Source organism: Nonomuraea sp. NPDC050691 (assembly GCF_040654455.1).
In the GTDB taxonomy this organism is placed as follows: Bacteria; Actinomycetota; Actinomycetes; order Streptosporangiales; family Streptosporangiaceae; genus Nonomuraea.
Map to the genome: position 1 here is coordinate 57,672 of NZ_JBFAIA010000010.1, position 57,313 is coordinate 114,984.

Below are 57,313 nucleotides of genomic sequence, written 5' to 3' on the forward strand. Positions count from 1 at the left end.
TGCGGGGAATCTATCGGAGATCAATGCCGCGGACGCACGGGATAAGACCCGCGAGGTGTTGAAGGATGTTGCTGCCAGCACGCTCAAGCTCATGCTCACACCCGGGGGAGATTGGGTTGTGGGGGGATATGAGTACATTGAGGGGAATCTCGGCGACGAGATCAAGTTTGAAGACGGAAAGAAGGCCCGAGACAAGGCGGAGACGACTCTGTTCACGAGCCAGAACATGTTCAGGGATCTAACGGCTGACGCCATGATGCGACACGGCCTTTTCGGAGAGAGCAAAACAGCCGCCACTACACATCCGCATGCGTTGGAGAATTATGCCGAGGGTTCACCGCAGGACTTTATCAAGGATGGAGAGATACTACCTCGCAGCATGATGACTCCACTGCAGGACTACGCGTATCGCGAGTGGCTGAAAATGTCACCCGCCTCAGGCATCTTCCGCGAAATCGACAACGCCGTACAGGACGGATTTCGCCCGTCCCCACCTCCATACCCTGAGGCAGACGAATGAGGGTACGCCCATCGATCCTACTGGCAACCACTGTACTTGCCGTTGCGGCAGCATGTTCGCCGCCGTCTCCCCCACAAGATCGGCGCCCCCTTGGCGCTGTCACCGCATCACCGGGTGAATGCGGTCTGATCTCCAAGCAGGCGATCGCCCGAGCAACCGGCCTAGACGACTTTTATACAAGCGGAACAAATTCGGCATCCCATTTTTCCTATTGCATAGTATCTAAGTCGTCAGACATGAAAGAACCAGTACGGTTGTCGATCGAGCTGCACGACCCTCTCCAGTCTTCGCTAGACGGTCTGGAACGACGCCGGATCGCCGATAAGGGCATTGCCTTACCCAATGGAGTTGGCCCAGGATATAGCGCGGTTATGAGACGTACAGACGGAGAGTCCTGGGGAGCCTACGTTTCCGCGTGGACACCCGACGGCGCCAAGATGCTCTCCATCAGGCTCTACCAGGGAGCGCCAGGGCGGGATCACCAGGCGGACGTCATCGAGTTCGCCAGGCAACTCCGGCCGGTTCTTCTGAATTCTGCGTCTTGACGTAAGCCGGCTATGGAATGGCCCCGGTCTGGCCGGGGCCGAAGCGGATAAAAGTCGACTATGCGTCGTCCAACGCGGCGTTAATCTTGCCGTTGATCTGCTCTTGCTGGCCGTCCATGCACTTCGCGTAGACCCGGAGCAGGACGTCAACGCTGTGACCGGCACGCTTGGCGACCTCCGGGGCCGGCACACCCGCGTTCAGCCAGAGCGATACGGCGGCGTGGCGGAGGTCGTACGGACGAGCGGCCAGGGACAAGGCCACCTGCGCTGGGGTGAGGGCGAGCTTGCGGGCTTCCTGCCAGACGTAGGAGTACGCCGAGCTGGAGTAGGTCCCATCGGTACCGGTGCGGAAGATCCGGCCGTCCTTGGCAGTCCCGTACTCGGCGATGTGCTCGCGGAGCATGGCGACCAATACCGGCGGAATCGGGATCTCCCGCGTCTCCTTGTCCGCGCGGTGCTTCAGGCTGCGCGACTCGTGGGTCTCGCCGGAGTTGGTCCAGCGCTTCGTTGCCTGAGGTCGAGCCCTCTCCAGAACGATCAGGCCCCATCCAGACTCCGGCAAGGTGCAGTTCTTCAACCGCAGATCCGCGGCCTCCTCCGGCCGGAGCGCTGCGTAGTAGATGCAAGCGAACAGCGCCCTCAGCCGAGCACCGCGCTTGCGGCCCACCTTGGGTACAGCGTCGAGTAGCTGCCGCGCCTGGGCGGGGTTGACCACCGTACGAGGATCGACGACCGTCACCGCCTTGGGCACAGTCCACTTGATCCCGTCCAGCGGGTTGCTGCTGAACACCTTTTGCTCCACCGCGTGCTCCAGGAGGTGATGGAGGATGGCGCGCTTGCGGCGCACCGTGTTCGCGCCCGCCGGCGCACCTGTGAAAGTGACCGAGATGGCATCGAGAGCCGTACGAAGAACATGCGCCTCGCCCAGAGCCGACAGCGGGAGGGATGCCCGCTCCAGCCAGTGCAGAGCCGCGGCTTGTGCCGTGGTCAGGCTGGCCCGCCGCTTTTCCGGGAGGAGCGCGTGGATCCGAAGGACGTCCCGGAGCTCCTCGGTGGAGGGACGGCGTGGCGCATCGGACACCAGGGCAGGGATGAGCGTCAGAAGCGCGTACGCATCCGTCTCGCGGGTCCTGGCGGCTGAGGTGCTCCAGCGTCGATGTACGTACGTTTGAGCGAACTCCAGAAACGACGGCCCTGAGGACTGCGGTGCCAGCATCGACACCGGCAGACCGGTGACAACGTCGAACTCCTCCCCCGCCTTGGCCGCCTGCCGCAGGTCAGACATGAAGGCGTTGGCCAGGCCCTTGGTGCGGAAGCTCTTCGACTTCTCCTTGCCGGCCACCCGCCAGCGGGCGACGTAGGTCGGGGTGCCGCGGTTGGAGCGCTGCTGGATCTGGCTGAGTTTCACGTCGTAGGTGGTGTTCACGCGACCTCCCGACGGGAGTCGAGCCAAGCCAGGAGATCGCTCCGCCAGACGCGCAGCTCGTCATTCGGGAGCCGGATGCAGGCAGGTGCACGTCCGAGTTCGCGCCAGCGGTAGAAGGTGCGGCGCGAGACTCCGCCCAGTTCTTCGAGCACCTCGGGAACGGTCAGGAGCTTGTCCTGCCTACTCATCAGAACCACCACCCACGTACGACGGGCTGGTGCCGGTGAGTGCGGCGGCGAGGAGTTGGTCTCCGAGGGACAGGCCCTTTCCGGCGTACTCCCAGTGGGCGATGACGAGCACGGTGTCCTCGTCGAAGAGGGGCAGGCGGCCGGTGGTGATTTCCTCTTTTCGCTGGTGTTCCTCCCGGGCGGCGCGGAGGGCGCCGAGGGTGGTGGAGTAGCGGCGGCTTTTGGTAGAGAAGTGGCCGCGGAAGCCGAGCATGTGGGCCCACTGGGTGAGGCGGAGGTCGGCCAGGTCGTCGAGGGCGCCCAGGCGGAGGCATTCGGCAATGAGGCGACGGGCGTGTTCGCGCAGCGGGTGGAGGGCCAGTTCGTCGAGAGTGTGGATGCGCCGGTCGAGGGTGCCGACACATTCGGCGGCCTTGGTGGCGTACTTGGCGATGTAGGCGGCGACCGCTTGCTCGGTGAGGTCGCCGTTCATGGTGATGGGGCGGATGTCGAGCTGGGTGCCCCAGCGGAAGACGCGGGCGAGCGACTCGACCTCGACGGTGATTGCGCCGGCCGCGTGCTGGACGGCTTGGGTCAGGGCGTCGGCGGTGACCCAGGCTGGAGGTGGCGAGGTAGGTCCGATGGGGCCGTCGAGGCGGATGACGGCGTGGAAGTGGACGACGCCGCGGCGCTGGTATTCGGCGACCTTGGCGAAGGAGATGGTGAGCTGTTCGCGCAGCTCGCGCAGTGTGAGTCCGAAGAGGCGGGCAAAGCGTCGGCGCAGGGCTTCGGTGAAGCGACGCCATAGCTCGGGAGCTACGGCGTTGAACAGCACCGAGCCTTCGTAGTCGTAGCAGTCCGGGCAGAGGGGCTCGCCGAGGTGCGGGTCGTTGGCCGCGTGGCGTGCCGTGCAGGACATGACGTGTCCGTGGGGGCAGGTCTCGGCGTCGCGGCGGGCGTGGCAGGGCAGGACCTTGCCGTTCTTCTCCCGCCGGACGTGCACGGCTCCGAAGGAGGGGGCGGTGAGCGTGACGAACAAGGTCGGGTGTGCGGCGACTGTCTCCGGGACGCCTTTGCCACCGACCAGGCCGGCGCGGACGAGCTGGTAGGTGTCGGCACGGTAGGTCTCGGCGCAGGCGGGGCAGCGGGAGGCGCGGCGGGTCTTGCATGCCACTCGCAGGACGCCGTCCGGTTCGGTGTGGGTGCTGTAGCGGTGGAGGAGCCAGCCGGTTGCGCGGTCGTAGTGTTCGACCTTGCCGCGCAGGTGGATGGGCTGGCGGCAGCCGCCCGTGCGCTTGATCTGGTGGGCCCAGCGGTCGTAGTTCGGGTCGTGGAGCCGGGTGATCATCCCAGCGAGTGCGTGTGGGTGGGGCAAGATGGGTTCCGTCCTATCCAGTGTTCTGGGTGGATGGCCCCCGGCCTGGCGCGGATCTTGGCGGATGTGTGGCCAGGCGGGGGGCGCTACGGCTATGCGCCGTGGTTGTCGATGCCGGTGCCGGTGCAGTCGCGGCAGGTGTCGCGGTCGTCGTCCAAACCGGTGCCGTTGCAGGTGCAGCAGCGGTAGTGGATGACCGTGACGTCGCTGGTCATCGGCTGTGGTCCGTCTCGCGCGGGACGATGCTGACGTAGATGTGGTACTGGCGCGGGCGGTGCCGGTTCGGGTAGGCGCGGGACACCGAGGTGACGGTGAAGATCTCGCGGAGCCGGAACATGCTGTAGGTGATCTCGGGGCGGGTGCCGTCGAGGCGAATCTTCATGGCTGTGATCCCTTCAGGCCGTGGGGCCCGGGTCGGTGTCGGTGGAGTCGTAGACGGTCCGGTAGGCGGCTTCGGCGGCTGCGTGGCGGGCGCGGGAGTCGGCGAGGATGGCGGTGGCCTGGTACTCGACGGCGCCGAGCCGGATGAAGGTCGAGTAGTGGCCGTTGTGCTCTTCCGTCGTGGTGCCGAGCAGAGCCGCGATGCCGTCGATCTCGGCCCGCATCTCGTCGTCGGACGCTCTCTGGGCCAAGTGGTAGACATCGACCCGGTGAGGTGCCGGGATGTCGGGGCGGTCGTGGATGAGTTGGGCGAGGGCGCGAAGGCCGGCTACGAGCGCCAGTCGCGCCTGTGGGTCGGGCATCGGCTGCTGTCCTTTCACGGGGTTGGTGCGGGGTGGATGGTGCGGAGCAGATCGGCGGCGAGTTGGTTGGAGACGCCCAGGCGGGCGCGGAGCAGGTCGCGGGTGATGGGTCTGCCGTGCTTGGCGGTGTGCTCGTCGGCCACCCGCCGGGCGTAGTCGACGAGGGCCGGGTCGGTGCGGGCCCGTCGTCCTGGCCGTCCTCGCCGGCGGGGACGAGAGCGCGACGGTCTGGGACCGCTGAGGACGTCTCGGGGACGGCCGGGGACGCCGAGACTGTTACCGGAGACGTCTGCGGGGCGTCCTGCGGACGCGAAGCGCAAGCCCGTCGTTCGAGCATCGATACGGCGACGAGGAACGCGCCCGCGGGTGTCGCGGCGGTGATCCAGCCCCAGGCGGTCGGTTCGGCTTGGGCCAGGTTGGCGGCCAGGGACAGTACGATCCCGCCGGCCAGGACGAGGACGGGCCAGGAGATCGGGCCCCGCCGTTCCCGGCCGGTCTTCTTGTCGCGTTGACGTTCGCGGGCGGCCATGACGCAGGTGAGGTCGATGCAGACGGCAATGGCCCAGGACATCCAGCCGGTCTGGCCGTGTTCGCTGGCGGTGTCGCGGATGTGGGCGAACGAGCCCGCGCCCGCGATGAGGGCCAGGACGAGGACGGGGCCGGTGTCCACGAGCCAGGCGGCGATGTGTCGCATCGGAGTCCTCCCTTCGAGGTGCGGTCAGACGGCGGGGATCTCGTGTGGCTGGGCGGCCATGACCTCGTCCCAGGGCAGGGCGAGGTGAGCGTGGGTGCGGGCGGCGTGTTCGGCGGCCTGCTCGGTGACGTAGAAGGAGCGGGCGCGGTACCACTGGCCGTCCTGGCCGGCGACGATGGCGACGCCGGGTGTCTCGGCCGGGATGGCGCGGGCGGAGACGAGGGCCGCCGGGTCGAGGTCGCCGAGCGTCATGGTGGCGGTCTCCGGGTCGTTGACCCGGTGGCAGATTCGTCCCGAGCACTGGGCCCGCAGGGCGGTGACGCCAGGCCCGAGGTCGGAGCCGATGCGCTGGCCGCAGCAGAAGAGGTAGATGCCGAACGCCCGGCCGAGCTGGGCCACCCGTAGCAGCGCGGTGGAGGCTTTGGCGATCTCGTCTTTCTCGCTCTTGTCTGCCATGAGGTACAGCTCGGCCAGTTCGTCGACCAGGACGACGATCGGGACGGGCCGTACGGCGGGTGGAAGTTGCCAGATGTTGCGGGCACCGGCCATCCGGCACACGCCCATCCGGTCGGCCATGAGTGTGACCAGGTCGTCGAGCAGGGTCCCGCACTCGGTCCTGGTGGTGGCCAGCGCGGACAGGCGCGGCGCGTACGGGGTGAACTCCACCCCGCCCTTGAGATCGAACCCGACCAGCGCCACGGGTTGCGGGGCCAGGCCGACGATGAGCGCGTTGGCCAGGTTGGACTTGCCCGACTGGGTCGCTCCGGCGTTGATCCAGTGCGGGACGGTCGTGAAGTCGACCACCCACGGCCCGCCGGTCTCCAGCTTGCCCACGGTGACCTTGAGGAGTTCGGTCGAGGCCGGGAGGTCGGCGACCTTGACCAGCGGATCGCGCATCGTGGTGGCGAGGACGACCCTGCCGGGGCGGGGCGAGGAGACGCGGACGGCGTGCACGCCCCAGGAGTGTGCGAGCCGTTCGGCCACCTCGGCGTAGTCGGCCGGGATCTGTCCTTCGAGGGTGTGGATGGTGACGCGCCAGCCGTGTCGGGTCGGCATCGGCAGCCACATGAACGGCTTGGTGTCCACGGCGATGCGCTGGAACTTGCGCTTGACGCGGACGACGCCGGTCGAGGCGACCAGGCCCGGGACGGTGGTGAACCAGAAGCGCTGCCGCTTCTTGGTGAGCCCGCAGCCGAGGGCGACCTTGCGCCAGGTGGCCCACACGCTGATCGCGACCAGCGGGTAGCCGAGGGCGAGCCAGAAGGAGCGGTAGTGCCAGTGGTGCCAGGCCCAGAGCCCGGCCGCGATGGCGGCCGAGACTCCGAGCAGGGTGAGCAGGTCAGACACCGGCGGCCTCCCGTAGCGGGAGCAGCGCGGAGGCGCGGTAGCTGATCCCCCAGCGGCCGGCGATCTCCCAGACGTAGCCGACCAGGCCGACGGCGTTGACCGGGTCGCCGGCGGTGATGGGCGGCTCTCCAGTGATGCCGATCTTGACGAGTTCGATCCGGCCGAACTCGTCCTCGACCGAGACGGTGACCTCGTAGACGGTGTTGCCGTTCTTGTCGGTCTTGATCTCGCCGGTGTCCTTGTTGAGCACGCGAGGGCGCGGGGCCTTCACGCAGGTGATCGTGAGCTTGCTGGTGTCCACAGGGATGGGGACGGTGCGCATGGCGGTTTCCTTCGTTCGATCGGAGTGAACCTCTTGGCATACATAGAACGCTTGGAATTCTAAGTTGTCAAGGGATTCCACGAAGACTTGGTTGGCATGTCGGATGGGGTGTGCTGAACTGGAGGCAGACAACCTCGCGAAGGGCACGGGATGGTCGAGAAGACGGGTCGCCCCGGCTACCTCCAGATAGCCGACGACCTGCGTAGGCAGATCAGGACGGGATCACTCGCTCCCGGCGCGGCGCTGCCGTCGACCGCTCAGCTCTGCCAGCGCTACGACGTGTCCGCGAGCGTGGTCAAGGCGGCCATCAGCGTGCTCCGCACCGAGAACTTGGTCGTCGGCCAGCAGGGCAAGGGCGTGTTCGTCCGCGAGGGCGCCGCCGAGGCCAGCATCGAGGCCGACGCCGAGGGGTCGGTCTCGGCGGACGTCATGGACCAGCTCTCTCAGATGCGCCAGACCCTTGCTGATCTCGGCGGGCGGATCGCCGATCTGGAGAAGGCCGTGTTCCAAGAGCGGAAGCGATCTCGCTGACCCGGCAGGCCAGCTCCTCCATCTCGGCCTGAATAGCGCGAAGCTCATCCAATAGCCGCTTGTTTGCGGTCATTCTGGCACCCCTTTCTGGTCGTCCTCTATCCCGGCGGGGATGCCGTTAGTTCATCGCGCATTCGCACTGTTCGGTATCACAGAGCGTTAGCTAAGCTTCTTCATTGCTGCCTGCACGGCGGTTACACATGCGCTTTCACATGCCCGCTTCTCAAAGTGCGCAAAAGGATGCGATGAAGACAATCCAGCGGCCCGGCTGGCGCCCCCTGCTGCTGCGCCAGCACCGGGAGGCGCACGGCCTGACCCTCGAAGCAGCAGGTGACCAGCTCCGACAGGTCGCTCACCGGCACGGCCTCGTCGCACCAGCCGCCAATTTCCAGACACTATGGGCACACGAGCAGGGATCGGTATATCCCGGACCACACTACCGCCGCGCGTATTGCCTCCTCTATCAGGCAACTGAGCCCAAGCTAGGTTTCCGCCTACCACTACCCGGCGAAATAACCGAAGTGGAAAATTCCATCTCGGATTTGCCCGCGCCCACCGACCCCGCAGCGGACAACGCCGCCGCCCAGGTCATCGAACAGACCCTTATCAAAGTGTCCGGCAGCCCTTCTAACGCCGAGCAGAACGCACTCCTCAACCGCGTGGTTGACGCCTGGCGCCGCCGGCACGGCAAAGGCAGCCCGAAACCGATCCTCACCCTCGTCGGCGGCTACGCCGGATCCGGCAAGACCGAGTTCTCCCGGTTCCTGTCCGACATCACCGGCTGGGCTTTCCTCGACAAGGACTCCCTCACCCGAGCCATGGTCGAACGCCTGCTCGTCTCCCTCGGCGGCGACCCGCACGACCGTCACATTGAGTTGTACCTGCGCGAGGTCCGGCCGCTGGAGTACCGCTGCCTGATGGAGACCGCGTTCGACAACCTCAACGTCGGCACCTCGGCCATCCTGTCGGCCCCGTTCATCGCCGAGCTGGCCGACCCGGACTGGGTATCCCGCCTCACCAACCGCTGCGCGGCCAAGGGCATCGACGTCGCCGTGGTGTGGGTGCGCTGCGACGTCGAGTCCATGCGCGAGTACATCGAGTTCCGCGGCGCCGCCCGCGATTGCTGGAAGCTCGACAACTGGGACACCTACACCAGCGGCCTCAACACCGAGACCTGTCCACCCACCGCGCACATCACCGTGGACAACCGTCTCGGCGCCGCGATCAGCCTGGCCGACCAGACCCGCGAGACCCTCAAACGGATCCTGCCGTGAAGGGCGTCGTCCTGTATGGCCCGCCCGCCAGCGGCAAGAGCACCACCACCGCCGCCCTCACGGCTCGTGATCCGAGGTTCGTCCTGTTGCGCAAGCTCAAGGCCGGCAGCAGGCGCGGCACCGAATACGACTTCGTCACCTCCGAACACCTCGCCCGGTTGCGAGCCGCCGGACGGCTGCTCGCGGAGACTCACCGCTACGGCAACGTCTACGCCATCGACCGCCACCAGATCGAGCAAATGGCTCATACCGGGCGAGTTCCGATCGTTCACATGGGCAACATCCCTGACGTCCTGCGCCTGTCCGAAGCCGGCGCATGGCTTCTCGTCCTGCTGTGGGTACCGCGCGATGTCTGTGAGCGGCGATCCCGGGAACGAGGTGACGGCGACACCGCCGGACGTCTGAGCGCATGGGACGAGACCCTGCTCGACCTGCAAGCCCACGACACCGGCCTCTTCTCACTGCGGATACGCACCGACCAGGTGGCACCCGAGGAAGCGGCACGACAGATAACCGAGGCCCTTCCCCGCTAGGAGGCGCCGCTCCTCGGTCACCGCGCCTGACCGCTCAAGATCCGATGCCATAGGTCCTTCGCCGCACATTCCCGCATCCAGCTTGTCTCGACGACGTCAGCCGGGGAGCCAGCCAACATCCGCCGGACGAACCACAACCCGCCCGCCGTACACAGTTCGAAGTGCGGACGTTGGCACCAGCAGGTGTGTTCACGCACGCGCAACCGCTCGGCGCGCGGCACGCTCCGCTCCCACCCCACCGGCTCAGCCCATGGCTCAGGAGGAGCAGCGTGCGGTCCGTGGTAGTCATGCAGGTCCATGACGCCGCCACATCACTGCCGGACCTGCTGCGCTCGCAGCAGTGCCACGAGGGTCACGTAATCGTCGGCGCTAACCGTCTGCTCAAGCCCCGCGTCGATCTCTGCCCTGCAAAGCGAAGTGCCTCGCCTGGTCGCGTAGAGGGCACCCGCATCGCTACAGAAGAAGGACCAGCCGGGGAACGTGGCGCGAAGTGCGTCGAGGTCGCAACCGGGAAGTGCCATGGGGCCAGCGTAAGCAAAGCTCAGATGGGTTGTCTATAGGGCTCCATAGGGCCATCCGGAAAACGATGGGGCGTTACGGGTTCCTACAGTGACGTCATGATCGAGTTCCGCCAGGACCGGCCTCGCTGGGAGCAGGTCGCCGACGTGATCCGTGAGCGCATCGCCGCCGGCGTCTACCGCCCCGGCTCACGAGTGCCGAGCGAGAACGATCTGATGCAGGAGTTCGGCATCGCCCGCATGACCGCCCACAAGGTGATGCGAGCCCTCCGCCAAGAAGGCACCATCTACACCGTCCGCGGCCTCGGCAGCTTCGTCAGCCAACCAAGCAACGCGAAGCCATCGGACGAAAAAGGCTCCAGCACGTAAGCTCCGGACCGTGACTCGCAGGATCGACTTCTACAACGACCCACAAGCGCCAGCCGCGAACAGCCTCGTCCCCTCGGTCAACGTCGTCGTCACCAACGAAGCCGGCCACATCCTCATGATCCGCCGCTCCGACAACGACAACTGGGCGCTACCCGGCGGAGCCATCGATCTCGGCGAGTCCATCCCGGCAGCAGCTGTGCGCGAGACGCTGGAAGAGACGGGCATCACGTGCGAGGTCACAGGGCTCGTCGGGACCTACAGCGATCCCAACCACGTCATCCTCTACACGAGTAATGGTGAGGTCCGGCAGGAGTTCTCCATCGTCCTCACCGCTCGAGCCATTGCTGGCGAGCCGACACCCAGCGCCGAGTCCTGCGACGTCCGCTGGGTTCCGCGGGATGAGATGGCGAACTACCAAATGGATCGCTCCATGAGCCTGCGCATCAGCCACTACCTCCAGGCGGACGGGAACCAGAGTCCGCACATCGGCTAACTCAGTCGGTTACTCAGATCCAATGGCGGCCAGCAACCGAATCGGGAGCGCCAGCGACGGAGCAAAACGCCCAGGTCACGGCCATGCCCGTTGTATGGATGAGTACTTTCTCCACGGTTTTAAAGGCGATCCGCCTTCGGCGGCTCGCCGCGCGTCGGGCGGTCGCTGGCCGCGCTGCGGCTCTTCGGCCGGTCGCGGCCCGCGCCGCCCACGCGCTTGTAATCACCAGGCGGCAGGCTCTGCGAGATGCGAATGTGCTTTGCCTGCACTGTTGTGGTAGCTGCCGTGATGATCGCCAACCCGGTGAACCTTCCCAGTCAGAGGTCTACTTGTCGCGCAAGGTCTCGATTTCGGCGGTCACCACGGCCATGCCGCGCACGTGCGTGTAGTACTTGGTCCCGTACTCGTCGTCGATCGCTGGGAGAACCTTCTCGAACGCCGCTGTGAGCCGCGGCAGGCCAGAGCGGTGTTGTTTGCTGAGCGGGCCTTTCAAGGACGCCTGCGGCGAAGCCGTAGGCGTCCGCATCGAGCATCACCATGTCCTGGTCCTTAATGTCGAGGCCGCGGAAGCCGGCTGGGAACGGCATGGCCATGTGCTCGGCCATCATCTGCGAGAGCGCGTCGAAGTTCTCTTCCAACATCCGGGAAATCCTCCTAAGCCACGCGGGCGTCCCTGAGTGCGGTTCGCGTCATTGGACTGGACGTCCCGGCACGCCAAACGCGGGCCCCAACCCGGTGAACCTATCCAGTCAGAGCACTAGCCGCCTCACAGTCCGGTTCGGTGGATGTAGGAGATGACGGTCAAGGTCTCCTCCTCAATGGTCCACGGCGAGGTGCAGTGGAGGACTCCACCGGTCGCGGCCACAGGCTCAACGGTGCGATCCAGTTCGATGGAGTGGACGATCATAAGGGCGTTGTCCGGCGCGAACCTGCGCTGCCATTCGACCTCGGACCGCGTCAGAATGATCTGGCTACCGTCGGATGTGGTCCCCTTCACCTCTACGTGAAGCTTCTCGTCTCCTCGCATCAGGTGCAGGTCGTACGGCTTGCTGGCACCGACGTCCTTCACAGTCCATCCCTGGGCCTCGAAGTGTTCCGTGGCGAGCAGGACACTGCGCTTCTCAATGGCCCTGCGCTCGGCGGCGGTCAGGAGGAAGCCCTGACCGCCCTTGCGGGCGCTCCTGCGGTTCGCGGCGGTCGCCGCAGTCTGCGTTGCCTCTCGGACCTCCACCGGCAGGTCGCCGGGAACGTAGGTCGCATCGTCCGCGGCCTTGTAGAGGAGGCCTAGGAACCGCGCCATGAAGAGCAGATCTTCTCTCAGGACATCCGAGTTGGGGATGGCATCGCGCTGATACTCGATGGCCACGACGTTGCCCGGCCCATAGCCCCTACCAAGCTTCGTGCGTGCATTGAGACGGATCTCCGTCAGCAAGTCGGCGCGCTCGGCGGCAACTTGCTCGATGAGTGGGCGGGCCCAGTCGGTGCGCTTTTTCAGGGCGGCAGGCTCGCGGGGCTTGAGCTCTCCGGCGATCCACTCGGTAGTGCCCTGGTTGAGCGACAGGTAGGCGCGTTCACCGTCGCCGCTGAACAGATAGACGATGTACCAGCCGTCGGTTGCGCGCGGGGTTCTGCTCTTGGAGTAGACGCGGGTCCATGCGACTTCAGCCCTCTGACCGGCCCCATCCTTGCCCTCCACCCCTACGTCATCGAGGGGTATCGCCATGGCTACGGCAAGAGCCTCGGCATGCTCGCGCAGCCAGTCGCGGATCTCGGTACGAACGACGAAGCCACGGCGCTGCATCTCTTCGGTGTTTTTCGCCTGCCACACCTTCTGAAGGTCGAGCACCTCACTCAAAAGTTTATCCACGCCCGAACAGTAGCTATGGGCACCGACATTGGGCTACAAGTTGGCCTGAGCGGTACCGCGGTTTCGGCCGGGTCAGCAGGCCTGCCTATGGCGTAGCACGCTGCCAGTGCCGCTCAACCTTTCCAGTCGGACGTTTTAGAGCGGCACAGGCAACAACGCGGCGTTCTTCGTGAAGCCTGCCGGCCTATCCCGTAGACCTGCTGAGCCGTCGTGCTGCAGAGACGTTTGAGTAGGCCGCTACGAGGTGAGATCCCCAGGTCCGTTCTGCCCGTCGATCTTTCGTGTATAGGGAAGGTCGGGCGCTGGATCGGGTTCAAGATGCAGCTCATCTTCACGAGCGCGCGCCCAGAACTGGCCGTCTAGTGAGAATTTCGGTCGCGCATCGTCAGAAGAGACAGGAACGAGTCGAGTGGAGATCCATTCACCCTTGATCGGTACCGGCAATTCGAGCGCGCGAGCGATGTGGGGGTGTGATCCCTGGTGACCCAGCACGATGATGCCGTCCGGACGCAGATGTATCCGTGCGTCGCGGGCTCGCTTCGGAGGGTCGTCCTGCTGGCCGACGGTCAACACCGTCTGTCGGCCAATGATCCGGTCCCGCACCTCGCGGAACAGCTGGTTCAGCCGCTGTTGTCCTGATGAGTCTCGGCGTTGCAGTGAGGCAGTAAGAATCCGCTCACGTGCTTCGGCATCCAAGTGGAGGAGCAGATTTGTCGGCAGATCGGTCTGGAGCCCGCCCCAGAGCCAGTACACCTCAGACTTGGCGCTGGAGTCGGGCTTGCGCTTGTTGTCTCGGTTGTAGGCACGGACGCGGTCGCCGTTTGCGCCTCGCTCCTGCCTCCAGCGCAGACGCTCATCAGTGATCCGGACTATGCCGGCGGCCCACTGGCTCGTATCGTCGTTCATCCAGGTCAGGACTGCAACATGGTCGGCACGACCACTACGCTCGCCGTGGTCAGCGCACAGATACATCTCCATCGGGATCTCCCAGCCACCGAGATCCTTGGAGAATTTGCAGTCGATGTCGCGGCCGGCGATGGACCAGTCGAGGTCGGTGCCGTTGTCGATGTCGAACTCTTTGGTGAGGTTCACCTCGACGGCTGTGCCGAGATACGTCTTCTCAGTCTTCGTCAGGTGCTGGTACGCCCAGCGCCCTGTCCGCGGACCATCGAGCAATTCGTCGAGGGAGTCACGAAGTGCCCACCGGAAGCGCTCTCGCGCCTGCGGCTGGTTGTAGAACCACTCCACGAACGGGGCAAGGTCATCGGGGACGTGCTGCGTAAGACCGGACGGGATCCGCCACTCTCGCGGCACCCTGCCCATGGCCTCGCGCGGGGGATCCCAGATGCGGAACCTATTGCGGCGCGAATACTTCTCCGCTAACGCTCGCGACTCCTGCATGCCAGCCGGAGCGGCATCCTGTGGGAACGGAAGACGCTCTTGTATCGTCACTCGCTGAAGTCTGGCAGTAGGCATGCGGGTTCGACGAATCCCACCACAGCAGGCCCATCGTCAATCAGCAGAAGATGCATCCTCGACCGACCGGTGAACCGCCCACGTGTTAAGGCTCTTCAGCTTGTCTTCGCTGGGGCTGGTCCAGCCGAATGCGGCGCTGAGGATATGCATAGCCAGCCGGGGAGGCACGGCGTTGCCAGTCTGCTGACCGACGTCACGTCCGGACCACGGGGAGTTGGTCGGAAAGGTCTGGAGGCGGCCTGCTTCGGAGAAGGAGAAGCGATCGATTTCGGAGCCATCCGGGCCGACGACGCGATTGCGGGATATCTTCCCCGTGACTGTGGCGGACGGCTCATCGGACCGCCTGCGACCGCGGGCTTTCGGGTCGCCACCGGTGCCGTAATTGGAGATAACCTCGAAGACGGTCGGTCGGCTGATCACGTCGGCCATCGTCCGCCACGGCAACAGGTTCGTGTCCCCGGAGTCTCGAGCGACGCCCTTGCGGTAGATGCGGTGGGTCGCTGGTGGGAGCGTCACCGGATCCTTGCCGTATCGGGCGATCAGGACAGCCCGCCGACGGGTTTGCGGGACGCCGAATGCCTCGGTGTGCAGGATGCCGCAGTCGACCTGATAGCCTCCTCGATCAATGCCTTCCATCTGCCTTCCACACCGGAAGTACAGCGGGCACCTGCTCAAGGACGATCGCCCGGTAGGGGCGGTCGACTTTGTCGATGGCGTCGAGCGCCCACATGAGAGGTTGCAGGACGAGCCCCGTCCGCTCGTCGTCCAGCTTGGAAAGATCCTTCTCGATCTCTTCGCGGTCCTCTCGGGCCACGAGCCGTTCGACAAACTCTAGAACCTCGTCAAGGGCCCTGCGGCCGACGCCTGTTCCCGCGACAGTGAAGGTCTGGCACTGGTGAGGATGCGCCCGGCTTTGGCCGTGGTGCAGCGCGGGCGCAGGGGGCAGCCGGCGCACTGGCTGGTGAAGAACGCCTTGCGCTGCTGGTTGCGGCCGGACGGTGCCGACAAGGGAACCTGGTGCCCGGCCGGGTAGGTCACGGGTGCTGCCCGCGGTGTCGATGGCGAAATCGTCCAGGTCGAATCCGCCGGGCACGGCCGGGCGCAGCGGCGCGGGTTTGATCACGGCACGATGCCCTGCTTCCACCAGCGCCTGCGACAGGGCCCACTGGAGTAGGCGGCATCGCCGAAGACCTCCACCGGGCTGGTCTCCTCGGCGAGCAACTCGGCGGCCAGGGCGGCCTCGTGATGGGCGGCACCGGATCCGGGCCGTAACGCTACGGCGGTGAACAGGCCGGTCTCGGGTTCGACCGCCACGTGGGCCTTGAATCCATCCTGGCGGTGGGTGCGGGTCTTGTGCACATGCCGGGATTCGGGATCGACGGTGGAGATCACCCGGTCCGGGGCGATGCGCCGGCGCCCGTCCCGGCCGTCGGAGCCATCGGCCGGTTCCACATCCTGCCCGGCTAGCAGGGCCAAAAGGCCCACGGCGTTGGCCGCCTGCTCGTCCAAGGGCTGGGCGGGCAGACCGGCCAGCAGCCGGATCGCGTCGGTGACCAGGGCGTCCACCAGTAGGGCCCGGGCCTGCTCGTCATCCCAGGCGATGCGCGGCTTGCCCGGATCGGCGTAGTCATGAGCGGTGCAGTCTTCGGCGGCGATCTGCACAGCACCCGGCACGTGACGGATCACCCGCCGGATCGCGGCGATCAACTGGGTAACGGTGTCCTGGGTGGCCACCCCGTCGTCCAGCACCGCCGAACCCAGCGCCCGCCGCTGCCTGCCCGCCAACACGCCGGTCGCCGCGATCACCTCACCCACAGCCTCAAAGATCCGGTTCGGGTGGCGGGAGCGGGCCGGCCGCCGCCGGAAGTAGGTCAGCAGCGACGGATCGAAGGCGGTGTCATACAGCCCCAGCCCGGGCCGCCTTCCAGCGCAGATCACACCGCAACGCCTGCACACTGTCGACGTCCGACAGCCCTTGAGCGTCTGCAGCACCACCGCAGCCGCCAGGACCTGCGGCGGCATGCTCGGCCGCCGGTTGCGCGAGGGATACATGTCCGCGAACATCTCCGCGGGAAACAGCACCTGGCGATGCTCGGCCAAGAACGCGAACATGCTCTTTGCCGGGATCAACTCCCGGCAGGTCTGCCACACATCCGGCCCGACCAGCTCTCCGGTCCACTCACACTGCACAACAACCGCTGTGGCCTCATCCCAGAAGGAACGAGGCCAGAACGTAAGATCTTCAGTGGCCTTCTAGCGGATGTGTTTCCCGACCTCACCGCTGAGATCATCACTCTGCTGCGGGAGCAGGACGAGAACGCCCCTCTCGCCGGCACGGTCGGGGACCTGCTGTTCTATGGCGTGTGCGCCTATAGCTCCACGTGCACCACCCTCTTGACGGCCTCGCCGGGTTCCTCAGGTTCCTGGATGGTGCAGTTGGGAACGCACCGGTGAAGACGCCATCTGGCTGAGCTTGGACCCCACGGCGACGACGATCACGGACATCGAGGTTCTCGACGGACGTGACCTCGGTCCGGCGAGCCGCGGGCGGAACGTCTCTGGGTGACGGCCTGGGTATCAACGGCCTCGAGGGATGGTGGACACCCGTGGATGACGATGGACGGCTCGGAGAGTTCAGGCACCCACGCAAGCTTCCTCAGCATGGAGCAACAGACATGCCTGCTTGATCGTTCTCGGATTTGCCGAATGCATGCGCTCTTCGACAACTGGAACAAGTCGTACGAGAACACCGCTCTTCGAGATGCGCAGAACGGCTGCGCCAATCGCTCAAGTCTGTCGCTGAGAAGGACGAGCAGTTTGCCCCGCTGGCTAATCCGACTTCTACCTCGATAGGTGAAGACTGCATGGCTCTGGCAGGCGTTCCGGTAGCCACATCTCAGCCCTTCTTAGGTCGGCATGGGAGGAGTTTAGGACGTGACAGTTTTTAGGTGGCAAATGTCGAGATGGTTGGCAATCGCCGCCCATCGGGCGCAGGGGTCTTGCAGTCATCATGAAGGTGTTTCCTATTACTCCCTCTATCAAGATCCGTCTGGTGGCATAAATCTGTGTATGGTCGTTTCGGCGGGAAGGGCCTGGTCTGCCATTAGGAGCCCTATAACGACCCGCAGCGATCAACGCTGTCTGGCGCTCCAGGAGTCGAGAGCCAACTCGAAGTGTGTCTTCAAATATGAGGCATCCGGGCGCTTGGCGCTGCTCACCTTGAGTATCTGACCATCGAGCATCGCCAGCTCAGGATAACAGTGCAACCAGGGGGCAACACGAATGATCCAATCCGCTGTGTCCACACCGATTAGCTGGCGGTCGAAGAGGGCATGGAGGTCGCGGCGCAGCAGCAGGCCTCCACGTACATCATGTTCTGGCTCCTCGGAATACCTGTAGAGATGAGCGGCCTCGAGAACCTCCGGTGGCTGCGACCCTGTGAACGCACACACAGCTCCGAACCGTCGCAACAGCTCCTGCCGAAACTGTGCTTGACCTACACGAGCTCGTCCCAGGATGGGGCGGTGCCCACCCTGAATGACGCGCATTCCTCCCTCTTCGGCCCACCATAGGTTGCCCATATCGGCAGGATCGGCGAGAGCTTTGCGTACGCCCTCTAAGGACAACTCACGGATCGAGTGCTGTGCAGCTTGTGTCAGATAGGCGAAATTTAGCGCTGACACGAGAAACACGTCTGCGAGTGGGCGCCAAGTGCGGGAATAATCTGCCACGTAAAAGGTAACCTCTATCTCTTCCTGCTCTGGGAAATCGAACTCTGCGGCGCACTCAGTGACGGCGCACTTGAAGACTGGCTGCAGACGGCGTCGGAGCTTGAAGGCGGTGCTGCGACAGCTCGGACAACGGCGACGTACCTTGCCGCCAGGCTTCGTTGTGATCTCGTCTATCCACCCTAAGCCGAGAACGGAGCTTTTCCCTCTCAGTACCGCCAGATCGCCAGGCTGAACGCTTCGATGGTGCGCCACGGTGCTGTCCCAGACGTAGCGAACACCAAGAACGTCCTCGTACCCGAGGTTCCCCGCAAACTGGCGCTCGGATTCATCCAGTGTCAGAAAGCTCCAGGCACGCATGACCCCACCTGTCTTGAATTGACGAACTACTCGGGACGCAACCCAAGTGCTGCCAGGCTACCGATAGCAGCACTCTCACGGGAGGGCGCAGTGTGAGTGACTATTTGAGTGACAACCGCGCTGAAGGACTACGAACGCTGGCGAGCCGTGGCGGACACCCAGCCCTGGTACCGCGCCACGTCGGAGCAGGCCTCTGCCATCCGGAAATGGCTTCGCATCGAAGGGGTCATTCGTGTGGATCCTACGGGATCCCGCAAGGGGAAATATTTGTATGGAGAGAGGAGGGCCGGCGCATTGCAGGGCCGGCCCTCCGGCCTACCGCTGGCGAGGTATACGCTCGCACCAACGCGGGACTCCAAGGGCGCGAGCGACTTGTCCTTCGTAGTGTCTGACTTCGTCGTCGGGCAGGTCTCGGCGCAGGGGGAGAATGACCTGGCAGGTGAAGCGCTTTCGCTTCTCTGCGTCTCGCAGGTGTTCGCGGATCCTGCTGCTGGCGTCCGCGTTCAGCCTGGCGGTGCTGCCGACGTAGTCCACGGTCAGCTTGTTGTCGACGGGGTCACGATGTCCGAGCAGGTAAACGGCCACCGGCCATCCCACCCGGGCGCCGACTTCCTGGATAGCTGGCTTGGGGTGATCGAGCGCGGTCCCGAGAACGTCGCAGAGCTCGTGGTAGCGGCGGGCACTGAGCCGGCTCACTAGTGGTTCCCGGTGTCGTCGTCGGTCTCTTCGTCGTCGAGGTTGTCCTCGTCGTGGTCCAGGATGGTGGTGTCGTCGGGGAGTTCGTCCTCGTCGAAGGAGCTGAGGACGTCGTCCTCGTTGCCGTACCGCGCGTAGATCTTCATGAGCTGACCGGGGAACTCTTCGTAGACGTCGTCCTTCTTCAGGCCGATTTTGGCGAGGAGCTTCTTGCCGTGCTCGTCGGTGGCCGCCACGAGGTCCTTGAGCATCGTGTCGGCCGCCTTCAGATTGCGCAGGAGGGCCGTCTCGGCTTCCTGGTACTTCTGCTCCGGGGTCAGGGTGGGCGGCTTGTCCTGGCCCTTGTTCTTTTGGGAGGTGGGGATCTCCCCGTTGGTGAAGGCGAGGGCGCGGATGCCCATGTTCCCCTTCTGCCATGAGGTCGGGAAGTGGAGCTGATCGCCGTGCTTGTCTTTCTTCGGGATGCCGTCCGGGGTAAACTCGCGTGGCTTGGCGAGACTGTCACCATCGGCCCAGGCAATCGCGTCGGCGAGGACATGGATGCCGCCGGGAGTGGTGGCTAGCTCCTCGACCACCTTGTCAACACTGCCCCGCAGGTTCGGGATGCCCTGCACCGTGGAACCCTGGTCGCTCAGGAGGAGTCCGGCCGTGCAGAGCGCGGGACCACCGCGCGCCATCAGCTCGGCGATGGCGGGTGTGGCGGAGTTACCGGCTTCCAGATCGGCGAGGCAGGTTTTCCGGAGGGTCTTGCTGTCGACGCCGGTCACGGACCACGGCTCCATCAGCAGGTCGGGCGTGAACGCCCGCATGAGCGCACGTTCGGCGGACTCGGCGGGCGTGGTGAACTGCCGGACTACCAGGGGGCCGATCAGCTTGGCTCGCTTGACCTTGGTCAGCCGGCTTCCCGGCTCGGTGACCATGAACTCCCGGACCAGGTCGTCATTCGCGGCATCGCAGACGGCATGGACCAGCTTGGCGGCCCGCACGGAGGAAAGACCGGTCACTTCGCCGCGCCCCAGGATTGCTTCGGCGTCTTCCCTGCTCATCGCGCCCTTGGCCTCCAGCCGTAGAACGAACCGTTCTCCTAGGACGTTGCTCTGCGCCACATCGGAGAAGGGGCGCGGCTGGACGTGCACGCTCTCGACGTAGTCGTTGATGATCGCGGGGAAGCCGCCGGTGATTGGCGTGACCATGTCGTTCTCGACAGCCGCTACGACGATGAGAACCGGCATGGTCGCGGCGCGCGCTGCGGCGAGGCTCCGGAATGCGGTGGGTGTCTCTTCGAACCTGTCGGTATACGCCTTGTGGCCCGCCCGGAGATGAGCGAGAGGGTCGTGACTCTCCAGGAGAGGTGCAGCCGCGTCCACCTCAGACAGGTCGTGACAGGCCTCAACGCGCGTGCTGCCCTCCACGGTGTGAAGGAACCACCGCACGGTCACCGAACCGTCGGCGGCCTGCTCGTATGCGCGGGCGAGCACCACGACCGGAGGGTTCCACACGCCTCGCGGGTTGGTGGAGATCTGCGTGATGAGGTCGGGCGAGCGGATCGCCTGCGCGCTCGCCCGCACGGCTTCGGCCATGTCCTTCAGCGAGCTGCAGTGGTAGTCCACGATCGCGGGCTTGTGATGCCTGGGAATCGGCCACGGCCGGACGCCGTCCGCCTGCACATTCGTCTGGAGCGTGTAGCGGCTGCGACCGTTGCCGCCGTCACCTGAGATCATGTGCGTCCAGGCACGCGCCGGCTGTGCCAGGAGCATGTTGCCGTCCGGGGTTTGGATGGTCTGGAGATGTCCGAGCGGCTGCTTGGGGTCGATCTGACCACGAACCTCGGCAGGGTCGACGAGCGCCGAGGCCATGGTGAACGCCGCTTCCTCAGGCAGTTCGAAGGCTGACTCGTAGCGCCTTGCGGCATTCTTGATCGCGGTGCCGTTGGCGAGCGTGGGGAAGTTCACCTGCTCGCCAGCGAGGATGAAGGGGGTTGTTTCTTGCACTGGGGACGAGTCCTGTCTGTCGTTTAGACGGCGCCAAACCAGGGGCGCAGTCCCACGCATCGCGACTCGTCCCAGGGGCCCTTCCATCGAGTGGCGTGGGTCCGATCTGGCGACCGAGCTGACTCGGCTACCGGCTGTGGGTTATGCGGGCTGGCGATCGAACCTCGTCGTGACAACCACATCGGGTTTCACGTCGTGGAACGACCCAGAGCCCACCGCAGGCGGTACCGACCAGGTCAGTCACTAACGAGATTAACACTGCCTTGAACATTTCGTGGTTCTTTGTTGAATCACTTGGACTGACGGGCCGAACCATCGAATGAGTTGTGGCTGACGTCTCCATGACTCGGATCTGAGCGGGGTGCGGTTGCTTCCATGGAAATGGTGTATGGCAGCGCCGTCTCACGGCTGCGTCCATGGAAGTGGTGTACGAGTTTGACCTGGTCACAAGTGTGGCGGCCGTGAAATAGAGACGGCCATCGCGTGATCCTTTGAGTGCTATCGAAGATCAAAGGAGATGGGCGATGGCCGTAGCCAACAGTGTGACGCCTGGTCAGTGGCTGGCGAAGCAGATCGAGACAAGCAACCCCGATGTGTTGCGATCCATGGTGAAGACCATGGCCGAGGCGTTGATGTCGGCCGAGGCCGACAGCCTGTGCGGCGCCGAGTACGGCCGACGCAGCAGCGAGCGGACGAACTCGCGCAATGGCTACCGGGCGCGGGAGTGGGACACCCGGGCAGGGTCGATCGAGCTGGCGATCCCAAAGCTGCGTCAGGGCTCGTACTTCCCGGACTGGCTGCTGGAACGCAGGAGGCGGGCCGAGCAGGCGCTGATCAGCGTGGTCGCCACATCGTATCTGCTGGGTGTGTCGACCCGGCGGGTGGACAAGCTGATCGAGCAGCTCGGGATCAAGACGATCTCCAAGAGTCAGGTCTCGCAGATGGCCAAGGTCCTCGATGAGCAGGTGGAGGCGTTCCGCACCCGAGCGCTCGACAATGGGCCGTACACGTTCGTGTGGCTGGACGCGCTGACACAGAAGGTGCGTGAGGCCGGGCGGATCATCAACGTCCATGTGCTGGTGGCCACCGGGGTCAACGTCGACGGACGGCGGGAGATCCTCGGCCTGGAGGTCACCAGTGCCGAGGACGGCGCCGGCTGGCTGGCGTTCCTGCGCGGCCTGACAGCGCGCGGCCTGTCCGGCGTCCAGCTGGTCATCTCCGATGCCCACACCGGCCTGGTCTCGGCGATCGGCGCCACCCTGGCCAGCGCGTCCTGGCAGCGTTGCCGCACCCACTACCTGCGCAACCTGCTCACCGTCGTGCCGAAATCCGCCCAGCCGTTCGTCGCCACGCTGGTGCGCACCATCTTCGACCGGCCCGACGCCGCCTCCGTCCGCGTTCAGCACGCCTGGGTCGTCCAAACGCTCGAGGCCAAGCATCCGGTCGCCGCCGAACACCTGGACGCCGCCCGTGACGACCTCATCGCCTTCGCCGCCTTCCCCCGCGAGATCTGGACCCAGATCTGGTCCAACAATCCACAGGAACGGCTGAACAAGGAGATCCGCCGCCGCACCGACGTGGTCGGCATCTTCCCCGACCGGCCCGCCATCATCCGCCTTATCGGGGCGGTGCTGGCCGAGCAGACAGAAGCGTCGGCGACAGCGAGGACGGCGCGTTCTGGACCGCGTTCCTGCGCACCTTGAAGGCCCGCGGCCTGGCCGGAGTGCAGCTGGTCATCAGCGACGCCCATGCTGGCCTGGTGGCCTCCATCGGCGCGGTCCTGCTCGGCGCCGCCTGGCAACGATGTCACGTGCACTTCCTGCGCAATGTGCTCGCCACCGTCCCGAAGGGGTCGGCCGAGATGGTCGCCGCCGCCATCCGCACCATCTTCGCCCAGCCCACCCCCGACATGGTCCGTGACCAGCTCGGCGTGATCGCGGGCATGCTCGGCCGCCAGTTCCCCAAGGTCGAGGCGGTGCTGCACCAGGCCGCCGACGACGTCCTGGCCTTCGCCATCTTCCCACCCGCGCACTGGAAGAAGATCTGGTCCACCAACCCCCTGGAGCGACTGAACAAGGAGATCAAACGCCGTACCGACGTCGTCGGTGTCTTCCCCAACCCCGAAGCACTGCTCCGCCTGGCCGGCGCCGTCCTGGTCGAAGCCCACGACGAATGGCAGGTCGCCAACCGCCGCTACCTGTCCGAAAGCAGCATGGCCCTCATCACGACATCCAGCACTGACCAGCAGGAGGTGGCACAGACCGAACTGATGACGGCATAGTCAAACCAGCAGAGCCTCATGCGAGAGCCGAACTACACCACTCGGTGGGACGTGACCCCCGGTCCCCCTCGCTGTCTGGCGCCGCTGACGTTCCCGATTCATGTATGACAGGCCGATTCTTCTCATCCCGCACCAGTCGCCTGGCGCACCTCTGCCAGGACTCCCTCCAGAAAGCCGACGACGCTTCCTCCTCCAAGCAGCAGTTGACGATCGAGCAACCTGTTGCCCGTCTCGCACGAAGTCTCGCTCACAAGGGAGCAGCCGTGGCATGCAGACAGGTTGAGTTGCGACGAGCCCTGCTTGTCCCTCTCGATGCAGACCGGGTCGTTCGAGCAGACGTCTGCGTCGTCGAGCGCTGAGACGAGAAGCGGGATCAGCTTCTCGGGCAGGCCCAGCCGAACGAGTCCTCCAAGAGTTCCCTGAACATCTCCTGCCGCGGTGAAAATCAGAATCCCGGCGGTCTTGTCCTTCCGATCGGAGTTCGCATAGATCCGTTCCTGAAGGGAGGCTGACGCATAGCCACTGGCGTATGCAAGCCGACGGATGAGCAGGTGCGACAACGTGTGCAGGGCGATGTAGCGCGGCTCGGGAACGTCGAGGCGCTCCGCCCATGCGATGCCCGCACGGCGCTTCAGGAGGATGCCTGCCCGCGCCTGGACATCTGGTTGCGTCTCCCATTGCGCGAGTTTGTCCTCATCGAACCTCAGGAAGATCCCTTCGCCGAACATCTCCATGGCGGGATAGGTGGGAAACTTTTGGTGGTTGACTCCGAGGTCGGCTGTGATGCGATCGGCTTCCGCGCTGTAGCGCCTGAACCCGCGAAGAGCAGTCACCTCACGTACCCGATGTACCTGTCCGACGCCGGCGATCCGGCTGACGAGGCTCTCGGGGCCCGAGGTTGTCTTGAGGCTCCATCCGTCGACGACAAAGTCGCCACCGGTACGGTCTCGTCCACTGTCGAGCTTCTTCAGGAAGGCGGCCCACTCCCCGTCCTTGAGGTCGAGGAGCACGTCGTCGTCCGGAACATCGCCCCCTGCCACGATCTCGAGCACGGTCTCCGGCGCAACCCCGAGCTCGCCGGCAATCCATCCCGCGATCATCTCCGCCTGAGGGCCACCGTTGTCCGCGACGAGTCTCTCAAAGAGCATATGACCGCGTACTTTGTCGGCGATCTCCGCTGACTGAGGACGTTCCTCAGGGATGTCGAGCGCGGAGATCCGTTCGGCGATGTAGTTTCCCGTCGCTCCTCTCTGGACCGCGACAAGACGATGGTTGCACGGCTTCTTCGTCGGGTCTTTCGGCTCCCAGGGCTGCCGGCCCGCACACTGGAGGCCGTCGCGCTGCAGGGCGTCTTTCGTCACGAGCTCTGCCAGTGACCTGGCGTGTCCGCACCCGTAACACTTGACCCGGAGGGAGGCCAGGCCCTCGCCCTGACCGGACAACCTCTCGAAGCGGAGCTCCTTGTAGGACTGACAGAAGCGAACGGCATCATCGAGAGCCGCCTCGCGGCCCCTGTGCGCCCACTGGAACCATGGGACATCCTGGGCGTGGCTGCCTTGCTCACAGATCGCGATGTAGCGCATCGGGACAAGAAGCCCTCCACACTCACAGGTGTTGCTCCACTTGCCGTGCCTCTTGCCGGTCATCTTTGAGAGCTTCGAGCACCTCTCGCAGAATCGCCAGGCGGGAAAGCGCCAATAGAGCAATGCGGCTGTGTCCTTGCCCGCATGGCCGGCGTGGGTCGGTGGCTGCCTGAGGGTACCCGGACCGAGCCTGGCGAGGAGTCGCTCACAGCTGATCTCCGGACAGTACTTCTTGTCCCACCAGGAGGTGTCGGGCGCGATCAGGGACTCACCTCGGATGTCCACGATCGCTCCGACCCCGAAGGGTGTGATCGTCTCCGACAACCGCAGGTCATGCCTAATCTTCTCCACGTTGTGCCTCCTCCTGGGGTTCCTGGACGTTCACGGCCACACTTGGTTCCACCGACCTCATTGAGTCGCCGACGAGCCACCCTTCCCCCATCTGCCCGAACCTCTTGAGCAGCGCGGTGTCGATCTTCCCCAGCCGCTCGTAGCCCAACGTCTCGTCCGTGTCGCGGGCCGAGTGCGCTCGGCGGTCCCAGTCGCGCAAGAGGCTCCAGGCGGCTCGTCGTGTCTCCTCCACCTCGAGGTCGTCGGCTCGTGCCACGTATGTGAGGAAACGATCGAGAAGAGCCGTCACTCCGTCACTGAGTGCCATGTCGTCGAGGTCGAACCGGCCTGCTGTGTCGTTCTCGGCCAGCTGGTTGAACGATTGCCGCACCAGTGCCACGAGTGCTCCGGCCAGTGAGCGCTCCCTCGAGGCCAGCGACCATGGTGTGACGCTCGTGGGTTCGACGCTGCGGTAGAGCGCCTCGTGGTATCCGCGGAAGGTTTCGAAGTGCGACCGGTCTCGGGCACGACTCGATCTGAAGAGCGTCACCACGATGCCCCTGGTGTCGCCGCGCCCGACGCGGCTCGTGGCCTGGATGTACTCCGCGGTCGTCTTCGGCTGCCCGACCATGAGCATCAGGGCGAGCCGGGGAATGTCGATGCCGACGGAGAGCATGTTCGACGACAGGACCACGTCGATCGCCGCCGGGGACTCGTCCACCCGGACCCGAAGGGCCCGCAGATCGCTCGGAAGCTGCTCCGCTCCCCGCCGGCTCGTCAGCTCCAGCACACGCTCCGCTCTGACCGTCCTTGGCGGCAGGCCCAGACGTTCTGCACGGGGCTCGAGTCGGGCCCGTACGTCGTCGACGACGAGCGTTCCGGTACGTCCGAGCTCGCGGAGGGAGTTGTGGTACATAACCAGAGTCCAGTAGGCGTCCCTGGGAACAACAGCCTCCCCACGGCTGGAGAGGACATCGGGTATCTCGATGAGCGGAGTTACCGCGGAGATGACCGCCGAGGGCTGGGACACCGACTGAGGCATGAGTCCGACGTAGAGCCGTCCTTCGCCGTTCTGGACGGGTCGGGAGAAGAAGGTCCGGTCGTCGTCCAGCCCTGATGGCGGATAAAGCGCCACCTTGCGCCCGTAGAGCCCTTGCACCTGTTCGTCCGAGGCACGAATGGTCGCGGTGGAAGCGACGATCTTAGGGCTGGTACCCATTCGGCTCAGCAGCACCTGGATCACGGCGTCGAACACGGCGACGGTGGTACCCAGCGGCCCGGACAGAAGATGCAGCTCGTCCTGGATGACCAGGGAGGGCTGCTTGAACGGGGTCCCGAGGCCCAGAAGCCTTCCCGCGGCGGGTTTGAACTGGAGCCGGGCGAACTTGTCGACGGTCGCCAGGAGGATCGTGGGCGGCTCGTCGTACAGGACCTCGTCGACGACGGCGAGCGGCAGTTCGTCGCTGAATCGACACGAGGTGTCGACACAATGCAGTACGACGTCCTTGCCGAGCAGACGCATGCCGTAGTCCTTCGGCCGTGTGCTCCTGGATTTGGGCACCATCGGTGTCAGGCACCAGGGGCAGCTCTCCACCTGGAACTCGTTGGCCTCTTCAGGTCGCGCCGCCTTCATCAGTCGATCCAGCGCTGCCTTCGCCGCGAGGCGGTTGTTCGGGGTGACGTCCTTGCCCACCCAGAGGCCGATCGTGAAGGGTGTCATGCCCATCACCCGAGGATCCGTACGACGCAACAGCTCCATTGCACAGACGAGCGCTGCTGCTCGCTGGAACTGTTGAGACGTCAGGAGCCGGAGGGTGTACCTGGTGATCACAGCGGTGCCGCCCCCCGCCGTGCCGTGAAGCAGTCGCCGGTGGAAGATCTCGATCGCTGCGAGGCCCAGGTATGCCTCGGTCTTGCCACCGCCGGTCGGGAACCAGATGAGATCGACGAGGTCACGGTCGCCGTGCTTCTCGTCGACTGTGGAGGCGAGCGAGACGAGGAGGAACCCGAGCTGGAAAGGCCTCCACTGTGGTTCCTTCGAACCGGCCTCAGGCCCACCCCTGTTAATCGAGGATTGACGCATCTGCAGACGCATCGCCGCCATGCCCAGAGCGAATGCCGTACGGAGGCGTCCCTGAGCCGGATCACGAAGCAGCGCCACGCCGGCCCGCATTCGTTCGAGCGCATCCTGGGAGCGGCCGGCAATTCGTCGAGCGACCTCCGCCTCGTCACCGAAGCCTTCGGCCCGCCACGTCTGTTCGTCCACCCATTCGGCGAACGCATCGGCGAACGCATCCAGAGACTGCAGCACCGGCTCCGGGTCCGAATCCATCCTCATGAGATGTGCGAGTTCCAAGGACTGCGCTTCGGGGGTGTTCTCCGGGAAGCCCGTGGTCTCGACGGCAGGCACGACGAAGGCCGGCACTGGCTCGAGGAACACTGCAGTACAGCTCCCGTCCGTGACGTCCCAGTCTGCGGCCATCCCGTGACCGACGGCATAGACCTTGCGGTTGCGATACCTGAGCCGAAGCTCGGCTGTCTCCTGATCACCGCCGGACAGCCGGGTGGTGTCGTACTCCATGAACTGCGCGCCCGCGGCCGGACTGACGGACAGCCCTACCTGGAAGAGCATCTGAGGGATGTCGAGACGCTCGTCTCCGGTGGACTCGGACATCACCCTGACGTGCACCGTGACCAGGAAGTTCCCTCTGAAGTCGCGCCAACGCGACCCGATCTCCACAGGCACGTCGCCCACTGTGAGAAGCTCCGGGCGCCGGCCTTTGGCCAGCGAGATCTTGCCTGAGGCAAACGGCCTACGACGCCACTTGGGGGGCCCTTCAACCGACTCCTGTGAGTACGTACCGCACGAGAGGCTTGCTTCCACGGAAGCACCGTCGGTGACAAAAGAGATCGCGACGGATGATGGGCGCCAGTCCTCGGCCAGCGGAACAGCCGCCCCGTCCTCCTCGAGATCTCCCTCGGGTACGTCCGCAGAGATTTCGTCCTGGAGTTCGGTCTGAGCCTGGCCATCGGTCTCCGGAGCGGCGGGGAACAACATCCCGACGGCGTACTGCCGATGCGGGAGGTTGCGCGTCACTTCTTCCGGTCCCGCGTCCGGCCCGACGTAAGTGTCCCGGAGATGCTGCAGTGCGGCACGCTGTGCCTCGGTGAGGTTCACTTCCCGACCTGCTTCCGGACGAGTTCCTGGAGCCGCTGCTTGTCGTCCTTGGACGCGACGACATGGAGCGTGACCCGTGGTCTGGTGACGGCGACGTAGAACCCGGCGAGCCCGTGCTCGTCATAAGCCTCGGGCAGGTCGCAGACGATCACGTGCTCCGCCTCCAGCCCCTTCGCAAAGCGCGGGCTGGTCACGGTGAAACCTGCGGCGCCCCGCATGGGAGCGGCGTCGGACGTGGCTCTGATGATCCAGATGCTTTCGCGACGGACGCCGTCGTCGACGAGCTGACGTGCAACGCTCTCCGCGGCGGCTACATCGGCCTCCGCGTCGGCCCATCTCCAGTGCACTCGCTCACCATTGACGATTCCCGGGTCTCCGATGTCGGCCCCCAGGTACTCCTGGACCACGTGGACGATCGCTCTCGTGTTGCGGACATTGCGGTTGAGGTCGAGGAGCAACGCCTCGTCGGACACGAGTTCGTAGACGTCCTGGTCGAAGGAGCCGTCCACGTGTGCCTGGTTGTTGGGGTCGAGGAACATCCGCCACCGACCTTTCGCCCGCCCTCCCTTGATGACGGCGTCCAGCGCGTCCATTCCCTTGGCGTTCATGAGGTCCTGTGCCTCGTCGACGAGCACGACGTCGTACTTCTTCTCTCCGTCGAGTTCGGAGAAGGGGCGTAGGTCGATCTCACGGCCTGTGATCCGCGGTGAGAAGAAGCCGACCAACGCCGGCGAGTGGAAGGTGATCAGAACGGATCTGCCCTCGCCGGCCTCTTGTTTCGCGGCTTCGGCCAGCACGAGGGACTTCCCGGTACCGGCGCCTCCGACCACCATCATTCGCTGGTTGCGTGAGAGTGCGGCCAGCACACGTGCCTGGTCGTCCGTCGCGCGGTTCTGCTCCTCGATCACGGCCCCGCGCTGAGCATCGACGACCGGCATCCGGGTGAACTCACCGAAGAGACGTGCCCGTAAGAGGTCTGTACGCGCGATCTTCACCCCATGCGGCGGCGTCCTCGTCCCGTCGGCAACGGCCTTGAAGGCTGCGGTCATGGCAGCGACGCTCATCTCCTCCTTGGCCCACCAGTGGCTCCCCTTCCACTCGACCGTCGGAGGAGGGGCGTCGATGTCAGGGGTGATGACGACTGCCTCGCTTGCGTACCAGCCGATGCCGTCCTCGTTGAAGATCGCTCGTAGCGCGTGCATCGCCGACTGGGCCTGCCGCATCGGGGATTCACGGAGCCTCTTCCAGTCGCCGCGTCGGTCGACGGTGTACCAGAGGCCGTCGTGCTTGCTCACGCCTCCGCCCTTGACCTCGACCAGGATGACGATGTTCTCCCACAGGACGACGAAGTCGGCCTCCGCCTGTTGCTTGGTCCCGTGGGTACGGAGCGACACCGAGTGGAACGCGACGGCGCCTTCTGGTCCCTCGATCGCATTAAGGACACGTGCGACCCGGCGTTCGGCACCGCTCGTCGCTGTCGCCTCGATGTCCGCGAGGTCCGGAACAAGAATCATGCGCGATGCTCCCGCCAGAGTTGTTCGTACTCCCGGTAGCCGAGGAAGTCGTTCAGCGCACCGAAGTTGTCGGCGATGTCCACGATGAGACACTCCTCCTTGCCGCCGTTCGCCGGACCACGAAGACCCCGACCGGCCATCTGGATGTAGGCGCTCGGGCTGAACGTCGGGCGCGCGATGTAAAGAGCACGGACACCAGGAGCGTCGAATCCCTGGATCAACAGGTCGCAGTTCGCGAGCACACGGATCTCTCCCGATTTGAACTGCTCGATGACATCTCGACGTTCCTGCCGACCGGTCTGGCCGCTCACCGCGGCGGCCTCGACCTTGCGGTAGCGCAGGGTCGCCGCGAGCACCTGTGCTGACAGCACGTTCGGGGTGAACACGAGGATCGGCCATTCCGGATCCTGCTGCATGATGTGATCCACGAGGATCGCCATACGTGCTTGGTCTCGACCGATGCGATCGAGAACCTGTGGTTCGAGCTTGCGCTGACCCCGAACGTTGGCCTCCTCTGCGGGCTCCAGAGCGACGTCGATTCCGGGAAGCACCTCGTGCCGGACGCGGGCAAGCACACCCATCTGGGACAGTTTCCGGTAGGCCTCGCCCCCTTCAAATGCCTTGATCATGCGGCGTCCGAAGCGCGCTACCAGCTCCTTCGTCTGAGTGTCGCTTCCCATGGAACCCTTGAACGGCGTCGCAGAGAGGCCGACGAGAGGCCGCTCCCAACTGCGCCCGTCCACTCCCAGCCATTTGAGGATCTTCGTGTATCTGGAAGAGCCTCCCGCTCGGTGGGCCTCGTCGACGATCACTGCGGACGCGTTGCTCAGCCACGTGTATTCCGGGCGATCGATGACCTTGACCAGCTTCGCGTCCGTGGCGACGACGACGCCGAACTGCGTGTCGGGCTCGTGCACCGAATTGTTCTCCCAGAGCCTGCCGATCGTCAGTGGTCGTTCGTCAGCCAGGCCACGCCACACCATGCTGAAGGTCTGCACCGCCTGTTCACAGAGCTCGGCCGACTGCGCGATCCAGAGCACGGGTCCGCTCAGGGAGCCGTCGATGAACAGCCGCAGGACCGTCTCTGTCGCCACGCGCGTCTTCCCTGCACCTGTAGGGAGCTCGACCATGGCCTTGAGCGAGTTGCCGTTCGGCTCCTTGAGGATCAGGACGTCCCTCAGGCGGGTGCTGAGGTCTTGCTGGAAATCGTGCAGGGGGTTCAGCTTGACGGCTCCAGGGATTACGAACTCGTCGTCCTGACGCTCGTTCCGTTGGCCGGCGTACTCGGCACCGAACCCCATCTTGCGAAGCCAAGTGATGGTCGGTGCCCCGCCGGCCCACGTCGTGGGAACGTCCGTGTATCCCTCGCCGCGGAACTGGTCGGCGAGCAACTTGATCGAATCGCTTCTGTAGACGGTGAGAAAGAGTTCCGCGACAGAGGTCGCGTTGTTCACCAGGCCTTGTCTCTCAAGTGCCGACCAGAGGCCCTTGGGCAACGCCTCCCGGAGGGTGTCGTCCCCGAAGAACACCTCCAGACGCTCCACGTCGGTGAGGGCTGCCTTGGCGGCTTGGCGCTGCTCCTCGAGACGTTGGTCCAGCCCTGCCTTGAGCACTTCGCTCAGCTGGGCGTTGTCCAATCCCAGGCCGTATGCCTGGTTGATGACCTCCAGGACTTCCCGCTCGCCGAGGTCTGCCTGGACGATCAACGTATGTCCGTCGAGATACCTGTCGAGCGACTGGTCCTCCACACCGTCCTCGGTGGTCACGCGCTTGGCTATGTGCACAGCCCTCGCCACCGTAGCGTTCATGACCCTGTCCGCCGTGTAGGTCGAGCGGAGTCCGGTGTACAGGTCGATGATGCGTTCGCCGTCCTGCTGCCCCTCGATCAGCATGGAGAAGGAGAAACTGTCCTCGAACCTACGGCATCCCACGGCCTCGACCAGAGCTACGGCCTCGTCACCGCCTGCTCGGAGGTAGGGCTTCTGCCGAGACGCCAGGAAGCGCTGCTCCTCGTCGGTGGTAGCGATGTAGACCGTGTCCGGCCGCCGTGATTCGATCCCCTGCCCGATACGAGCCGGGATCCGGGACGGATGTCCTTGCGAGAACGCGAGTCTGCTCGCGGCAATGATGAACTTCGTCAGGGTGTGATCCTTGACGCGTGGCGGGAAGAGCTCCGCCTCGAGCGCTTCCCGCAGCACGTCCGACGGCACCTGAGCCAGCTCACGGGGCAGGTTCAGCTTGTGCTCGATGTTTCGAGGCCCTCGGTACAGCGGAAGCAGGTCCTCGTACTCGACCATGGCTGCCGACACGATCTTCTGTGGAGATCTGCGGCCCCGGGTCGAGGGGAGCACGCCTGCTCGGTCGACCGCCCATCGAAGCGGTGAGGTCACCCGGTAGGTCTGACGGGAATCGAGGTCCTCCACGGTCCAGGATTCATCCTCGAACCCCAACAGCTGCGTCGTCCATCTCTCTCGCAGCTGATCGGGCGCGCCTGCGTCCCGCAGCATGAGAAGGACCGAGAAGGGGCCAGGGCCCGCATGCTCGACGAACTCGATGCGCTCGATCTCTCGTTCGCCCGGCCCTCGCCTGGCGTTGAGGAAGTCCCTCACCCATCTGCAGTAGTCCCCGAAGAAGACCTCGTCCTCGGTGGGGTACTCCTTCACGGGATCGTGGACGACGCCCACTGCGTGAGCGACCTGTGGGACACATCGGGATCGGTCCAGCAGGCGCGCGCCGAACTCATCCCCCAGTCCGTCCATGTCCATGACCTGGCTGGGCCACGACCACTTACCGTCAAGGGTAGGCACCTTGATGTGTCCCGACGTGTCCTTCGACAACATCCTCGCGGCTTCCGACGGCGAAACGTTGACGACCGCGTCCCAGAACCTGGTCAGCGCCTCGTCGTCCGAGTCGACAGAAAGCTTGTTGAGACGTGCTCGCAGAATGGCGAGGGGGTCCAGATCGCGGAACCCCTGACCGCGTAAATGCTCCTCGATCTTCGGGATCGCGAGAAAGTCTTCGGCGACGAAGCGTGCGCCCTCGATGTCGACGTCGTCGACCCGTCTCAGGAAGACGTTGCTCCGGTCCTTCAAGGCACACAAACCATCCGTGGTCGGGATCACCCGCGCGGTCTGAATCCCCTCGATGGCCGCATGGTTGACGACAAAGGCGAAGGCTCTCGCCGCCGAACCGGGATCCGTGCCCTCGGCCCACTCTCGCAGCCACGTGAGGATGCCGCGTTTCGGCATGGCCTCAAGAGCTCGTTTCTCGTCTCGCGGGTTGATCTCCAAGCTCTTGGCGACGCTGAAGACGTAGAGCTGCCGCAGACGGGCGATTCGCTGCTGGATGGCATAGCAGCGCCAATGCGGGACGTCGTTGCCCGTGTTCGGAGAACTGATCCAGTTCCTGTGGTCCTGCTCCGAGACACCGCTGACCATGAAGTCGAGCGGGCGAAGCTCTCCGGCGAGCCTCAGCCTGCCTGTCGCATCTGGAACGATCTCGCGCTGCGCCGCGATGCTCGGCACGTGCGTGGAGAGAATGTTGTCCCCGAACGAGAGCACCTCACGACCACGCGCAGGCATGTACTCAAGGTGGGCGGCAGGGTCGTCACTCGACGCAACCTTGGGAAGCATCCCTACGAACATGTCTGAGAGAGTCTTCAGGATCTCTCGGTTGTAGGTGTTCTCGAGCAGCGTTGTCCGGTCGTCGTTGACGCTCCAAGGAGCGTTGAACAGCGCCGAGGCAGTGGTCTTGTCCTGCAGAGGGAAGTATGACCAGAACTCGCCGACCCTGAGCTGAGCCTGCCGGGACGGCATCGCGACCGTGACCTTGACCTGATCCCGCGAAACAGCCTCTCCGACCTCGAGCCGAGCCTCATGGGACGGAGAGTGCATCCGATGCTCCACGACCCACTCATCACCGGACCCGTCCGGGCGCTCGATCCTGAAACTACCCTCGCCGAGGTCTCTGGACATGTGGCTCGTGCTGTAGGACTCCTCCTCGGACCCGACGACACGAAGCCGCACTTCGCGCACCTCGGTGACGAACAGGAGGAACTCCGACCGGAACTTACGGATCTCAATTTTTAAACGTTCCAAGTTGGAAGCTCGGGGCAGCTTGACAACCGTGGTTGCCCACTCGGCCAGCTCGGCGAGCACGGGGTCTCTCTCGAACGCCGCCTCAGCATCGATCAGAGTGGCGGTCCGCAGCGCAGGGAGCCTCTTCACAGGCGCTCGGACAGCGTTGATCGCCGCCTTTGCCTTGTCAGAGTTGAACTCGAAGGACACGGATCGGCTGTATACCTGGGGAGCATCGGTCACCGCCAGGACCGACTTGAAGCCCAGACCGAAGCGCCCGATCTCGTCACCACGCTTGCCGCTGAGGTGGGCGTGCGCGATCGACGTCAAGCCGCTCTTCGAGAACGGGCGTCCGGCATTGGCGCAGTACAGCGTCGCAGACCGCAGATCGAGGACGATCTCCACCCGCCCCCCACCGAATTGATCCGAAGACCCCCCGGACATGGCGTCCGCCGCGTTTTGCACCAGCTCAAGGAGCGTTCGGTTGGCGTACCCACCGACCCGGATGGACTCCTCGTGGTTCGCATGCTCGATGATGAGGTTGGGATTCGCCCGGTACGAGGCGATCGCTCGATCGAACTGCTCCTCGACCTCTTGTGTGAGTCCGACATCCGGGCTCCAGTCCTGCCGCCTCGCCATTACGCCCTCATGCCTCTCTCGTCCGGCCCTGAAAGCTGCCGCCACCCTCTGCATCACAAAATGCTTGTGGCACACCCACTGCCGCATGCGCGCCTCATCGTGCATAAAGCGGTCAAATCAGACCTATAGCCACGAGGGGGTGTTGCCGACATCACCGGCGCAATGATAGACCCGACTACCTCCGTCCTGGCAAACACGAAAAATCCTCCCGTATCGAGGGGAGGAATCACACGTCCAGGGCATCGCGCCCGCCACCTAGACGACGCACGATCCTCGGATCTCGGTACTTCCTGCAGCGAGCTATGAGAATCTTTTGGCCGCTTAGCGCGTAGCAAACGCGCCACCGGGCGAAGCCTGATACTTACGCAAGTGCGAGGACGCATATGGCTCGGGGGATGCCGACAGAAGCGAGCCAGGCCAAACTTCACAGGACTCTTACACGACCGCCCCACCTTTGCAGGGCCCTACGCCACTGATGCAAGCCCTCAGATGCATGCACGACAGCCATGCCCGACAGAGCCGGAGTCAGATCACATTTCGGTTGCCATGCATTCCCCGATCAGCCTGCTTATTGCAAGCGTTTCGAAGACATTTTCCGGATCGGCTCATATCACCCGGAAGACAGCCGGCAGAATCAAGTCACTCATCTCCCGCCGCAGCTCGCATGACTCCTTACCGCGATCACCATTCCCATGGACACCATTCACAATTACGACCAATGCTCACACACTACAATTCCGGTCGAGGACTGTTCGGGCGTGCAGCTCTGCAGCAGAAATTACTCCCCGACGCCATAGCGAGGCGTCACGGGGTGAGGAGTCTCGTCGTCGCGCGCCTGAACGTAATAATCGCCCTGGAGCAGAACCGCAGGGCGGGTGTCCCCATGCGGGCGAGGCACTACGCGCGTACTGATCCACTCGCTCTGGCGGGGAACCGCGAGTTCAAGAGCGCGCGCAATCTCAGGATGGCCGTCACGGTAGCCAAGAATGATGATTCCCTGGCCGGCCAGCGCCAGCCTGGCATCGCGTACGCGCTTCGGACCGTCCTGCTGTTGCGCTACCGTTGTCACGGTTCGCCTGTAGATGATTCTGCCCGGCACGAGACGGAAGAGCTGATTGACACGTTCCTGCTTGGACAGGGCGGGATTGAAGATCGCGCGCAGGACGGCCGACGGCAGCCGCAGCAGTTGATTCTCCGGGAGCTTTCCTTTGTGCACCAGCCACCGAACACGAGAACGGCCGATCGCGCTGATGGTCTTTTTCCCGTCCTGGTTCGATGACGCATTGAGAATGTCCGGCGTCACATGCACGAGTCCGACTGAGAATTCTGCAGTCTTGTCGGAGGCGTGCATGAGTAAACAGATGTGCCCTACCGCCTCGCGAGGAATCGCCTGCCCCAAGAGCGCGTGCATCGAGAATTTTGCGTCCACGTCGTGTCCGGCAACGGAATAGTCCATCTTCTGCCCGCGGTCGAGGTGAAACTCGTCCTGGCAGATGATCTCCACCTTGGTGCCCAAATACGTCCGTTCGGTCTTCGCCACCAGGCCGTCCGCGTAGATGTCGAACCGCGCAGTGCGCTGCCCGTCGAGGACCTCGTCGATCGCTTGACGGAAGATCTGGCCGAAACGCTCCTCCATCTTCGACTGGCTGCGGAACCAAGACTCCACTGCATCAAGCGCCTGGTCGCCCGCGGAGCCGGCTGCGGCTTCTCCTCGCGGAGGCTTGGGCTCTGGGAACTGAAGATCAAGAGTGTCGGCCACAGGGCGGAGTATAGGGGCTTTCCGAGAAGCTCTGTAGACCCAATTCCCACGGTCTCAGGCAGATGATTCGCCATTCAGTGGGTGCCATGTCCGCTGACATCTGGCCGTTCGTCGTTCCGTTTTCAGTTCCCCGAGGCAATGCCTCAAGGAAGGCGCCGTTTCCTGGATCGAAACGTGACGCCACAGGTCGATGTGGCCGCACGGGACTACCTGCACACCGACGCGAGCGGCGAACTGCTCCACAGATGCTGTGCGACTTCGCGGTCCGACGTTCATTCGAGGAGGATCTCCTCAGGACGTCGATTGGTGACCGTGGTGGCGGTGCTCGCCATGATGTGGTCTAGGCATGCCGACAGGTCACCACCGTGGTCGTCACGGGCAATGGCACGCAGCTCCCTGATCAGATCCATGCCGTTGATCAGGACAATCGGGTACTGATCCTCAACCATCTCCACTTGGGCGGGTTCAGAATACGAGCCTGTGGTGACATAGACGCCGATCCAACCGCGGCGCAGTCTTGCCACCACCCTGGCAATCTGTTCTGCAGAGATCAGGCTGTCGGGTTTGATGCATTTGGCCTGCCCAAGCACGACCAAGCTGGTGCCGGCAAGTCCGCTGCCCAGGTCGAGGCGACCGACAAAATCGGCGCCCCCGTCGCCGGATCGACGGGTTAGCCAGCCGTCGATGTAGCGCTGGCCAGAACCCCGTAGTACTCGAGCAGCCACGGTGGCTGCGACGGCTTCGAAATCATGTTTGTTGCGGTCGAAGCGCTTGTAGACCGCCGCAAGATCGGCAGCCTCCGGACTGCCCACGACCGGTTTCTGGTCCTTGACCTTGGTGATCCGAGCCTTGGCAACGCGGCGTCGGAGTCGCGGCAGTGCTAAGTTGCCGTCCTTGACCCATGCCCGCCATGCGCGTGGGGCTGCCGTAAGGACCTGAGTGGCAGTCAGCGATGCGTCTCGCCGGGCGTGTATCCAGTCCCAGGACACCGCATCATTCTCGTCCATAAGATCGATCAGAGCGATGTCGTAAACGTAGTTGGTGAAGGTCGTATGCTTCGGCCCTCCCCACTGCACTACCCGCTCTGCGCGCTCCACCAGGCCTAGGCCGCAGAACTCCACATATCCTTTCGGTCGGCGGTTGCGCGACACAGCCCGGAACAACAACAGCGGTGTTGCCGCTGCGCGCTCTGCCGGTGTCGCAGCCTGGTGACCGTTGAACGCCTCCAGCAGCGCGGCGTTGCCTGTTGTTGTTCCAGGAGCCGCCTTCTGCCCTGCCTTGTGATCGCCAAAGTACCGGACGTGCCCATGGTCCATGTCGAACACGTCATGCCAGGGAGTCTCCGTAGAGCCTGCCTTCCACGGACTTGACCGAATCAAGATCGCGGGCCTACGTGCCCTGTCAGGCCCGACGACCCTGGCCATCCCGTTGATGCCCGCCTCCAGCAATGCACGCGGCATGCCAGGTGAATGGGTTACATGGTGAAAATTGTCGTAGTCGTCCAACCGTGCTGGTACGGGATTCTTGCCGCTGGCGTACCGGAATACCTGCCCCACACGCATTTGCCCGCCAGCCATAGCATTCCTCCACTTGAATCTAGCTCAAGACAGTGCTACGTGCGTAGATATATCCGCCTCAAGTCCGCCAGCTTCGACCGTATTGAGAGGCAGCAATCGTCAGAGGCACACCCGACAAAGTCAGGCATATTCCACTTCCGCCAGCGCGGCGCTGTCGATGTCCATCGACTCTGTAGCTCCTGCGGACCTCCAGGTCCTGAGACTCTGCAGGAGGCCATCGTCCGGGGAATTCCAGCCGAATGCAGCACAAAGGATGTGCATGGCCAATCGAGGAGGAACAGCATTTCCGATCTGCTGACTCACATCCTTTCCGGACCACGGATAGTCGACAGGGAAGGTCTGCAGACAACCCGCTTCTGCCAGGGAGAAGCGGGCCAGTTCAGCCCCATCCAAGGAGACGACACGGTTGCGGGAGATTTTCCCGGTCACCGTGGCCGAGGGCTCCCAGGAGGCGCGTCGACCGCGAGCTTTCGGGTCGCCCCCAGTGCCGTAGTTCGAGATCACTTCAAACTCTTGCTGTCGGTCAAGCACTTCTCCCATGGTCCTCCATGGGAGAAGTGCTTGGTCTCCGGCCTCGCGCGGGACCCCCTTGCGGTAGGGCCGATGCGTAGGCCGGGGCAGAGCCACGTCTTCATGGCCCCTGCGCGCGATCAGTACTGCCCTCTTACGCGTCTGCGGAACGCCGTATTCCTCCGTACGCAGGATGCCGCAATTTACGGAGTAGCCTTCGCCCTGCAATGCCGCCGCATAGGCTTCCCATACCGGGAGCACTGCCGGGACCTGCTCGAGCACGATCGCCCGATAAGGAGTTTTCCTGTCGTCGATCGCCTCAAGTGCCCAACGGAGAGGTTCCAGCACCAGGCCGGTGCGTTCGTCTTCCAACTTGCTGAGATCTCGATCGATCTCCCCCCGATCTTCCCGAGCGACCATACGCTTGACGAAGCGCAGTACTTCATCGAGTGCCCGGCGGCCAGCTCCGGTGCCGGCGACGGTGAAGGTCTGACACGGTGGGCCTCCAGCCAGTACGTCTGCCTCAGGAAAGTCGGAAGGGCCGTAGGCACGCACGTCGCCTTCCACCGTCTCCAAACCAGCAGCTCGGCGCGTCTTGCAAGCCGAGGCGTCCCATTCCACACCCACCGTCGAGACACCGAGTTTCTCCGCTGCCACGTCGAGCCCACCAGGACCGGCGAACAAGTCAACAATCTTGGCAGGATGCACTTGGTCTCCAAGGGTGCGTCGTTCGGGACGATGCTGCCACCGTCGCCATGGTCGATTGGCACAGAGGCAGCAAGCTGGCCGATGGGCACACAGCGTACTGGGACCCGCCGACAGTCTGGAGGGCCACACACAGCGCGTTCTGAACCTGACCGGTTGGAGGGCCCTGCTCTTGGCGTTGCTCCGCAGGCAACCACGTCTGGGACGCCGGGGGCATCAGTGGCACCAAGGATCGTGGACAGCTATACCGTTATGTCGTGGCCACCATGCCTCTTCCCAGCTCGGCCGACGTGTCGGCACGGATGAGCAGGCAACGTCGTAGGGACACCTCGCCTGAGCTCGCCGTGCGTAAGCTGCTGCACGCCCGCGGGCTGCGGTATCGAGTAGCCTGGCCAATACCTGGCATGAAACGGCGGACAGTCGACATCGCCTTCACACGAGTGAAGGTCGCAGTGTTCATAGACGGATGCTTCTGGCACTCCTGCCCTGAGCACGCCACCCGTCCTGTTGCGAACGACACGTGGTGGTCAGAGAAGCTGGCGAAGAACGTAGCTCGGGACGTAGCCACCAACGAGCACCTCCATCAGGCAGGGTGGCGTGTCATTCGAGTATGGGAGCACGAAGATCCATCAGAAGCGGTCACTCTCATCGTCGATGAAGTCATGCGGCACGGACGCTCAGGCCGAACATGACCATACGTCACTTTGGGTGTACGGCAGCGAGCATGACGGTCCGAATGCTCATTACACAGTCGCGACGCGCAGGGACATGCACGGGATGATCTTGCCCGCTCGACGAGCCTGGCAGCTTATTTCCGCAGCTCGAACGAGGCAGACTAGCCTTACAACCTACGCTCTCCTAAAGCGGGTGCCGCAGGTTCGGATCCTGCCGGGAGCACTCATCTGGGTAGGCATTTCGGCCTCTGACCTGCGGTTACTCAGCCGCACGTCGTTTGCTTTGTAAACCTTGATAAGCAACCGACGGTCCCCGCATACAGCGGCATAGATGCACCTCTGTATCGATAAGCGGTCAAGGGCACACCTCCCGGAACTCCTCTCCCTCGACGTAGCGCCGCCACTCGCCGCGGGTGAAGGAGCGGCCCGCCTGCGCGCACACCGCGGCGGCGGGGTCGGCGGGTGCCGCGACGTTCCACAGCCGCAGGGTCAGGTCGGCGCTTGCCGTGGCGAGCGTGGCTCCGTCCGGGCTGAAGGCCACATCGGCCACGGTCTCAGTGTGGCCGGTCAGTGCGGGGCCGATCTGGCGGAGGGTCGGTACGTCCCACAGCCGTACGGTGCGGTCTCCTGAGCCGGTCGCGAGGGTTCGGCCGTCGGGGCTGAACGCCATCGCGCTGACGGAGTTGGTGTGGCCGGTCAGGATGGCCCCGTTCTGGCGTCGGCTCGCCACGTCCCACAGCCGTACAGTGCCGTCGGCCGCCGTGGTGGCCAGGAGCTTCCCGTTGCCGCTGAAGGCCAGGGCGCTGTGCTGATCCGTGGCGGCGCCCTGCAGAGGCTCTCCGATCTGGCGGCGGGTGGCGACGTCGAACAGCCTTACGGTCTGGTCGCTGCCCGCCAGCGCCAGGATGGAGCCGTCAGGGCTGAACGCTTTCGCGGGTACGAAACTGGTGTGGCCCTCGACGACGATGCGGGGTCCGGCCTCGCGGCGGCCCGCGACGTCCCAGATCGCGACTGAACCGTCGTTGCCGGTCCGTACCCAGAAGGCGCTGAGCCCGCCGTCGGCGCTCAGCTCGCCGGACGAGCTGAGCCTGTCGGCGCGGCCGATCTGGCGGCGGGTGACGGCGTCCCACCGCCGTATGGCGCCATCGGTCCCGGCCGTGGTGAGCGTCCTGCCGTCACGGCTGAACCTGGTGGCGCGGACGCCGGCCCATTCGCGGGGCACCGGGTCGTCCTCGGGGCGCAGGCGGGGGCCGGACTCGCGGCGGGTGGCCACGTCGAAGAACCGGACGGCGCTGTCCTTGCGGTCGGTGCCCATGGCGACCACGGGGTCGGAGGCGGCCAGGGTCTTTCCGCCGGGGCTGAAGGCGACGTCGTACGTGCCGGGCATCGCCGCGCCGAGCTGCCGGTGCGCCGTCGGGTCCCACAGCCGCACCTGGCCGTCCACGTCGGCGGCCGCGAGGGTCCTTCCGTCAGGGCTGAACGCCAGTCTCTGGTTCCAGAACCGCCTGTTGGTCAACGGGTCGCCCACCTGCCGGCGGCTCGCGGTGTCCCACAGCCTGGTGTAGCCGTCTCTGCCACCGGTGGCGAGCCTCGTCCCGTCCGGGCTGAAGGCCACCGCGTAGAAGCCGAGGTCGCTGCCGGCTCCCTGCAGGACGCCACCGATCTGCTTGTGGGTGGTCAGATCCCACAACCGGGCGGTCCGGTCCGCGATGCTGAACGTCGCGAGTGTTCCGCCGTCCGGGCTGAGGGACATGCCGCTGATGTCGCCGGCGTGCCCGGTGAGCGCCTTGCCGATCTGGCGGCGGGTGGCGAGATCCCAGACGCGTACGGTGTCGTCGGCGCCGGCGCTGATCAGACGTCTTCCGTCCGGGCTGAAGGCCACCTGAGCGATGGAGTCGCGGACGGACTCGTGGTCGGCGCGCCCGATGGCGGCTCCGGCCTGCCGGCGCCCGACGGTGTCCCACAACCGCACGGTGCCGCTCGCGGTCGCGGTCGCGAGGGTCCTTCCGTCAGGGCTGAACGCCATCGCTCCTACCCCGTCCACGACGTCCATCGGGCGTCCCAGCGGCCGGCGGGTGACCACGTCCCAGAACACGACCTCGTGAAAGCAGGCCGTGGCCAGCACCTTCCCGTTGGGACTGAAGGCCGTCCCGAATCCGAACACGCACAACCCGTCATGAACGATCGGGTCGCCGAGCTGCCGGCGGGTCGCCGAGTCCCACAACCGGACGGTGCCGTTGGAGCCGGTCGCGATGATCGAACCGGTGGGGCTGAACAGCAGCTGGTCGATGGAGTTGTTGTGCGCGGAGAGGATTCCCCGGTCCGCGCGGGCCGCCACGTCGAGCAGGCGCCTACGCGTCTCGGGGGTTTCGGCCAGCCGCCACGCCGTCACGGCCAGCAGCGCGGACGTGACCGGATCGTCGGTGACCTCACTCTCCATGGCGAGCCGGCGCGACACCGCCAGTTGCCGCTCCTGGACCGCCAGCAGGCGCTGCTGGTCGGCGTTGTTCGCCGCGTTCACGGCGATGCCGGCGGCGAGCAGGGCGAGCACGGACAGCGTGGCCAGACCGGCCATGACGAAGGCGCGGCGCCGGCCCGCCCGCCGCGCGGCCCCGACGGACGCCGCGACGAAGCGGTTCACGACGGGGCCGGGCGGCGGGAAGCTGCCCGGGTCGCGGTCCCAGCGGGGCCGGCTGTCCTGCACGGCCAGCAGCCGGGCCCCGCGGTAGAGGAAGGCGGGGTCGCGGTGGTTCTCGGCCCATTGCCCGGCGTCCTCGACGAGTCGGTCGTACACCGCGTGCGCGGTCAGGTCAGGTTCGAGCCACTGCCGCAGAGTGGGCCAGGCGGTCAGCAGGGCGTCGTGGGCGATCTCCGCGCGGTTCTCGTGCAGCGTGATCAGGCGCAGTCCGGCGAACGCCGACAGCAGCTCCCCGACCCGGGCCTTCCGCTGCTCCGAGTCCGCGGCCGCGGCGGCGTGGAGCTCGGCCCAGGTCGCGCTGCGTCGCACCATCCGCCCACCTGAGGCGATCAGGGTCATCCGCCGGAAGATCCGCAGCGTGGCCTTGCGGTCATCGGGAGACAGCCGGTCGAGCACCTCGTCGGCCGTGCGCTGCACGGAGGCGCGGACCTGGCCGGAGTCCTCGTACCCACGGATGGTCAGCTTGCCGTCCTCACGCCTTTCCCAGGTGTTGAGCAGGGCCTGCGACAGCAGCGGCAGGGAGGCGGCCTCGAAGCCGCCGCCGGCCTGATCGGCGCCGGCACGCAGCTCAAGCAGGATGATGTCGACCAGACCGGGTTCGAGCTCCAGGCCCACAGCGGCGGCGGGACCGGTGATGGCCAGCCGTAGGTCCGGCTCCGTCATCGGCTCGACGATCACCTGGCCGTCCTGGATGGCCTCGGCCAGCTGAGGGTAGGCGGCGCAGCGGTCCCAGTAGTCCGCGCGCACCCCGATGATCACCGCGGCGCCGGCTCCGGCCAGGTCGTGCAGGGTCTGGACGAACGCCTGGCGCTCCCGCTCGTCGGCCACCAAGGTGAACAGCTCCTCGAACTGGTCCACCACCAGCACGAACCGCCCGTCCGGCGGGCCGGCCTTCCCCACACGCTCCTGCGCTCCCTCCCCGGTCTCTTCCGGACGCGGGCGTAATCGCTCGCCGGCCTCCTCAGCGCTACCGCCGTACGCCTGCGCCCAGGCTTCGGCCAGCGCGCCGAACGGCTCCACGGTCGGCGTGACGAGCAGGCGGGGCCAGTTCCGCGACCCGGGCAGCAGCGGTGTACCGTCCGCGAGCGCCGGCATCAGCCCCGCCCGCAGCAGCGACGACTTGCCCACGCCGGAGGCCCCCGAGACCAGCAGGATGGAGCCGCGCTCCCGCAGCCGGGGCGCGAGCCGCTCCAGCAGGTCGCGGACCGCCCGCCGACGGCCGAAGAACAGCTCGCTCTTGTCGCTTTCGAACGGCGCGAGCCCCTGGTACGGGCACACCTCATTCTGCTCACGCACCGTACCGGCCGCCTCGCGCCATCCCCGGCTCTCCCCTACGTGGGGCCCGAACCTGGCGGAGTCCGTCCCCCTTCCTCATGGTCCTCATTCTCGCTGCGCACCGCCGCGCCGATCAACGTCGCGGCGTCCTCACCAGGGCCTCGGCTCGGAGCGCCGTTCGCCGCCGCGACCGTCCAACGAATCCCATTGGCGCGGGTCGACCGCGGCCATGGGGGCGGCGGCCTCTCGTCCCGGCCGTGCAAGCCCGTACGGCCGATAATCGCTTGCCCGGCAGGACGGGGGTCAGGGAATGTGGTGCCCATGAGGCTCTGACGGACAGCACCCCGCCACTTCGAGATGCCACGGCGCCGGCACCGTGATGCCGCCCGCCCATACCCTGTTCAGCGAAGAGAGCGTCTTTGTCTCAGCAACACTCCCGGCCGGAGTTCCTGCCGCCGTCCACTCCGGCCACGGGGTCGGCCACCGTCACCGTGTTCGCCTCCCCCACAAGCTGGATCGAGTCCGATGCCGTCGCGCAATGCCATCAGGTGGCAGCCCTCGACGGCATGAGGCACGTCGCCGCCATGCCGGACCTCCACCCCGGCAAGGGCGCCCCCATCGGCGCCGCCATGGCGTCGACCATCCTGTACCCGTTCCTGGTGGGCTCCGACATCGGTTGCGGCATCGCGGTGTTCCCCGTCAAGCTCAAGCGCGCCGTACCCGAGAAGCTCGCCGCCCGGTTTCCCGATCTCGATCGCGCGCTGGACCCTGAACGAGATGCCGACGATCCCGCCTGGGCCGTCGTGACGGATGGCATACCCGCTGGTCACGTCGAGGGGCTCGGGACGGTCGGCCGGGGCAACCACTTCGTCGAGCTGGCGCGCATCGGGACCGTCTTCGAACCTGGCCACGCCAGCCGTCTCGGCCTGGCCGCCGGCGACCTGGTTCTCGTCGTCCACAGCGGTTCACGGGGGCTCGGCGAACGGATCCTGCGGGAGCACACCGCGGTCCACGGCGGGGGGCCCTCCCCTGATCCCGGCGCCTACCTGGCGATGCATGACGAGGCCGTACGGTGGGGTTCGCTCAACCGGCGGCTGCTGGCCGCCCGGGTCGCCCACGCGCTGGGGACCGAGCCCACCGAGCCGATCCTGGACCAGTGCCACAACCTGGTCGAGCTCCGCGACGGGATCTACCTGCACCGCAAGGGAGCGGCGCCGGGTGACGGCCGCGACGTTCTCATCGCCGGTACGCGCGGCACCCCGTCCTACCTCGTGGCCGCCCATGCCGGGCCGGACGCCGGCCACTCCGTGGCGCACGGCGCGGGCCGCAAGATGTCGCGTGCGGACGCCCTGCGCCGCGGACGAGCCAAGCACACGGTCGAAGAGCTGCGCCGTACACCGATGGGGTCGCTGGTGGTGTGCGGCGACCGCCAACTCCTCTTCGAGGAGGCACCGACGGCCTACAAGCGCATCGAGCAAGTGATCACCGACCTCGTCGACCATGACCTGGCCACGCCGGTGGCCACCACGATCCCTCTGGTCACCTACAAGACACCCGACCTCGGGTCGGCGCCCCGGAGGGACCACCGGGACCAGCGCCGCAAGCGAGGCCGGCCGTGAGGGTCCGCCTTCTCCTGTCGGCCGGGCGCGGCCCTAAGGAGTGTGTCTTGGGGGAGGCGGGTTTGGATGCCGGTGGCGGGGGTCTCAGTAGAGTGTCGTGGTGTGGCGGGTGAGCAGTTGAGTACGCGGGTGGACAGCTGGATCTGGGCGGTGCGGCTCACCAAGACTCGTTCGATCGCCTCCGACGCCTGCCGAGGCGGTCATGTCCGGGTCAACGGGATACGGGTCAAGCCCGCGCACGCCGTACGGGTCGGCGACGAGGTCCGGCTGAGGCACGAGGGGCGCGAACGCATCGTGGTGGTCTCCCGCGTCATCTCCAAGCGCGTCGGCGCCGCCGTGGCCGCCGAGTGCTACGTCGACAAGAGCCCCCCGCCTCCTCCGCGCGAGGAGACCGTGACGGTGGCCGTCCGCGATCGTGGCGCTGGTCGTCCCACCAAACGCGAACGCCGCAGCATCGACAAGCTGCTCGGACGCCGGGCGGCGGAGGGGCGGCGCCACCCGGCACCCCCTGAGTGACCGGGCTCGTCTCGCTCATCGTCCCAGCGTCACAGGCCGCTGATCGCCTCATCAGTGGTTCCGGTGATGGCGTAGGCGCGCTGAAGACGCACCGATCCGGCAGGGATGTCGATGTCGTACACCTTCACCCGCACCAGCTTGAAGCCGACCTTCCTGACCATCCGCAGGGTCGAGTCGCCCGTCCAGTCGAGCCGGACGTCCGTATCGACCTCCGCGATCCTGTTCTCCGCGGGGTCGCGCTCCACCTTCTGACCTGACGCCGGTACGGGGTACGTGGCGGTGACCGACCCGGCCTCCAGGTCGTACAGGGCGATCTTGGGTTTGCGGCCGGTCACGTAGACGGCCACGGTGCGCCCGTCGGCGTTCAGTGCGGCGGTGGCCGCGTTGTCGCCGATCAGCCGAGGGGGCACGACGACAGCGGTCCGCCTGCCGTTCAGGTCGTGGACGCTGAGCCTGCCGGACTTGTCGTCATCCGTACTGACGAGGATCTGGTCGCCGTCGCCGCTGAAGCTCAGGGCGTCCTCACGCACCGACACTCCCGGAACCTTGCTCAGCAGCGCGCCGGTGGCGGCGTCGTAGACCCGCGCCGCGTGCTCGGTGTAGCCGGCCCAGCAGCAGTCGACCGCCACGAGTGAGCCGTCGTAGGACATCCTCACGCGAGTGACATCGACCTCGGACCTCGACGGCCACGCCTTGTCCCGCGAGACCCGGATCCGGCCGTCGAGGTCGCGGATGACGAGCCGGGTGTCCTTGGCCCTGATGTAGGCCAGGCGGCGGCCGTCCCCGCTGACGGCGACCGGCTGCGTCGTACGCGCCACCCCGTCGAGCCGGTGACGCTTGCCGTCGGTCGTCCGGTACCACCAGGGGCCGCATCGCGCGGCGTTGCGCGGGTCCTTGTCGCAGTCGGAGGTGGCGGCGTACCGGATCGGGGCGGACGTCCCGCCTGCGGGAACGGCCGCGTGGGCGGTACCCGGAACGGCCACGAGGGCCGAGACGACAGCGAGCGCCCCACAAAGGATCTTCACACGGAGTCGGACCTCCCATCCACGCGCAAAGTTGATCGCGATCCCATAACGGACGCCGCGCTTCGGGTCCGCCCGCCGGCGGCGCTCAGCGGGTCGGTCGCGGCGGGTGAGGTGCGCGGCCGTCGGGACGGCGCGGACTCCGCAGCCGGTTTCATGCGTCCGCGTGTACGGGCGCCCGCTCCCCGACGCGTCGATCCGTCATCACTCGCCGGCCTGCCAGGACGTCCGGACGAGGGCGCGTTCCGTGGCGGCCAGGTGGGTGGCCGTGGCGAGCCAGGCCCATGCGTACCGGTCGGGGCCGGAGTCGGTCAGGCGGCCGAACACGTCGCGTCGGCGCCGATCGGCTTCGGCGGTGAGGGCGGCGACCAGCTCGGCGGCGGCCTTGAATCCGGAACGGCGCAACGACGTCTCCTGTGCTTTGGAGTCCTCGCCGCGTCCCGACTCGGCCACGGCGCGGCGTCCACCCGCGACGGCCAGTTCGACCAGGCGCCGGACCCGCCACAGCGGCGCGCTCGCCAGCGGGTCCGTCTCCTCCCCTGGGTCCACCGGAGGGCCGGGCGGGGGCAGGTGGGCGCCCTGCAGGCGGTCGTAGCCGAGGTCTGCCCGATCATGCCACTCTTCGGGCAGCCGCAGCGTCATCTCAGCCCCCGGCACAGGTCCCACGGCGAGCGGGCGCAGCGTGGTGGCCCGGTCCGGCTCCACCCGTCCCACGACGCGCACACACAGCCCCGGCCGGCCGGCAAGCCGCCCGAGGTTGGACACGTGCGCCAGGTCGTGATGCCGGTTGGCCGGCACGAGACGGATCACCGGTCCGGCCGGCCGCATCCCCCCGGCTGCTCCGGACGGGCCCGCGTCCGCCGTCGGCGTGCCGGCTGTTGGCCCGACGCCGACAGCGGCCGGGGTGGGGACGAGGACGCGGGCGAGAACGTGGTCGCCCGACGCGCCGACGATCATCAGGTCGCAGGCGACCGGCTCCCGGGCCACCTCTTCCGTGCCCGACTCGCTCCAGACCTCGCCCGACAGGCGTGCCAGGGCCTGCTCGGTCAGTGGGCGGGCCAGCAGGGCGCCCATGGGTCCCTCGGTCCACGGCATGCCGCGGACCGGGGTGGCGCGGACGCCTTTCCCCGCCCCGAGCCGACCGTCGGGCGAGATTGTGGCGCCGACGATCAGCAGGCCGGATCTGGCGAGCTGGGAGTGGTTCAGCGTGGCCGAGCCGATGGCGACGGTCGCGGTGGCCGCGCCGCGGGCGCGGGCCGCTCCGCCCGGCTTGACGTCGGCGACCGAGAACCAGCGGCCGTCCTCCGCGACGACGTGGGTGACGACGCCGCCGTAGCCGGTGGCGCTGATCACCGGCTCCCGGAAGGCGCCGTACACGCGGAGGCTGCCGCCCTGCTCGTACGCGCGCCGGAGGGTGCCGGTCAGCGCCGGGTCCGGGTCGCCCGCTGCCAGGCGGCCGGCGATGAGCAGGAGTTCGCGAAGTGCGGACACCAGGTCCGAGAGGTGGTGGCCGACGCGTTGTTCGCGGGCCGATCTCAGCCCTCGTACGACGCGAAGGGCGGCGGCCTCGGCCCTGGGGAGGCCGGCGAGGCGGGCGGTGTGGGCGGCGCGGAGCAGCTCGGCCTGCGGCACCGCGCCCGCCGCCGACACCCCGGCCGCAAGCACGGCCGCCCCGGCGGCCCACAACCCCGCCGCGGCCGCCACCTGCGCCGGAGCCGGCCCGGCGGCCCGCGCCTCCTCCGCCTCCTCGGCCGGAGCCGTCTCCCCAGACTTCCGGTGGACCTGACTCTTTCCCGGCTCTGCCCTCTGCTCCGGGCTCGGCGTCGCGGAAGGTTCCGGACTCAGCGCCTCCGGTGGTGCCGCGGCGGAGGGGGGTTCGGCGTCATGAGCGGCCGTCCCCCTGGGCTCCGCCTCTGCCAGCGGGCACGCGCTCAGCACCGCGGCCCGGTGCAGGCATCTAGGCGCGAGCAGGCAACTGCACCCCGCCTGGCCCTCCTCCTCGACCACACCCGACACCCCGGGCGAGAGTGTGACCACCGCGTCCTCGCCGCACGTGATCCGTACCCCCTCCCCGTCCACCACCACGACGGGCAGGGCCGCGTACTGCTCGACGGCCGCGTCCAGCTTCTTGCGCAGCCGGGAGGTGAGCGCCTCCACGGCGGCCGCCACCACGTGCGGCGCCGCAGGTGGCAGGCAGGCGGCGGCGGGGGCGTTCGTCATGTTCACCGGGTCTCTCCACGAAGGCGTTCCCCCACCCAGCGGGCGAGGGCGAGCGGGCTGAGCGCGGCGACCGGCATCCCGGCCGCGACGAGCTGCTGGGCGATGGGCAGCGAATAGCGCGGCGCCCCGCTGTCGTCCAGGGCGGCGCAACCCAGCAGATGGACGCCGGAGCCCGCCAGGGCGCGTACCTGGGCGAGCAGCCCGCCGATCGGATAGCCCTCCTCGAAGTCGCTCACGACCACGACGAGCGTCCGGCTGGGCACGGTCACCAGCCTGCGCGCCCGGGCGAGGCCCGCCGCGATGTGCGTACCGCCGCCCACCCGCACTTCGAGCAGCAGCGACAGCGGGTCGGTCACCTGGTCGGTCAGGTCGATCACCTGCGTGGAGAACGTCAGGAAGTGCGTCGACAGCGTCGGCACCCCCGCCAGGACGGCGGCGGTCAGCGCCGACCACACCACCGACGCCTCCATCGAACCGGACACGTCCACCACGAGGACCAGCCGCCAGTCGGCCTCCTGACGCGCCCGCGTGCTGAACACCGGTCGCTCCGGCACCACCACCAGCCGCCCGTCCTCCAGGCGCCGGCTGTGCTGGAGGTTCGCGCGGAGGGTGCGCGGCAGGTCCAGCGGGCCGCCGGGGCGGCGGGTCGGGCGCGGGTTCGCCAGGCCGGTCATCGCGGGGCGCAGCTTGGTCGCCAGCTCGCGGGTGAGCTCGGCGACCAGGCGCCGCACGAGTGGGCGCAGCTTGGCGAGCTGCTGCTCGGGCAGGCCGCCCGCCAGCGACAGCACGGAGGTCAGCAGTTCGACGGACGGCCGGACGGAGGCCGGGTTCAGCTCCGCCAGCACGTCGACGCGCCCGGCGTCGGCGGCGCTGGCCAGCACCTCCTCGCGGACGTCGGTCCCGAACAGCGCCTCCAGCTCCTCGGCCCACTCCCGGGCCGTCGGGAACGAGTGCCCCTGGCCGCCGGTGTCGCCCCCGTTCGAGGGGTCGAAGTCGTCCGACCCCTCGCCGCGTCCGGCTCCGTACAGCTCGTCGAGGGCACGCGCGTAGGCGCGGGCTTGGGACGGCAGTTTCTGGGGCTCGCGTCCGAGCAGCAACCGCCACCGATCGACCGGCGGCAGCATGGTCGACGTTTCGGGTCGCGCGGCGGACGGTGCTTCTCGCCGGTCGGGCGGCGTGGGTTCCTCCGCCGCTCCGGACGTGGGTTCCTCCGCCTTCCCGGGCGTGGGTTCCTCCGCCCTCACGGGTGAAGGTTCGTCACCGTTCCGGAGGGTGGCGGGCAGTCCCAGTGAGTGCAGTACCGCCAGGGCTGCCGTGTCGGCGGCCGTCCAGAGGCCGAGCAGCTCGGGTGGGGCCTCCAGGGACAGGTCGAGCCGGTCGCCGAGCCGTTCGGACACCGTGCCCAGCAGCCGCGTGCGCGCCGCCGGGGTCAACGTGTCGAATCCGCCGCGCAGCGCCGGCAACCGGTCCAGGAACTCCTTGTCGGCCAGGTCGTCGATACGGTCCATGAGGGGATGGAGCACCCCGGGAGCCGATTCGAGCAGCGGGCCGGCGGCGGTCAGCACGCCGGTCAGCAGGCGGCTGAGGCGACGGCGGCCGTCCGGGCCGGTGGCCTGGTCGATCCAGCCCGCCGCCCGGGCTCCCAGCGTGTCGGCCCCGTCGAGGTCCAGCAGCACGCGGGCCGCCAGCGCCGCGCCCTGCATGAGCGGCGACGCCGTACGGGCCAGCTCGCCCAGCACGTCGTCCATCCGCAGCCCGAGCCGCTCCTCGCCGGACCGGGTGACCAGCGCGACCAGGGCCGCGGCGTCCTCGGGCTGGTCGCTGCCCGCCAGGCCCGGGAGCGCCCGGATCGCCGCGTCCAGCAAGGTGCCGGCCAGTTCGACGGTCTGCCGGCGGCCCTGGGGTGTGGTGCCGGGGAGGTGTTCGCGGCGGAGGGCTTCGAGCAGGTCGAGGGCGTCCAGCAGCTCGGCCAGGGTGGCGGTGGCGGGCAGCACGACGGCGGCTTCGGCGAGGCGGTCGGCGACGAGCTCGGGCAGATCGCACTGCGCCGCCGCGCGCAGGCCGTCGAGGACGAGCCGGCACGTGGGCCCGCCCTCCGCGGACTCACGCCGGTACGCCTCCCGCAACGTGCCCGCGGCGGCCTGCGCGAGGGTCACGCCGCGTACGCCCGCCAGGTCGAGCAGGGCCGGGACCGCCGGGGTCCAGGTGAGCCGCCACCGGGTGCTCAGCGCGGAGGCGTCGCCCGTGCCGGTCACCTCGACCGGCTCGCCGTAGGTGACGCCGCAGGCGAGCAGGCGGCGCAGCAGGATCTCGCGGCGTGAGTCGAGGTCGGACCGGAGCGGGTCGAGACGCATCTCCCGGCGCTCCGGATCGTCCGGGCCCGGCAGCCGCAGCGCCTTCAGGTCGGCCTCCACGGCGGGGCCGAGGCCCGAGCGCGGGGTGCCGGGGGAGGTCCGGCCGCGTTGCGTGCCGACGAGGACGACGTCGAGGGCCTGGGCCAGGGCCCGGCCGCGGCCGAGAGGTTCGCCCTGGCCGAGGACGCTCGTCACCGCTTCGAGCAGCTCGCCGCGGCCGGGGGCGGGCAGGCCGCGCAACCGGGCCAGGTCGCAGGCCATGCGCAGGGTCTCCGCGGCCTCCCCCGTGCCGGCGGTGTGGCCGGCACGGCGCATCTCCCGGCACAGGTCGGTGATGGCGCGGGCGGCGCCGTCGATGATCCGGCCGGGATCGCCGCCGGCTTCGAACACCGCCTGCTGCCAGCGGGGGTCCCGGATGCCGGCGGGGTAGCCGGAGCGGGAGTCGAGCAGGTCGAACGCGTAGGGGACGAGCGAGACGACCGTCTCCGACTCCGATGAGGGACGGGGATCGGACGGGGTTCCCATCGGCTGAGGGGCGGCGGCCGGGACGAGGGCGGGGGCGTGGAAGGCGCCGATCACCGCGGCGACGCGACGGCCGCCCGCCGCGGCCTGGGTGAGGACGCGGCGCATGTGGGCCTCGCGCGCCAGGTCCCTGGCGGGTACGCCGCCCGACTCCTCGGCGTCCCTGCGCAGGGCCCAGCCGACGCCGAGCGCGGCCCGTCGCACGGCCTCGGGCTCGCACTCGGGGGCGAGGACCTCTACGGCCCGGTCCCACATGTCATCGCCCTCGCGGCCGGTTCCGGAGGCGGCCAGCGCGTCGGCGAACGACCGCCGCCGCGGCGCCACCTCATCAGGGCCGAGAGAGTCGGGGCCAGGCGGGTCGGAGGAGGGCGCGTGCCGGCCTGGATCCGACAGCGGCAGGTCGCAGCACACCACCTCCACCCCTCGCTTCCACGCCCACCGAACGGCCACCAGCTCCGGCGAGAAGTCCGCGAACGGGTAGAAGCCGAGCCCGCCGTCCGCCCCGGCGCCCGCCAGCGCGACCGGGGCGACGGTCTCCGGGGCGGCCAGGTGTTCCAGCCACGGCTGGAAGTCCGCGGGCAGCTCGACGCACACCACCTCCGCGTCGGCCGCCTCCAGCAGATCCGGCAGGACCACGGACAGCGCGGGGCTGTGGTGCCGTACCCCGATCAGGTACGGCCGGGCGCAGGCGGCCAGGGCGGCGAGCGCTTCCCTAGGGTCGGTGGTCACCGGAGGTTGTCCCGCAGGTCCCACAGCCGCCGCCACATCGCCGACCCGTCCTCGGCGCGCCGCCGCACCGGCCCGTCCCAGTAGCCGAGCAGCCGCCCGTGATCGGCGGGATCGTCCTTGCGGACGACGCCGAGCAGGTGGCCGGGCACCAGGTCGAGCACGTCGCCGGCCGGAAGGTAGGCCGCCGCCACGCCCAGCGAGGCGGCGACCTGCACCGCCTCCGCCGTGGACATCACGGTTCCTGGCCGTTCCACGTCCCATCCCTCGTCGGACCGCCCGGTACGCAGGTCGCGGAAGACCGTCACCAGCGCCTCCAGCACGGCGTCGTCCACCCCGAACGCCGCCCCGGCCCGGCGCACCACCGCGGTCGCCTGGCGGCGCACCAGCGCGGTCTCGGCCGTGGCGTCCGCGATGGGTCCCACGGTCTCGAAGCTGAACCGGCGCTTCAGGGCCGCCGACATCTCGGACACGCCGCGGTCGCGCAGGTTGGCCGTGGCGATCACGGTGAACCCGGGCGCCGCCGCCACCTGCGCGTCGTCGGTCCCGGCCAGTTCCGGCACGCTCACCCGCCGGTCGGACAGGATCGACACGAGGGCGTCCTGCACCTCGGGCAGGCAGCGGGTGATCTCCTCCACCCGGGCCACCCGGCCCGAGCGCATGGCGGTGAGCACCGGAGAGTCCACCAGCGCGCTCCGGGACGGGCCCTGCGCCAGCAGAAGGGCGTAGTTCCAGCCGTAGCGGAAGGCGTCCTCGGTCGTGCCGGCCGTACCCTGCACGGTGAGCGCGCTGGTGCCGCACACGGCGGCGGCCAGCAGCTCCGACAACATCGACTTGGCGGTGCCTGGCTCGCCCACGAGCAGCAGCCCGCGCTCGCCGGCGAGCGTCACCACGCAGCGCTCGACCAGCGAGCGTTCGCCGACGAACTTGGCCTCCACCTTCAGTCGCGCCGGGTGGTCGGCGGTCCGCCGCTCCTTGGGCAGTTCGAGCGTCTCGCCGCCGCTGCCGCAGACGAACGTCACCACCGCCCGCGGCGTCAGCGTCCACCCGGGCGGGCGGGGCCCGTCGTCGTAGGAGGCGAGGAAGGCCAGCTCGGTCGCGTACCGTTCCTCGGCCGCGAGCACCTGACGGGCCGGAGCGGCCGCCGTCACCTGGTCATCGGTCATGGTCATGGAGAAGTCCTCACGCAGATAGGGGGTTCAACGGCGCCGTCCGCGCCTGACCTTCAGCTCCTCGTAGCGGGGCAGGTCGCCCTCGCGTACCCGTCCCCACGCCCTGGCGTACAGGTCGGCGGCGGGTTCGAGCGGCACCAGGGGCGCGCCCGGGCACGGCTGGAACAGGGAGAGCTTCCACTGCTCGACGGGGAGGCTGGGCGCGGCCGGTTCCGTCCATCCGCAGGGCAGGAACAGCGAGCGCCCGGCCCGCCGCCTGTTGGCCTCGATCACGAGGTCGGTGGCGGCCAGCTCGGCCCGGGCCGCCCTGAGTCGGGCGGGCTTCCAGCCGGTCCACCGGGCGACGTTGCGGTCGGTCGGGTCCGGCATGGCCAGCAGGACGAGGTAGAGCGCCGCGGCGTCCGCGCCGAGCCCGTGCGTCGCGGCGGCCTCGGCGACCAGGTCGGGGACCGAGCGCGTGGGGTCCTGCGGCCACCACTCCTCCCCGCCCTCCTCCCCGCCGGCGTCGGCGAGGAGCGCCTCGAAGCGCGGGTCACGCGCCATGCGCAGGGCTGTCTCGGCCGCGAACGGCTCCTCCGTCCCGAGCAGCGCCCGCAGGTAGGGGTCGTCCCCGTCGAGCAGGGCGACCCGGATGCCGGGCGCGGGCCGGTGGTCGGCGGTGGGCAGGATGAGGCTCCCGTACCGGACGAATCCCTCACCGGTCTCGGTCGGCGCGCCCGCGACCTTCTGGTACGCGGGCAGGTCGATGTAGCGGTCGAGGTCGAGCACCAGCTCGGGGGCGGCCAGCCGGTCGCGGACGGCGGCCAGCGCGGCGGGCAGCGCCGCCCGGACCGGGTCGCCGGCGGGCAGCCGGTGGGCCAGCCACGCCATCATGGGGACGACGGCGACGAGCGTGTCCGCGTCGAACCCCGAGTCCTGCCCGTCCACCGGGCGCACGCGGTCGCCCTGGACGGACCAGGACAGGTCGCGGCTCAGCTCGGGGGTGGCGGCCGGGTCGATGAGGGCGCGCAGCGCACGGCCCGCGTCCCACCCCGTCCTGACCGCGCGGGCCGCCTCCGCCAGCAGCCACTCGGGCACGGCCACCTGCCGGCCGACCTCGGCGTTCCACACCTCGGCCGCGGCGGCGACGTCGGGGCCGTCGGTCCAGAGCCGGGCCGGGTCGTCGGGCAGCAGCGCCGAGACGACGGCCGGCCGCACGCCGGCCCGCAGGTCGCGGAGCTGGTCCCTGGCGATCGCCGCGTCGCCCACCTTCACGTCGAGCATCGTGCGCGCCTCCTTGGTGAGGAAGCCGCGCTGGTACGAGTCCACGTCCGGCATCCCGGCCACCACCAGGGCGGCGAGGGTCCGGGAGACGCCGGTCAGCCGGGCGAACTCCTCCGCCGCCGCCGGCCGCCACGGGGCCGGCCCGCGCGCCTCCAGCTCGGCGAGGAACGCCTCGGCCCAGCCGGGCGGCCGGTCCCCGCCGACCGGGGAGGAGGACTTGACGGTGTACGGCGGCGGCATCTCGAACCGGCCCAGCGGGTCGTGGAAGAGCGCGTCCCAGGTGATCTGGGAGCCGCTGTAGTCGAGCATGGTCGTGAAGACGACGAACGCCCCGCCGTCCACGGGCAGCAGCCCCACCCACGTGCCGTTGCGGTGCTCGCCGTTGAGGTCGGTCACGTGCCGGTCGTCGAGCTGCACCGTCATCCGCCGCCACCGGTCAGGGGCGGCCGACAGCGGCAGGCCGTGCTCGTGCAGCCCCGCGAGCAGCGTCCGCAGGGTGGCACGGTGCTCGGGGCCGGTCGTGGCGGACGCCGCGCGGAAGGCCACGGCGGCGGCGTGGTCGAGCGTCGCGAGCCAGCGCAGGCGAGAGCCCGGCAGTTCGGGCAGATCCAGATGGGTGCGGGCCGGCGGGACGGCCTGGCGCCCATCCGGCTCGGACAGCAGCTCGCCGACGGCCTGGATCTGGCGGATGAGGCCGTCCCGTTCGGTGCGGTGCCAGTAGCCGTCGACGTAGACGTTCAGCCCGCTGAGCGCCTCGACGATCGCGTCGTCGGAGGGCCCGGCGGGTCCCCGGGGCCGGCCGCCGCCCGCCAGCGCCTCGCCGAGCCTGGCCACGACGGTCCGCAGCGCGGCCTGCTGCTGGGCGGCGAAACGGGCGACCCCGGCGACGCCGGCCACCAGCGCGTCGTCGGTGACGCCCGGCAGCAGCGCGCGGATCTGAGCGGCCAGGTCGTCGCCGCCGGACGTCTTGCCGCCTCCGGCGGCTTCGGCGGCCTTGAGCAGGGAGGCCGCGGTGCCGCCGTCGATCCTGCGCAGCACGGCCGACCCTTCGGGGTCGCGGGGCTCGAAGTACGTCCAGTACCGCACAGGCGGCAGGATGATGGTGCCCATGCCGAACGAGCCGGGCTCGCGGTCGGTCTTCATCGTGGCCGTGAGCACACCGTCGGAGCCGACCAGGTCGAGCCGGTAGCTGCCGCGCATCACGGCACAGGCGTGCTCGGCGCCCGGGAATTTCAGCGCCGACACGGGGATCCCGGCGTCGTCGGGCACGGTGACGCTCATCCCGCCCGCGTCCTCGTACCGTACGGACCCGTCGGGCAGCCGCACCACCCGCCGGCCGAACACGCCGTCCACCGGCGTGCCGGCGGGCGTGGGCGCGTCCGAGGGGGCGGGAAGCACCCTTCCGTTCAGCAGGCGACTGCCCGCCGGGGCGTCGCGCAGCGCGTCGGCGAGGAAGCCCGGCATGCCCTTGCGGCCCTGCCGCCCGCTGACCGGGTCGAACTCGTACCAGCCGCGGGTGGTGCGGTCGTCCTCCTCCCAGGACCACACCCAGAACGAGGTCCCGTCGCTGATCACCTGGCGCTCCTGCGGCACCGACGTGTCGCCCCGGTGCAGGACGGCATGGCCGGTGGTGCGGCCCCCGCCGGGCAGGGCCAGGCTGACGGGGTCGTCGCCAGGGTGGTAGTCGAGTTTGACGCCCCGGACGTTGCCGTTGCCCTCCAGGTCGAGGATCCGGTCGGGGGCGGTGTGCCAGTAGCCGCGCAGCCGGTTGTCCCGGGCCCGCGACCGCCAGTAGACCAGCAGTTCGCCGTCCACGTAGTGGAAGCCGGGGTCGCTCCACGTGTCGTTGTTCGGAACGCGCAGGTCGTGGGTGAGGACGACTCCCTCGGGGCCGAGCACGCGGACCTGGGCGGGGCCGGCGACGATCGCGTACGGCCAGGCGTCGGCGACCACGATGTCCTTGGCCGATTCCCTCGGCACGAGGGTAGCGGCGGCGTCGTCCCAGGCCGGCCAGCCCAGCTCGTCGATCAGCCCGGCGCGCAGGGTGCCGGCCAGCACCTCGGCGACGTCGGCGGCGGCGGCCTCGCGCACCTCCTCCTCGGCCAGCATCAGCGCCTCGCCGGGC

At 67.4% G+C, this 57,313-nt stretch carries 42 protein-coding genes and 3 pseudogenes (1 of these 45 running past the window's edge); 12 read left to right on the plus strand and 33 right to left on the minus strand.

Annotated elements, in window-relative coordinates; translation table 11 throughout:
* A protein-coding gene (locus AB0H81_RS06720) for a hypothetical protein (protein WP_358370207.1) crosses the window boundary here: on the plus strand, positions 1-520 show its end. It extends 1,517 nt beyond the left edge of the window; 520 of the gene's 2,037 nt are visible here — the last part of the coding sequence; the start codon falls outside the window, past its left edge; its stop codon occupies positions 518-520.
* Positions 521-1,123: 603 nt separating this feature from the next.
* Here AB0H81_RS06720 and AB0H81_RS06725 read toward each other — a convergent pair.
* The 10 genes and pseudogenes from AB0H81_RS06725 to AB0H81_RS06770 all read right to left on the minus strand — a co-directional run bounded on the left by AB0H81_RS06725 (position 1,124) and on the right by AB0H81_RS06770 (position 7,139).
* Complete coding sequence (locus tag AB0H81_RS06725; protein ID WP_358370209.1) at positions 1,124-2,491, minus strand: tyrosine-type recombinase/integrase; 1,368 nt, start codon at positions 2,489-2,491, stop codon at positions 1,124-1,126.
* Entirely contained in the window at positions 2,488-2,679 is a 192-nt protein-coding gene (locus AB0H81_RS06730) for a helix-turn-helix domain-containing protein (RefSeq protein ID WP_253771635.1), read from the minus strand. Before AB0H81_RS06730 ends, AB0H81_RS06725 begins: the two co-directional genes overlap by 4 nt.
* Complete coding sequence (locus AB0H81_RS06735; RefSeq protein ID WP_358370211.1) at positions 2,672-4,006, minus strand: replication initiator; 1,335 nt, start codon at positions 4,004-4,006, stop codon at positions 2,672-2,674. The genes AB0H81_RS06730 and AB0H81_RS06735 overlap by 8 nt, the downstream gene beginning before the upstream one ends.
* Positions 4,007-4,125: 119 nt before the next feature.
* Positions 4,126-4,248, minus strand: a complete 123-nt coding sequence (locus AB0H81_RS06740; RefSeq protein ID WP_358370213.1) for a hypothetical protein — start codon at positions 4,246-4,248, stop codon at positions 4,126-4,128.
* Complete coding sequence (locus tag AB0H81_RS06745) at positions 4,245-4,415, minus strand: hypothetical protein (RefSeq protein ID WP_358370215.1); 171 nt, start codon at positions 4,413-4,415, stop codon at positions 4,245-4,247. The genes AB0H81_RS06740 and AB0H81_RS06745 overlap by 4 nt, the downstream gene beginning before the upstream one ends.
* 13 nt (positions 4,416-4,428) lie before the next feature.
* Entirely contained in the window at positions 4,429-4,776 is a 348-nt protein-coding gene (locus AB0H81_RS06750; RefSeq protein ID WP_358370217.1) for a hypothetical protein, read from the minus strand.
* A 14-nt stretch (positions 4,777-4,790) separates the two neighbouring features.
* Entirely contained in the window at positions 4,791-4,919 is a 129-nt protein-coding gene (locus AB0H81_RS06755) for a hypothetical protein (protein WP_358370220.1), read from the minus strand.
* 236 nt (positions 4,920-5,155) lie between these two features.
* Positions 5,156-5,470 (minus strand): annotated as a pseudogene (locus tag AB0H81_RS06760) (DUF2637 domain-containing protein); the annotation flags it as partial.
* A gap of 24 nt (positions 5,471-5,494) precedes the next feature.
* Entirely contained in the window at positions 5,495-6,817 is a 1,323-nt protein-coding gene (locus AB0H81_RS06765) for an FtsK/SpoIIIE domain-containing protein (protein ID WP_358370221.1), read from the minus strand.
* Positions 6,810-7,139, minus strand: coding sequence for a hypothetical protein (locus AB0H81_RS06770; protein ID WP_253771626.1), 330 nt, complete (start codon positions 7,137-7,139; stop codon positions 6,810-6,812). Before AB0H81_RS06770 ends, AB0H81_RS06765 begins: the two co-directional genes overlap by 8 nt.
* 150 nt (positions 7,140-7,289) lie before the next feature.
* Between AB0H81_RS06770 and AB0H81_RS06775 the strand changes: the two genes are divergently transcribed.
* The 5 genes from AB0H81_RS06775 (at position 7,290) to AB0H81_RS06795 (ending at position 10,857) form a co-directional block, all read left to right on the plus strand.
* Positions 7,290-7,670, plus strand: a complete 381-nt coding sequence (locus tag AB0H81_RS06775) for a winged helix-turn-helix domain-containing protein (RefSeq protein ID WP_358370224.1) — start codon at positions 7,290-7,292, stop codon at positions 7,668-7,670.
* A gap of 245 nt (positions 7,671-7,915) precedes the next feature.
* Complete coding sequence (locus AB0H81_RS06780) at positions 7,916-8,944, plus strand: AAA family ATPase (RefSeq protein ID WP_358370227.1); 1,029 nt, start codon at positions 7,916-7,918, stop codon at positions 8,942-8,944.
* The gene (locus tag AB0H81_RS06785; RefSeq protein ID WP_358370230.1) at positions 8,941-9,477 is read left to right on the plus strand and encodes a guanylate kinase; all 537 of its coding nucleotides are present in this window, start codon (positions 8,941-8,943) and stop codon (positions 9,475-9,477) included. The genes AB0H81_RS06780 and AB0H81_RS06785 overlap by 4 nt, the downstream gene beginning before the upstream one ends.
* A 617-nt stretch (positions 9,478-10,094) precedes the next feature.
* The gene (locus AB0H81_RS06790) at positions 10,095-10,364 is read left to right on the plus strand and encodes a GntR family transcriptional regulator (RefSeq protein WP_358370232.1); all 270 of its coding nucleotides are present in this window, start codon (positions 10,095-10,097) and stop codon (positions 10,362-10,364) included.
* Between the two features lie 10 nt (positions 10,365-10,374).
* Positions 10,375-10,857, plus strand: a complete 483-nt coding sequence (locus AB0H81_RS06795) for an NUDIX domain-containing protein (RefSeq protein ID WP_358370234.1) — start codon at positions 10,375-10,377, stop codon at positions 10,855-10,857.
* Positions 10,858-10,976: 119 nt separating this feature from the next.
* On the opposite strand, the gene AB0H81_RS06800 is transcribed toward AB0H81_RS06795, so the two are convergent.
* The 9 genes from AB0H81_RS06800 to AB0H81_RS06840 all read right to left on the minus strand — a co-directional run bounded on the left by AB0H81_RS06800 (position 10,977) and on the right by AB0H81_RS06840 (position 18,288).
* Positions 10,977-11,156 (minus strand): hypothetical protein, encoded by a 180-nt coding sequence (locus AB0H81_RS06800; protein ID WP_358370237.1) that lies wholly within the window; start codon positions 11,154-11,156, stop codon positions 10,977-10,979.
* A gap of 26 nt (positions 11,157-11,182) precedes the next feature.
* A complete protein-coding gene (locus AB0H81_RS06805) occupies positions 11,183-11,383 on the minus strand; it encodes a hypothetical protein (protein ID WP_358370239.1) in 201 nt (66 codons plus the stop codon).
* 240 nt (positions 11,384-11,623) lie between these two features.
* Positions 11,624-12,724: a DUF3578 domain-containing protein gene (locus AB0H81_RS06810; protein WP_358370241.1), complete on the minus strand. Its 1,101-nt coding sequence runs from the start codon at positions 12,722-12,724 to the stop codon at positions 11,624-11,626.
* A gap of 237 nt (positions 12,725-12,961) precedes the next feature.
* On the minus strand, positions 12,962-13,972 hold the full coding sequence (locus tag AB0H81_RS06815) for a NaeI family type II restriction endonuclease (protein WP_358370244.1): 1,011 nt from the start codon (positions 13,970-13,972) through the stop codon (positions 12,962-12,964).
* A gap of 264 nt (positions 13,973-14,236) precedes the next feature.
* Complete coding sequence (locus tag AB0H81_RS06820) at positions 14,237-14,836, minus strand: DNA cytosine methyltransferase (protein ID WP_358370247.1); 600 nt, start codon at positions 14,834-14,836, stop codon at positions 14,237-14,239.
* A complete protein-coding gene (locus AB0H81_RS06825) occupies positions 14,823-15,014 on the minus strand; it encodes a hypothetical protein (RefSeq protein ID WP_358370250.1) in 192 nt (63 codons plus the stop codon). The genes AB0H81_RS06820 and AB0H81_RS06825 overlap by 14 nt, the downstream gene beginning before the upstream one ends.
* 17 nt (positions 15,015-15,031) lie before the next feature.
* Positions 15,032-15,238: a transposase gene (locus AB0H81_RS06830; protein ID WP_358370253.1), complete on the minus strand. Its 207-nt coding sequence runs from the start codon at positions 15,236-15,238 to the stop codon at positions 15,032-15,034.
* 81 nt (positions 15,239-15,319) lie between these two features.
* Positions 15,320-16,312, minus strand: a complete 993-nt coding sequence (locus AB0H81_RS06835; protein WP_358370255.1) for a transposase — start codon at positions 16,310-16,312, stop codon at positions 15,320-15,322.
* Positions 16,313-17,331: 1,019 nt separating this feature from the next.
* Positions 17,332-18,288, minus strand: a complete 957-nt coding sequence (locus AB0H81_RS06840) for an HNH endonuclease signature motif containing protein (protein ID WP_358370257.1) — start codon at positions 18,286-18,288, stop codon at positions 17,332-17,334.
* Between the two features lie 108 nt (positions 18,289-18,396).
* Here AB0H81_RS06840 and AB0H81_RS06845 point away from each other — a divergent pair, with 108 nt between their 5' ends.
* Positions 18,397-18,987 carry a hypothetical protein gene (locus AB0H81_RS06845; protein WP_358370260.1) on the plus strand — a complete coding sequence of 197 codons (591 nt, stop codon included), beginning with the start codon at positions 18,397-18,399 and terminating at the stop codon, positions 18,985-18,987.
* Here the strand turns inward: AB0H81_RS06845 and AB0H81_RS06850 are convergent.
* A complete protein-coding gene (locus AB0H81_RS06850) occupies positions 18,984-20,975 on the minus strand; it encodes a hypothetical protein (protein WP_358370263.1) in 1,992 nt (663 codons plus the stop codon). The two genes, AB0H81_RS06845 and AB0H81_RS06850, sit on opposite strands and share 4 nt — an antisense overlap.
* Positions 20,976-21,499: 524 nt before the next feature.
* Between AB0H81_RS06850 and AB0H81_RS06855 the strand changes: the two are divergent.
* Positions 21,500-22,618 (plus strand): annotated as a pseudogene (locus AB0H81_RS06855) (IS256 family transposase); the annotation flags it as partial.
* Positions 22,619-22,626: 8 nt separating this feature from the next.
* Positions 22,627-23,256 (plus strand): annotated as a pseudogene (locus AB0H81_RS06860) (transposase); the annotation flags it as partial.
* Positions 23,257-23,378: 122 nt separating this feature from the next.
* Here AB0H81_RS06860 and AB0H81_RS06865 read toward each other — a convergent pair.
* From AB0H81_RS06865 to AB0H81_RS06895, 7 genes are all read right to left on the minus strand, one after another.
* Positions 23,379-25,190, minus strand: a complete 1,812-nt coding sequence (locus AB0H81_RS06865) for a DUF1998 domain-containing protein (RefSeq protein ID WP_358370267.1) — start codon at positions 25,188-25,190, stop codon at positions 23,379-23,381.
* Complete coding sequence (locus AB0H81_RS06870; RefSeq protein WP_358370269.1) at positions 25,177-28,347, minus strand: helicase-related protein; 3,171 nt, start codon at positions 28,345-28,347, stop codon at positions 25,177-25,179. Before AB0H81_RS06870 ends, AB0H81_RS06865 begins: the two co-directional genes overlap by 14 nt.
* Complete coding sequence (locus tag AB0H81_RS06875) at positions 28,344-29,861, minus strand: NERD domain-containing protein (protein WP_358370272.1); 1,518 nt, start codon at positions 29,859-29,861, stop codon at positions 28,344-28,346. Before AB0H81_RS06875 ends, AB0H81_RS06870 begins: the two co-directional genes overlap by 4 nt.
* The gene (locus AB0H81_RS06880) at positions 29,858-34,663 is read right to left on the minus strand and encodes a DEAD/DEAH box helicase family protein (protein WP_358370275.1); all 4,806 of its coding nucleotides are present in this window, start codon (positions 34,661-34,663) and stop codon (positions 29,858-29,860) included. Before AB0H81_RS06880 ends, AB0H81_RS06875 begins: the two co-directional genes overlap by 4 nt.
* A gap of 691 nt (positions 34,664-35,354) precedes the next feature.
* Positions 35,355-36,335: a NaeI family type II restriction endonuclease gene (locus AB0H81_RS06885; RefSeq protein WP_358370278.1), complete on the minus strand. Its 981-nt coding sequence runs from the start codon at positions 36,333-36,335 to the stop codon at positions 35,355-35,357.
* Positions 36,336-36,607: 272 nt separating this feature from the next.
* On the minus strand, positions 36,608-37,912 hold the full coding sequence (locus AB0H81_RS06890) for a restriction endonuclease (RefSeq protein ID WP_358370281.1): 1,305 nt from the start codon (positions 37,910-37,912) through the stop codon (positions 36,608-36,610).
* A gap of 120 nt (positions 37,913-38,032) precedes the next feature.
* Positions 38,033-39,130, minus strand: a complete 1,098-nt coding sequence (locus AB0H81_RS06895; RefSeq protein WP_358370283.1) for a DNA cytosine methyltransferase — start codon at positions 39,128-39,130, stop codon at positions 38,033-38,035.
* A 263-nt stretch (positions 39,131-39,393) separates the two neighbouring features.
* On the opposite strand from AB0H81_RS06895, the gene AB0H81_RS06900 reads away from it, so the two are divergent.
* Positions 39,394-39,819: a very short patch repair endonuclease gene (locus tag AB0H81_RS06900; RefSeq protein ID WP_358370310.1), complete on the plus strand. Its 426-nt coding sequence runs from the start codon at positions 39,394-39,396 to the stop codon at positions 39,817-39,819.
* Between the two features lie 337 nt (positions 39,820-40,156).
* On the opposite strand, the gene AB0H81_RS06905 is transcribed toward AB0H81_RS06900, so the two are convergent.
* Positions 40,157-43,795 (minus strand): AAA family ATPase, encoded by a 3,639-nt coding sequence (locus tag AB0H81_RS06905; RefSeq protein ID WP_358370286.1) that lies wholly within the window; start codon positions 43,793-43,795, stop codon positions 40,157-40,159.
* A gap of 398 nt (positions 43,796-44,193) precedes the next feature.
* On the opposite strand from AB0H81_RS06905, the gene AB0H81_RS06910 reads away from it, so the two are divergent.
* Together AB0H81_RS06910 and AB0H81_RS06915 are read left to right on the plus strand one after the other, a co-directional pair.
* The gene (locus tag AB0H81_RS06910) at positions 44,194-45,393 is read left to right on the plus strand and encodes an RNA ligase RtcB family protein (protein WP_358370288.1); all 1,200 of its coding nucleotides are present in this window, start codon (positions 44,194-44,196) and stop codon (positions 45,391-45,393) included.
* A gap of 129 nt (positions 45,394-45,522) precedes the next feature.
* A complete protein-coding gene (locus AB0H81_RS06915; protein WP_358370290.1) occupies positions 45,523-45,909 on the plus strand; it encodes an RNA-binding S4 domain-containing protein in 387 nt (128 codons plus the stop codon).
* 29 nt (positions 45,910-45,938) lie between these two features.
* On the opposite strand, the gene AB0H81_RS06920 is transcribed toward AB0H81_RS06915, so the two are convergent.
* The 5 genes from AB0H81_RS06920 to AB0H81_RS06940 all read right to left on the minus strand — a co-directional run.
* Complete coding sequence (locus AB0H81_RS06920) at positions 45,939-46,892, minus strand: hypothetical protein (RefSeq protein ID WP_358370293.1); 954 nt, start codon at positions 46,890-46,892, stop codon at positions 45,939-45,941.
* Positions 46,893-47,135: 243 nt separating this feature from the next.
* Positions 47,136-49,157 (minus strand): hypothetical protein, encoded by a 2,022-nt coding sequence (locus tag AB0H81_RS06925; RefSeq protein WP_358370296.1) that lies wholly within the window; start codon positions 49,155-49,157, stop codon positions 47,136-47,138.
* Positions 49,154-52,756, minus strand: a complete 3,603-nt coding sequence (locus AB0H81_RS06930; RefSeq protein ID WP_358370299.1) for a DUF5682 family protein — start codon at positions 52,754-52,756, stop codon at positions 49,154-49,156. Before AB0H81_RS06930 ends, AB0H81_RS06925 begins: the two co-directional genes overlap by 4 nt.
* Positions 52,753-53,925 (minus strand): AAA family ATPase, encoded by a 1,173-nt coding sequence (locus AB0H81_RS06935; protein WP_358370302.1) that lies wholly within the window; start codon positions 53,923-53,925, stop codon positions 52,753-52,755. Before AB0H81_RS06935 ends, AB0H81_RS06930 begins: the two co-directional genes overlap by 4 nt.
* Positions 53,926-53,952: 27 nt before the next feature.
* The coding region (locus AB0H81_RS06940) for a DNA-binding protein (protein WP_358370305.1) at positions 53,953-57,313 on the minus strand (3,361 nt) is incomplete at its 5' end.

Coding starts and splice junctions, on each gene's coding strand:
- AB0H81_RS06880 (WP_358370275.1), bottom strand. CDS start 34,663: ATGCGGCAGTGGGTGTGCCACAAGCATTTTGTGATGCAGAGGGTGGCG.
- AB0H81_RS06935 (WP_358370302.1), bottom strand. CDS start 53,925: ATGACCATGACCGATGACCAGGTGACGGCGGCCGCTCCGGCCCGTCAG.
- AB0H81_RS06890 (WP_358370281.1), bottom strand. CDS start 37,912: ATGGCTGGCGGGCAAATGCGTGTGGGGCAGGTATTCCGGTACGCCAGC.
- AB0H81_RS06805 (WP_358370239.1), bottom strand. CDS start 11,383: ATGCGGACGCCTACGGCTTCGCCGCAGGCGTCCTTGAAAGGCCCGCTC.
- AB0H81_RS06775 (WP_358370224.1), top strand. CDS start 7,290: ATGGTCGAGAAGACGGGTCGCCCCGGCTACCTCCAGATAGCCGACGAC.
- AB0H81_RS06745 (WP_358370215.1), bottom strand. CDS start 4,415: ATGAAGATTCGCCTCGACGGCACCCGCCCCGAGATCACCTACAGCATG.
- AB0H81_RS06875 (WP_358370272.1), bottom strand. CDS start 29,861: ATGATTCTTGTTCCGGACCTCGCGGACATCGAGGCGACAGCGACGAGC.
- AB0H81_RS06730 (WP_253771635.1), bottom strand. CDS start 2,679: ATGAGTAGGCAGGACAAGCTCCTGACCGTTCCCGAGGTGCTCGAAGAA.
- AB0H81_RS06835 (WP_358370255.1), bottom strand. CDS start 16,312: ATGTTCGCGTTCTTGGCCGAGCATCGCCAGGTGCTGTTTCCCGCGGAG.
- AB0H81_RS06750 (WP_358370217.1), bottom strand. CDS start 4,776: ATGCCCGACCCACAGGCGCGACTGGCGCTCGTAGCCGGCCTTCGCGCC.
- AB0H81_RS06780 (WP_358370227.1), top strand. CDS start 7,916: ATGAAGACAATCCAGCGGCCCGGCTGGCGCCCCCTGCTGCTGCGCCAG.
- AB0H81_RS06820 (WP_358370247.1), bottom strand. CDS start 14,836: ATGGAAGGCATTGATCGAGGAGGCTATCAGGTCGACTGCGGCATCCTG.
- AB0H81_RS06740 (WP_358370213.1), bottom strand. CDS start 4,248: ATGACCAGCGACGTCACGGTCATCCACTACCGCTGCTGCACCTGCAAC.
- AB0H81_RS06735 (WP_358370211.1), bottom strand. CDS start 4,006: ATGATCACCCGGCTCCACGACCCGAACTACGACCGCTGGGCCCACCAG.
- AB0H81_RS06770 (WP_253771626.1), bottom strand. CDS start 7,139: ATGCGCACCGTCCCCATCCCTGTGGACACCAGCAAGCTCACGATCACC.
- AB0H81_RS06790 (WP_358370232.1), top strand. CDS start 10,095: ATGATCGAGTTCCGCCAGGACCGGCCTCGCTGGGAGCAGGTCGCCGAC.
- AB0H81_RS06900 (WP_358370310.1), top strand. CDS start 39,394: ATGCCTCTTCCCAGCTCGGCCGACGTGTCGGCACGGATGAGCAGGCAA.
- AB0H81_RS06840 (WP_358370257.1), bottom strand. CDS start 18,288: ATGCGTGCCTGGAGCTTTCTGACACTGGATGAATCCGAGCGCCAGTTT.